This is a genomic window from Vibrio aestuarianus, from assembly GCF_028858425.1.
GTDB lineage: Bacteria > Pseudomonadota > Gammaproteobacteria > Enterobacterales > Vibrionaceae > Vibrio > Vibrio aestuarianus.
In genome coordinates this window covers 1,094,451-1,149,917 of the sequence record NZ_JAKNYQ010000001.1, presented here as the reverse complement: position 1 = coordinate 1,149,917, position 55,467 = coordinate 1,094,451, and the positions used below count along the sequence as shown (strand labels likewise).

Annotated in this window: 58 protein-coding genes and 17 tRNA genes (1 of these 75 cut by a window edge); 39 read left to right on the top strand and 36 right to left on the bottom strand. The window is 42.9% G+C overall.

All coding sequences use genetic code 11. The features are described from left to right. The 4 genes from MCT08_RS05530 to MCT08_RS05515 form a co-directional block, all read right to left on the bottom strand. Positions 1 to 596: the 5' portion of a flagellin gene (locus tag MCT08_RS05530; RefSeq protein ID WP_274678027.1), read on the bottom strand. 553 nt of this gene lie to the left of the window's left edge; 596 of the gene's 1,149 nt are visible here — the first part of the coding sequence; the start codon lies at positions 594 to 596; the stop codon falls past the left edge of the window. 243 nt (positions 597 to 839) lie between these two features. Beyond that, entirely contained in the window at positions 840 to 1,973 is a 1,134-nt protein-coding gene (locus MCT08_RS05525) for a flagellin (protein ID WP_274678026.1), read from the bottom strand. Positions 1,974 to 2,115: 142 nt separating this feature from the next. After that, positions 2,116 to 3,018, bottom strand: coding sequence for a Dyp-type peroxidase (locus MCT08_RS05520; RefSeq protein ID WP_274678025.1), 903 nt, complete (start codon positions 3,016 to 3,018; stop codon positions 2,116 to 2,118). Positions 3,019 to 3,081: 63 nt separating this feature from the next. Then, the gene (locus tag MCT08_RS05515; protein WP_053311872.1) at positions 3,082 to 3,546 is read right to left on the bottom strand and encodes a DUF2919 domain-containing protein; all 465 of its coding nucleotides are present in this window, start codon (positions 3,544 to 3,546) and stop codon (positions 3,082 to 3,084) included. A gap of 346 nt (positions 3,547 to 3,892) precedes the next feature. On the opposite strand from MCT08_RS05515, the gene MCT08_RS05510 reads away from it, so the two are divergent. Both MCT08_RS05510 and MCT08_RS05505 read left to right on the top strand, forming a co-directional pair. Further along, positions 3,893 to 4,237 carry a DUF2956 domain-containing protein gene (locus MCT08_RS05510; RefSeq protein ID WP_053311873.1) on the top strand — a complete coding sequence of 115 codons (345 nt, stop codon included), beginning with the start codon at positions 3,893 to 3,895 and terminating at the stop codon, positions 4,235 to 4,237. A 5-nt stretch (positions 4,238 to 4,242) separates the two neighbouring features. After that, on the top strand, positions 4,243 to 4,575 hold the full coding sequence (locus MCT08_RS05505) for a DUF4156 domain-containing protein (RefSeq protein WP_309221707.1): 333 nt from the start codon (positions 4,243 to 4,245) through the stop codon (positions 4,573 to 4,575). Between the two features lie 40 nt (positions 4,576 to 4,615). Here MCT08_RS05505 and MCT08_RS05500 read toward each other — a convergent pair whose 3' ends face one another. After that, complete coding sequence (locus MCT08_RS05500) at positions 4,616 to 4,903, bottom strand: winged helix-turn-helix domain-containing protein (RefSeq protein ID WP_053311875.1); 288 nt, start codon at positions 4,901 to 4,903, stop codon at positions 4,616 to 4,618. 203 nt (positions 4,904 to 5,106) lie between these two features. Between MCT08_RS05500 and MCT08_RS05495 the strand changes: the two genes are divergently transcribed. The 4 genes from MCT08_RS05495 to MCT08_RS05480 are packed head-to-tail and all read left to right on the top strand — an operon-like array spanning position 5,107 to position 7,430. Next, complete coding sequence (locus tag MCT08_RS05495) at positions 5,107 to 5,454, top strand: ArsC family reductase (protein WP_274678024.1); 348 nt, start codon at positions 5,107 to 5,109, stop codon at positions 5,452 to 5,454. 16 nt (positions 5,455 to 5,470) lie between these two features. Beyond that, positions 5,471 to 6,604 (top strand): succinyl-diaminopimelate desuccinylase, encoded by a 1,134-nt coding sequence (gene dapE / locus MCT08_RS05490; RefSeq protein ID WP_053311877.1) that lies wholly within the window; start codon positions 5,471 to 5,473, stop codon positions 6,602 to 6,604. Between the two features lie 3 nt (positions 6,605 to 6,607). Continuing rightward, positions 6,608 to 7,291: a M15 family metallopeptidase gene (locus MCT08_RS05485; RefSeq protein ID WP_274678023.1), complete on the top strand. Its 684-nt coding sequence runs from the start codon at positions 6,608 to 6,610 to the stop codon at positions 7,289 to 7,291. Between the two features lies 1 nt (position 7,292). Further along, positions 7,293 to 7,430: a DUF2897 family protein gene (locus tag MCT08_RS05480; protein ID WP_274678022.1), complete on the top strand. Its 138-nt coding sequence runs from the start codon at positions 7,293 to 7,295 to the stop codon at positions 7,428 to 7,430. Between the two features lie 38 nt (positions 7,431 to 7,468). Here MCT08_RS05480 and bamC read toward each other — a convergent pair whose 3' ends face one another. Continuing rightward, positions 7,469 to 8,488, bottom strand: coding sequence for an outer membrane protein assembly factor BamC (bamC, locus tag MCT08_RS05475; protein WP_274678021.1), 1,020 nt, complete (start codon positions 8,486 to 8,488; stop codon positions 7,469 to 7,471). Positions 8,489 to 8,540: 52 nt separating this feature from the next. Then, positions 8,541 to 9,419, bottom strand: coding sequence for a 4-hydroxy-tetrahydrodipicolinate synthase (gene dapA / locus MCT08_RS05470; protein WP_053311880.1), 879 nt, complete (start codon positions 9,417 to 9,419; stop codon positions 8,541 to 8,543). Positions 9,420 to 9,702: 283 nt separating this feature from the next. On the opposite strand from dapA, the gene MCT08_RS05465 reads away from it, so the two are divergent. Next, positions 9,703 to 10,245 (top strand): glycine cleavage system transcriptional repressor, encoded by a 543-nt coding sequence (locus MCT08_RS05465; protein ID WP_168521415.1) that lies wholly within the window; start codon positions 9,703 to 9,705, stop codon positions 10,243 to 10,245. Between the two features lie 17 nt (positions 10,246 to 10,262). Beyond that, complete coding sequence (gene bcp, locus MCT08_RS05460; RefSeq protein ID WP_168521414.1) at positions 10,263 to 10,730, top strand: thioredoxin-dependent thiol peroxidase; 468 nt, start codon at positions 10,263 to 10,265, stop codon at positions 10,728 to 10,730. A gap of 76 nt (positions 10,731 to 10,806) precedes the next feature. On the opposite strand, the gene MCT08_RS05455 is transcribed toward bcp, so the two are convergent. The 3 genes from MCT08_RS05455 to MCT08_RS05445 form a co-directional block, all read right to left on the bottom strand. Continuing rightward, a complete protein-coding gene (locus MCT08_RS05455) occupies positions 10,807 to 12,678 on the bottom strand; it encodes a methyl-accepting chemotaxis protein (RefSeq protein ID WP_274678020.1) in 1,872 nt (623 codons plus the stop codon). Positions 12,679 to 12,888: 210 nt separating this feature from the next. Further along, on the bottom strand, positions 12,889 to 13,971 hold the full coding sequence (locus MCT08_RS05450; protein ID WP_053311903.1) for an AI-2E family transporter: 1,083 nt from the start codon (positions 13,969 to 13,971) through the stop codon (positions 12,889 to 12,891). Continuing rightward, positions 13,972 to 14,199 carry a sulfurtransferase TusA family protein gene (locus tag MCT08_RS05445; protein ID WP_168521410.1) on the bottom strand — a complete coding sequence of 76 codons (228 nt, stop codon included), beginning with the start codon at positions 14,197 to 14,199 and terminating at the stop codon, positions 13,972 to 13,974. A 197-nt stretch (positions 14,200 to 14,396) separates the two neighbouring features. Here MCT08_RS05445 and bepA point away from each other — a divergent pair, with 197 nt between their 5' ends. From bepA to MCT08_RS05425, 4 genes are read left to right on the top strand one after another with little or no spacing between them, the layout of a single operon-like run. After that, positions 14,397 to 15,851, top strand: coding sequence for a beta-barrel assembly-enhancing protease (gene bepA / locus MCT08_RS05440; RefSeq protein WP_425609356.1), 1,455 nt, complete (start codon positions 14,397 to 14,399; stop codon positions 15,849 to 15,851). A gap of 23 nt (positions 15,852 to 15,874) precedes the next feature. Continuing rightward, positions 15,875 to 16,225, top strand: a complete 351-nt coding sequence (arsC, locus tag MCT08_RS05435; RefSeq protein ID WP_053311906.1) for an arsenate reductase (glutaredoxin) — start codon at positions 15,875 to 15,877, stop codon at positions 16,223 to 16,225. Next, entirely contained in the window at positions 16,222 to 16,797 is a 576-nt protein-coding gene (gene wrbA, locus MCT08_RS05430; protein ID WP_053311907.1) for an NAD(P)H:quinone oxidoreductase, read from the top strand. The genes arsC and wrbA overlap by 4 nt, the downstream gene beginning before the upstream one ends. Next, positions 16,794 to 17,231 carry a DUF2069 domain-containing protein gene (locus tag MCT08_RS05425; protein ID WP_274678018.1) on the top strand — a complete coding sequence of 146 codons (438 nt, stop codon included), beginning with the start codon at positions 16,794 to 16,796 and terminating at the stop codon, positions 17,229 to 17,231. Before wrbA ends, MCT08_RS05425 begins: the two co-directional genes overlap by 4 nt. 89 nt (positions 17,232 to 17,320) lie before the next feature. Here the strand turns inward: MCT08_RS05425 and MCT08_RS05420 are convergent, their stop codons facing one another. Beyond that, positions 17,321 to 18,541 carry a DUF2066 domain-containing protein gene (locus tag MCT08_RS05420; RefSeq protein WP_274678017.1) on the bottom strand — a complete coding sequence of 407 codons (1,221 nt, stop codon included), beginning with the start codon at positions 18,539 to 18,541 and terminating at the stop codon, positions 17,321 to 17,323. 189 nt (positions 18,542 to 18,730) lie between these two features. On the opposite strand from MCT08_RS05420, the gene MCT08_RS05415 reads away from it, so the two are divergent. Further along, positions 18,731 to 19,990, top strand: coding sequence for a uracil-xanthine permease family protein (locus MCT08_RS05415; protein ID WP_053311910.1), 1,260 nt, complete (start codon positions 18,731 to 18,733; stop codon positions 19,988 to 19,990). Between the two features lie 46 nt (positions 19,991 to 20,036). On the opposite strand, the gene ybaK is transcribed toward MCT08_RS05415, so the two are convergent. The 8 genes from ybaK to hemA all read right to left on the bottom strand — a co-directional run bounded on the left by ybaK (position 20,037) and on the right by hemA (position 28,012). After that, the gene (gene ybaK, locus MCT08_RS05410) at positions 20,037 to 20,513 is read right to left on the bottom strand and encodes a Cys-tRNA(Pro) deacylase (RefSeq protein ID WP_053311911.1); all 477 of its coding nucleotides are present in this window, start codon (positions 20,511 to 20,513) and stop codon (positions 20,037 to 20,039) included. Between the two features lie 104 nt (positions 20,514 to 20,617). Then, positions 20,618 to 22,279 carry a bifunctional UDP-sugar hydrolase/5'-nucleotidase UshA gene (ushA, locus tag MCT08_RS05405; RefSeq protein ID WP_274678016.1) on the bottom strand — a complete coding sequence of 554 codons (1,662 nt, stop codon included), beginning with the start codon at positions 22,277 to 22,279 and terminating at the stop codon, positions 20,618 to 20,620. 399 nt (positions 22,280 to 22,678) lie between these two features. Further along, the gene (gene kdsA / locus MCT08_RS05400) at positions 22,679 to 23,530 is read right to left on the bottom strand and encodes a 3-deoxy-8-phosphooctulonate synthase (protein ID WP_053311913.1); all 852 of its coding nucleotides are present in this window, start codon (positions 23,528 to 23,530) and stop codon (positions 22,679 to 22,681) included. A gap of 23 nt (positions 23,531 to 23,553) precedes the next feature. Next, complete coding sequence (locus MCT08_RS05395; protein ID WP_053311914.1) at positions 23,554 to 24,363, bottom strand: SirB1 family protein; 810 nt, start codon at positions 24,361 to 24,363, stop codon at positions 23,554 to 23,556. An 18-nt stretch (positions 24,364 to 24,381) separates the two neighbouring features. Next, positions 24,382 to 24,765 carry a SirB2 family protein gene (locus MCT08_RS05390; RefSeq protein ID WP_053311915.1) on the bottom strand — a complete coding sequence of 128 codons (384 nt, stop codon included), beginning with the start codon at positions 24,763 to 24,765 and terminating at the stop codon, positions 24,382 to 24,384. A gap of 11 nt (positions 24,766 to 24,776) precedes the next feature. Then, positions 24,777 to 25,631, bottom strand: a complete 855-nt coding sequence (gene prmC / locus MCT08_RS05385; protein ID WP_274678015.1) for a peptide chain release factor N(5)-glutamine methyltransferase — start codon at positions 25,629 to 25,631, stop codon at positions 24,777 to 24,779. Positions 25,632 to 25,635: 4 nt separating this feature from the next. Continuing rightward, on the bottom strand, positions 25,636 to 26,724 hold the full coding sequence (gene prfA / locus MCT08_RS05380) for a peptide chain release factor 1 (protein WP_053311917.1): 1,089 nt from the start codon (positions 26,722 to 26,724) through the stop codon (positions 25,636 to 25,638). A 28-nt stretch (positions 26,725 to 26,752) separates the two neighbouring features. Next, entirely contained in the window at positions 26,753 to 28,012 is a 1,260-nt protein-coding gene (gene hemA / locus MCT08_RS05375) for a glutamyl-tRNA reductase (protein ID WP_053311918.1), read from the bottom strand. Positions 28,013 to 28,174: 162 nt separating this feature from the next. Between hemA and lolB the strand changes: the two genes are divergently transcribed. From lolB to MCT08_RS05270, 21 genes are all read left to right on the top strand, one after another. After that, positions 28,175 to 28,789 carry a lipoprotein insertase outer membrane protein LolB gene (lolB, locus tag MCT08_RS05370; protein ID WP_274678014.1) on the top strand — a complete coding sequence of 205 codons (615 nt, stop codon included), beginning with the start codon at positions 28,175 to 28,177 and terminating at the stop codon, positions 28,787 to 28,789. Continuing rightward, positions 28,786 to 29,652, top strand: coding sequence for a 4-(cytidine 5'-diphospho)-2-C-methyl-D-erythritol kinase (gene ispE / locus MCT08_RS05365; RefSeq protein WP_274678013.1), 867 nt, complete (start codon positions 28,786 to 28,788; stop codon positions 29,650 to 29,652). Before lolB ends, ispE begins: the two co-directional genes overlap by 4 nt. Before the next feature lie 59 nt (positions 29,653 to 29,711). Further along, complete coding sequence (locus tag MCT08_RS05360) at positions 29,712 to 30,656, top strand: ribose-phosphate pyrophosphokinase (protein WP_053311928.1); 945 nt, start codon at positions 29,712 to 29,714, stop codon at positions 30,654 to 30,656. A gap of 146 nt (positions 30,657 to 30,802) precedes the next feature. Then, on the top strand, positions 30,803 to 31,393 hold the full coding sequence (pth, locus tag MCT08_RS05355) for an aminoacyl-tRNA hydrolase (protein WP_168521393.1): 591 nt from the start codon (positions 30,803 to 30,805) through the stop codon (positions 31,391 to 31,393). Between the two features lie 10 nt (positions 31,394 to 31,403). Continuing rightward, a complete protein-coding gene (gene ychF, locus MCT08_RS05350; RefSeq protein WP_053311922.1) occupies positions 31,404 to 32,495 on the top strand; it encodes a redox-regulated ATPase YchF in 1,092 nt (363 codons plus the stop codon). A 292-nt stretch (positions 32,496 to 32,787) separates the two neighbouring features. After that, a tRNA-Met gene (locus MCT08_RS05345) sits at positions 32,788 to 32,864 on the top strand. Positions 32,865 to 32,915: 51 nt separating this feature from the next. Then, positions 32,916 to 33,000, top strand: a tRNA-Leu gene (locus MCT08_RS05340). A gap of 25 nt (positions 33,001 to 33,025) precedes the next feature. Next, positions 33,026 to 33,100, top strand: a tRNA-Gln gene (locus MCT08_RS05335). A 77-nt stretch (positions 33,101 to 33,177) separates the two neighbouring features. Then, positions 33,178 to 33,254, top strand: a tRNA-Met gene (locus tag MCT08_RS05330). Positions 33,255 to 33,299: 45 nt separating this feature from the next. Then, positions 33,300 to 33,384 (top strand) — tRNA-Leu (locus tag MCT08_RS05325). A gap of 23 nt (positions 33,385 to 33,407) precedes the next feature. Beyond that, a tRNA-Leu gene (locus tag MCT08_RS05320) sits at positions 33,408 to 33,492 on the top strand. A gap of 25 nt (positions 33,493 to 33,517) precedes the next feature. Continuing rightward, a tRNA-Gln gene (locus MCT08_RS05315) sits at positions 33,518 to 33,592 on the top strand. Positions 33,593 to 33,676: 84 nt separating this feature from the next. Next, positions 33,677 to 33,761: transfer RNA gene (locus tag MCT08_RS05310), tRNA-Leu, on the top strand. Positions 33,762 to 33,786: 25 nt separating this feature from the next. Then, positions 33,787 to 33,861 (top strand) — tRNA-Gln (locus tag MCT08_RS05305). 84 nt (positions 33,862 to 33,945) lie between these two features. Beyond that, positions 33,946 to 34,030: transfer RNA gene (locus MCT08_RS05300), tRNA-Leu, on the top strand. Positions 34,031 to 34,040: 10 nt separating this feature from the next. Continuing rightward, a tRNA-Met gene (locus MCT08_RS05295) sits at positions 34,041 to 34,117 on the top strand. 52 nt (positions 34,118 to 34,169) lie between these two features. Beyond that, a tRNA-Leu gene (locus tag MCT08_RS05290) sits at positions 34,170 to 34,254 on the top strand. Positions 34,255 to 34,279: 25 nt separating this feature from the next. Further along, positions 34,280 to 34,354 (top strand) — tRNA-Gln (locus tag MCT08_RS05285). A gap of 84 nt (positions 34,355 to 34,438) precedes the next feature. Further along, a tRNA-Leu gene (locus MCT08_RS05280) sits at positions 34,439 to 34,523 on the top strand. Between the two features lie 25 nt (positions 34,524 to 34,548). Then, positions 34,549 to 34,623: transfer RNA gene (locus MCT08_RS05275), tRNA-Gln, on the top strand. Between the two features lie 84 nt (positions 34,624 to 34,707). Beyond that, positions 34,708 to 34,792, top strand: a tRNA-Leu gene (locus MCT08_RS05270). 134 nt (positions 34,793 to 34,926) lie between these two features. Here MCT08_RS05270 and MCT08_RS05265 read toward each other — a convergent pair. The 15 genes from MCT08_RS05265 to MCT08_RS05195 all read right to left on the bottom strand — a co-directional run bounded on the left by MCT08_RS05265 (position 34,927) and on the right by MCT08_RS05195 (position 50,979). Next, complete coding sequence (locus MCT08_RS05265; protein WP_172533557.1) at positions 34,927 to 36,069, bottom strand: flagellin; 1,143 nt, start codon at positions 36,067 to 36,069, stop codon at positions 34,927 to 34,929. Positions 36,070 to 36,702: 633 nt separating this feature from the next. Then, a complete protein-coding gene (locus MCT08_RS05260; protein ID WP_261927310.1) occupies positions 36,703 to 37,842 on the bottom strand; it encodes a flagellin in 1,140 nt (379 codons plus the stop codon). A 396-nt stretch (positions 37,843 to 38,238) separates the two neighbouring features. Beyond that, positions 38,239 to 39,432: a flagellar hook-associated protein FlgL gene (flgL, locus tag MCT08_RS05255; protein WP_274678012.1), complete on the bottom strand. Its 1,194-nt coding sequence runs from the start codon at positions 39,430 to 39,432 to the stop codon at positions 38,239 to 38,241. Between the two features lie 10 nt (positions 39,433 to 39,442). Then, complete coding sequence (gene flgK / locus MCT08_RS05250) at positions 39,443 to 41,317, bottom strand: flagellar hook-associated protein FlgK (protein WP_274678011.1); 1,875 nt, start codon at positions 41,315 to 41,317, stop codon at positions 39,443 to 39,445. 138 nt (positions 41,318 to 41,455) lie between these two features. Further along, positions 41,456 to 42,361 (bottom strand): flagellar assembly peptidoglycan hydrolase FlgJ, encoded by a 906-nt coding sequence (gene flgJ / locus MCT08_RS05245; protein WP_274678010.1) that lies wholly within the window; start codon positions 42,359 to 42,361, stop codon positions 41,456 to 41,458. A 10-nt stretch (positions 42,362 to 42,371) separates the two neighbouring features. After that, positions 42,372 to 43,463 carry a flagellar basal body P-ring protein FlgI gene (locus tag MCT08_RS05240; RefSeq protein ID WP_053310985.1) on the bottom strand — a complete coding sequence of 364 codons (1,092 nt, stop codon included), beginning with the start codon at positions 43,461 to 43,463 and terminating at the stop codon, positions 42,372 to 42,374. 47 nt (positions 43,464 to 43,510) lie between these two features. Continuing rightward, on the bottom strand, positions 43,511 to 44,290 hold the full coding sequence (flgH, locus tag MCT08_RS05235; protein ID WP_274678009.1) for a flagellar basal body L-ring protein FlgH: 780 nt from the start codon (positions 44,288 to 44,290) through the stop codon (positions 43,511 to 43,513). Between the two features lie 23 nt (positions 44,291 to 44,313). Next, entirely contained in the window at positions 44,314 to 45,102 is a 789-nt protein-coding gene (flgG, locus tag MCT08_RS05230) for a flagellar basal-body rod protein FlgG (protein ID WP_274678008.1), read from the bottom strand. A 21-nt stretch (positions 45,103 to 45,123) separates the two neighbouring features. Further along, complete coding sequence (flgF, locus tag MCT08_RS05225; RefSeq protein ID WP_171981319.1) at positions 45,124 to 45,873, bottom strand: flagellar basal-body rod protein FlgF; 750 nt, start codon at positions 45,871 to 45,873, stop codon at positions 45,124 to 45,126. Between the two features lie 195 nt (positions 45,874 to 46,068). Further along, positions 46,069 to 47,373, bottom strand: coding sequence for a flagellar hook protein FlgE (gene flgE / locus MCT08_RS05220; RefSeq protein WP_274678006.1), 1,305 nt, complete (start codon positions 47,371 to 47,373; stop codon positions 46,069 to 46,071). A 29-nt stretch (positions 47,374 to 47,402) separates the two neighbouring features. Beyond that, complete coding sequence (gene flgD, locus MCT08_RS05215) at positions 47,403 to 48,110, bottom strand: flagellar hook assembly protein FlgD (protein ID WP_053310980.1); 708 nt, start codon at positions 48,108 to 48,110, stop codon at positions 47,403 to 47,405. A 17-nt stretch (positions 48,111 to 48,127) separates the two neighbouring features. Next, the gene (gene flgC / locus MCT08_RS05210; RefSeq protein ID WP_053310979.1) at positions 48,128 to 48,544 is read right to left on the bottom strand and encodes a flagellar basal body rod protein FlgC; all 417 of its coding nucleotides are present in this window, start codon (positions 48,542 to 48,544) and stop codon (positions 48,128 to 48,130) included. 4 nt (positions 48,545 to 48,548) lie between these two features. Next, positions 48,549 to 48,944, bottom strand: coding sequence for a flagellar basal body rod protein FlgB (flgB, locus tag MCT08_RS05205; RefSeq protein WP_053310978.1), 396 nt, complete (start codon positions 48,942 to 48,944; stop codon positions 48,549 to 48,551). A 270-nt stretch (positions 48,945 to 49,214) separates the two neighbouring features. Continuing rightward, positions 49,215 to 50,042 carry a protein-glutamate O-methyltransferase gene (locus MCT08_RS05200; RefSeq protein WP_053310977.1) on the bottom strand — a complete coding sequence of 276 codons (828 nt, stop codon included), beginning with the start codon at positions 50,040 to 50,042 and terminating at the stop codon, positions 49,215 to 49,217. 10 nt (positions 50,043 to 50,052) lie between these two features. After that, entirely contained in the window at positions 50,053 to 50,979 is a 927-nt protein-coding gene (locus MCT08_RS05195; RefSeq protein WP_168521380.1) for a chemotaxis protein CheV, read from the bottom strand. A gap of 80 nt (positions 50,980 to 51,059) precedes the next feature. Between MCT08_RS05195 and flgA the strand changes: the two genes are divergently transcribed. The 3 genes from flgA to MCT08_RS05180 all read left to right on the top strand — a co-directional run bounded on the left by flgA (position 51,060) and on the right by MCT08_RS05180 (position 52,709). Then, positions 51,060 to 51,803: a flagellar basal body P-ring formation chaperone FlgA gene (gene flgA / locus MCT08_RS05190; protein ID WP_274678005.1), complete on the top strand. Its 744-nt coding sequence runs from the start codon at positions 51,060 to 51,062 to the stop codon at positions 51,801 to 51,803. A gap of 127 nt (positions 51,804 to 51,930) precedes the next feature. Next, positions 51,931 to 52,251: a flagellar biosynthesis anti-sigma factor FlgM gene (gene flgM / locus MCT08_RS05185; protein ID WP_053310974.1), complete on the top strand. Its 321-nt coding sequence runs from the start codon at positions 51,931 to 51,933 to the stop codon at positions 52,249 to 52,251. A 32-nt stretch (positions 52,252 to 52,283) separates the two neighbouring features. Then, positions 52,284 to 52,709, top strand: a complete 426-nt coding sequence (locus tag MCT08_RS05180) for a flagella synthesis protein FlgN (RefSeq protein WP_168521378.1) — start codon at positions 52,284 to 52,286, stop codon at positions 52,707 to 52,709. Between the two features lie 68 nt (positions 52,710 to 52,777). Here the strand turns inward: MCT08_RS05180 and flgP are convergent, their stop codons facing one another. Both flgP and MCT08_RS05170 read right to left on the bottom strand, forming a co-directional pair. Next, positions 52,778 to 53,209: a flagellar assembly lipoprotein FlgP gene (gene flgP / locus MCT08_RS05175; RefSeq protein WP_168521377.1), complete on the bottom strand. Its 432-nt coding sequence runs from the start codon at positions 53,207 to 53,209 to the stop codon at positions 52,778 to 52,780. Positions 53,210 to 53,218: 9 nt separating this feature from the next. Further along, the gene (locus MCT08_RS05170; protein ID WP_053310971.1) at positions 53,219 to 53,854 is read right to left on the bottom strand and encodes a FlgO family outer membrane protein; all 636 of its coding nucleotides are present in this window, start codon (positions 53,852 to 53,854) and stop codon (positions 53,219 to 53,221) included. Between the two features lie 161 nt (positions 53,855 to 54,015). Here MCT08_RS05170 and MCT08_RS05165 point away from each other — a divergent pair, with 161 nt between their 5' ends. Both MCT08_RS05165 and MCT08_RS05160 read left to right on the top strand, forming a co-directional pair. After that, the gene (locus MCT08_RS05165) at positions 54,016 to 55,149 is read left to right on the top strand and encodes a flagellar assembly protein FlgT (RefSeq protein WP_274678004.1); all 1,134 of its coding nucleotides are present in this window, start codon (positions 54,016 to 54,018) and stop codon (positions 55,147 to 55,149) included. Between the two features lie 54 nt (positions 55,150 to 55,203). Beyond that, a tRNA-Arg gene (locus MCT08_RS05160) sits at positions 55,204 to 55,280 on the top strand. Positions 55,281 to 55,467: the final 187 nt, after the last annotated feature.

Sequence of the window (55,467 nt, the reverse complement as noted above, 5' to 3'; positions counted from 1 at the left end):
ATACTAATATCGTTACCTGTTGTCGCCAACTCTACAGACCAGTCTTTATCTTTACCATTCGCAGCAATAAAGCTTGCACCACCCATGGCTTGGTCATCACTGCGCATATTGTTTAGCGTCAGCATCACAGCTTCACCGTTATCGGCACCAATTTGGAACGATTTGGTTGCAAATGTACCGTTTAGTAGCTTGTTACCACCAAAAGAAGTAGTTTCTGCGATACGGTTTAATTCATCGTTTAGCGCTGACACTTCTTCCTGAATCGCAACACGTTCAGATTTCGAGTTTGAACCGTTTGCTGATTGTAGTGACAAGTCACGCATACGTTGCAGAATGTTGGTGGTTTCATTCATTGCACCTTCAGCCGTTTGTGCAATAGAAATACCGTCATTCGCATTACGTACTGCTACATCAAGGCCGCGACTTTGTACATTCAAGCGGTTCGAAATTTGTAGGCCCGCAGCATCATCTTTCGCGCTGTTGATTTTAAAGCCAGAAGATAGACGTTCCATTGATGTTTGTTGTGCATTATTAGCGCTGTTTAGGTAACGCTGTGCTGTCATTGCTGATACGTTGGTATTTACATTTACTGCCATGGTAATTACTCCAATTGATTTTCCGATAGTTCCGGTTTCCGATAATTCGGAAAACCAAGTAGTTCTCTCAAAGTTACTATTAATAACGGCGCTATTTTCCAAACCTTGAGTAATTTTTTTGTTTTTTTGAAAAAAAACATCGTTGAAGAGCTAAATGTGACGAAAAGACAAAAAAATGCGGAAAAGTACATTTTTTTGCTAAAGCTTTAAGATGGAATGTCGATAAAGCTTTCTTTTTTATCTTTAGCTAAGCAAGGTGAGCGCTAGGTTCGGCTGTTTTTTAGCCTGAGCGAGAATAGATGTACTGACTTGCTGAAGAATTTGCTGCTTTATCATTTGCGTTGTTTCTTTCGCATAGTCGGCATCTTTAATGCGACTATTAGATGAAGCCAGATTTTCATGAACGTTATCAAGGTTATTAATGGCGTGGCCAAAACGATTTTGTAACGCTCCTAATTCCGCACGATGGCTATCGACATACTGCAGTGCAGTGTCTATCACGGAGACTGCTCTCTGAGCACCGCCCACATCAGTAATATTAAGATTATTAACCGTTTCATACCCGGCTAAGTTCAGTTGCAACTGGTTGGCTAGGCTTCCCTTGAATTCAATGGTTCCTGCTGTTTCTTTTCCAGCCATGAAAACTTGCAACTGCCCTTCTTCATTAACCGATGCCGATACGCTATCAGTTTGACCGTTGATATATGTGGCAAGCTCTTCAATGTCGTCACCCACATTGGCCTTAATTTGAATACTTTCTTGCTTACCTTGTGCATCGGTATAACTCACCACCAGTTGGTTATTGCCTTGGGTCACTTTCCAATCACTATCAGCCTTAACAGTGGCAATATAACTAAAGCCCCCCATCTCAATTCCATCGGAACGCAGATTTTTCAAAGAGACTTGAACCGCTTCACCTGAGCTCGCACCAATTTGAAATGCCGATTGACCAAATGAACCATTGAGCAACTTTCGCCCACCAAAAGAGGTGGTTTCAGCTATTCGGTTCAATTCATCATTCAAAGCGCCCATTTCCTCCTGTAAAGCTTGTCTGTCTGCTTTACTATTTGCGCCATTGGCCGATTGCAAAGAGAGATCACGCATGCGTTGCAACAAATTAGTAGTTTCTTGCATTGCGCCTTCAGCGGTCTGCATGATCGAAATACCATCATTAGCATTACGTACAGCAACGTCTAATCCACGCATCTGAGATTCAAGGCGGTTCGATATCTGTAGGCCTGCAGCGTCATCTTTTGCACTATTAATACGCTTCCCTGAAGCGAGACGCTCCAGAGATTGATTCAACAGGTTGCTTGCTGAGCTCAAGTGACGCTGTGCAACAAGTGCTGAAACATTGGTATTAACCGTAATGGCCATAGTCAGTCCGCAATAGAAATAGAATTACTTCTTTATCGGACAAGTGATGGTTTTCTTTAATCGAAATGAGAGGAAAGGAAAAACAGAGCCTGTGGCTCTGTTTTCTAAATAAATAGACAGGCTAAATAAAGAACATATGAGTTTATTTCAGCTCAAGACTCTGCAACATATCGGCAGAAGGTGCGAAGAAGTAAGCGCCTGTCACTGCCTGGGTAAAACGCAGCAGTTGATCGGTTTTACCATCCGCTACTCCATACATACTGTCTAACATCGCCTTGAAATTATGCAATGTATTGCAATAAGCAATGAACAATAAACCGTGCTCACCACTGACACTACCGTATGGCAAGCTATGACGAACAATTTTTAATCCTTTGCCTTCTTCTTTAAGATCGACTCGACCAACATGCGAAGCCGCAGGGACATTATCAAGTTCAACTGAGTCGGCTTTAGTTCGCCCAATCACTTTCTCTTGTGCTGCAACATTCAAACGATTCCATGCAGGCAAACGATGAACAAAACGTTGCAGCATGACATAACTACCACCCGCCAATTCGCCTTGCTCAATAATGGCCACTTCTTTGCGTCTCTCATCTTTCGGATTTTCTGTGCCATCAATGAAATCAGTCATATCACGGGAATCTAAATAACGAAAGCCGTAAGTTTCATCGACAACCGTAACGCTATCAGCGATTGGTGTCATGAATTTACGTAACAGATAAAACAACAGATCGTGACGCTGAGAATGGCAATGAATCAGTACATCAACATCTGTACTAGGCGCCACGGTGTCGCCTTCACCAAGTACGGCGAAATCGTCCAACTCTTCTGGCATGGTTTGATTTACGTTTTGCCAAAAGGCTTTAGTAAATGCAATTGAAATGGTTAATGCCGCTTCAGGTTGGTTCTGATTAATTTCATCAACCAAACTCGGTAGCACCTTAAGTTGAGAAAGAACTTGAGCATGATTTTGGTTAATTTTTAAAAGACTATACAGCGCAAACGGACCTGCTTCAGGCAAGATCGCTGTTTGAGGTTGTGACATAAGAAATCCTCACTTATTTTTTGCTCAGTGTAATGCAGTTGTTGAGTTTAATATTGATGTTGATCACTGCTTGTCTAATGGTGGAATCGAAAAACAGTCTCGCACACTTTTACTATTAATAAGGTACAAACCAAACCACAGTAATATTAACAACGTGCTAGCATTTGCCCAGTTGAAGAGCCCCTGCTCTAAATAGATATGATAAAACGTTTGAGTAAACTGCAGTACGATCATAACCAATGTTATGAGTTTGCCACGACGAACAATCTGATTAACCCATGCTCGCTCTGGGCTACGCAACCCCACCAACCACATCATGATGATACTTGGTAAACCCATTGCTAAACCTAGATAAAGCATCGAATGATCCGGGTAGACAATATCTAAAATTTTTGAGCCACTTTCTCTACTGGCCCCAGCAACCACAAACACAACCCATGCTTTGGCTAAAAATAACCAACCAAGCCAAATAAATTTAGGCGCTCTCAAAAAGCCATGTTGGTCATACTGGTCTAACGCGTAACGCATCACTACTATACTCTACAAAAATAGGATTTAAAAAATTGCTTTCTATCAAAATCACCAAACTTTAACGTATGGATTTGAAATAGCGAGTTTATTGATTTTCTTTTTATTCCGGCTCTACTCTATACCCAAGCAACTTGAAGTTGCAGGTAGACGGCAAGTGAGTTCATCCCCATGAGCATAGATAAGCGAACGTAGTAACACCACTGCAACTTCAAGTCGGAAGGGTATACAACTCTTCCATGGCTGACCCCCACCCGTCACAAATGCATATTTATCACGTCGTCAACGTGAAGTATGCTCGTGAGAATGTTACGCTAATTGTCTGTCCATTTTGTCTATTTCTATTATGCATAATAAAAAAATTGTACCGTCAGAACAAACTCAACAAGAAGCGATGAAAGTTGCTTTGGCCACTCAAAAACCAGGACAAACCAAAGAACAAACAAAGTTAATCGCTCAAGGCATTGAGAAAGGTATCGCTTTATATAAAAAACAACACAAGGAAAAGCATCGCCAAATCGACAAAGCCAAAAAGAAAGCACAACAGCGAAAACCATCATTATCGATTGGGCCAGCGCCTACCGTAGCAAATCGCGACATGCCAGAAACCGTCAATGGCCCATTAAAATGGTTGCCTTGGGGGTTGCTGATCATTAGCTGGCTCGGTTTTATTATCTATATAATTCGCTAGGATGCATGATGAGAATATTACTGATTACCTTGCTTGCGGCATTTATTGTTGGTTGCACAACGCCTAACCATCAATTACTAGATAACGCACAACAGGTGCATATTAGAATGGATTCTGGATTTGATGCCACTCAATGTGAATGGCTGGGAGAGGCAACTGGCACTGAAGGATCGTGGTACAGCTCATGGCTATATCCTAACGATATCCTTATTGCAGGTGCTATCTCTGACTTAAAAAATCGTGCCTATCAATTAGGAGGAGATACTATCTTTGTCGCGGTTCCTCATCATTTTCAAACCTCTGTAACTCTGTTCGGTAGCGTCTACCGCTGCTACTAAACCTGAGAGTAAACCAAAGAAAAAGCCAGCAAACGCTGGCTTATGCACTAAATCCAAGGCTAATCGCAATATCACTATGACGATCTAACACCCATTGACTATCAAACGGCCCCCAATCGGACAGTTGATAGTAACCGTCGTTGTGACGTCTCCCATCTTGAACGAACATCAGTTCAATCCCTATCCCCGGCAGCGCTTTCAGTACATCTTGAATAGTACGTCGAGGCCAGCCCGTTTTCTCGATGAGTTTGGGTACATTTGGTCTTTCAAGGCTTTCTACTAACAAAGCTAAATACAGTCGCCTTGCAAAAACAGGACTCAATTCCATTGACACCTCCTATAACTGTGCAGCCTCATTATTTCTTTTTTCACATAGAGAATGTTGCGTTCGATCAATAACTGTCCAATAGTCACCGATGGAAGCACTATTTTTTTTAGCTATGAAATAAAACCATCTCTATTTTGTAAGGTAACGCGCTTCCTGATAGGATTTGGCAAACACAAAAATAAACGCGCTCAACAAGGATTTTTATGACCATTATCATGTATGGCATCCCAAACTGCGACACCATAAAAAAAGCAAAAAAATGGTTAGATAACGCCACCGTTGATTATCAGTTCCACGATTATCGCAAGCAAGGGATCCCCCCTGAATTAGTCAACCAATTTTGCCAAGCACTGGGCTGGGAAGTGGTTGTGAACAAACGTGGTACGACGTTCCGTCAACTATCGGTCTTGCAAAAGGAAGCTCTTAATGCAGAAACAGCTGTTGATTTATTAGTTGAAAACCCTGCCATGATTAAACGACCCATTTTAATGGTAGATAATCAATATTATATTGGCTTTAAAGCTGAACAATACGCTTCTATTTTTTCTTAATACAAGGATTTCAAGGATGACAGATAGCCCTGTACTGGCTCTCGCAAAAGACCTCATTAGCCGTAAGTCAGTGACTCCCGAAGATGCCGGCTGCCAAGAGGTAATGATTGAACGCCTCCAAGCTCTCGGTTTTACCGTAGAGATGATGGTGTTTGAAGACACGACAAATTTCTGGGCACGCCGTGGGACTCAATCACCACTGTTTGCCTTCGCGGGTCACACTGATGTGGTTCCTGCTGGTCCTCTGACTCAATGGCGAACGCCACCATTTGAACCAACTGTCATTGATGGTCACCTACATGGTCGTGGCGCTGCAGATATGAAAGGTTCTTTGGCCTGCATGGTTGTGGCTGTCGAGCGCTTTATTGCTCAATATCCAGACCATCAAGGCTCAATTGCCTTTTTGATCACATCCGATGAAGAAGGTCCATTTATCAATGGCACCACACGAGTGGTCGATACATTAATGGCACGTAATGAAAAAATTGACATGTGTATTGTGGGTGAACCTTCAAGTACATTAAGCGTGGGTGATGTGGTCAAAAACGGTCGCCGTGGATCGATTACAGGAGACTTGCGCATTAAAGGCACGCAAGGTCATGTGGCTTATCCCCATTTAGCAAATAACCCTATCCACCAATCGTTACCAGCATTAGCGGAACTCGCGGCAACGAAATGGGATGAAGGTAACGCCTATTTCCCACCCACCAGCTTTCAAATACCGAATTTACATTCCGGAACTGGGGCATCAAATGTGATCCCAGGAGAGTTTGATGTGCAATTTAACTTCCGCTTTAGCACTGAATTAACCGATCAAGAAATTAAACGACGCGTACATTCAACCTTAGACGCGCACGGTTTAGATTACGAGTTAGAGTGGACTCTTAGTGGCCAACCGTTTTTAACCGATGCAGGGACTCTACTTGATGCCGTGGTTAAAGCGGTTGATGAAGTTAACCACAAAACACCAGAGCTACTAACGACTGGCGGTACATCTGATGGGCGCTTTATCGCTCAAATGGGTGCGCAAGTGGTCGAGCTTGGTCCTGTAAATGCGACTATTCATAAAGTAAACGAGTGCGTCAGTGTTGCCGACCTTGAAAAACTCACCGACATGTACCAAAAGACACTTGAAAATATATTGGCCTAACCGATGACCCCCAAACAGCTAACGGGACAAACCGATACTCATCTTGAAAGTGTTACGGTTGGACAAAAAGCGTTCTTGGTTCACCCTCTGGTGAGCCAGGATTTGCTTGCTCTCAAGCAAGCCGCCGATGGCGCGGGTTTTAATTTTAACATTACCAGTGGCTTTCGCGATTTTGAACGTCAGCTCAACATATGGAATCGTAAAATGTCAGGTCAAGCTGAAGTATTAGGTGACGACAGCACCCCGCTAAATCTGGATTCGCTAACTGAAGAGCAAAAGGTATTTGCAATTTTACGCTGGTCAGCATTACCAGGCGGCAGTCGCCATCATTGGGGGACTGACTTTGATGTCTTTGATCGCAGTGCTTTACCTACAGGAATGACACTAAAATTAGAGCCTTGGGAATATTTGACGGGTCATCAAGCTCATTTTTATCAATGGTTGACAGTACACCTCGCTGAATTTGGTTTCTTTTTTCCTTACCAACAAGATAAAGGTGGCGTAGCGTGTGAGCCTTGGCATATTAGCCATAAAACTACCGCTCAACTCTGCCTTGAACAACTGACTTGCGAACAATTAGCCAAACAACTCGATCAAGCCCCTCTTTTGGGTAAACAGGCAGTGCAAGCACACTTAACTCAGGTCTACAATCAATACATCACTAATATCAGCCAACCAGAGTTCTAATATGGAATTTATCACCAACCCTTGGGTTATAAGCATTGTTATCTTAGCGGTTTTTGTCGGCAATATTGCAGCACTAAAATACACCGCCAAAATGAAGTTTGGCCAGATGGATAAAGACAAAAAAACCGATTCAAAATAAAAATAAAGGGACTTTCATCCCTTTATTTTTTCCTGATATTACTGCTGCTCAACAATAGCAGACAGCATCGGTACCATATCTTTAAGTAACGCTTCCTCTACCGGCTTACCGGCGGAGTTAGTTATATTGATCGAAGTTCGGTTGCCTAAATCGCCAAATAAGAAAGTGTAAGTGCCATCTTTGAGTTCGATCGGCTTAACCCCTACCTCTTCCCAGAAGGCATCATCAGACGCTGCATATTTTGCTTTAATCGTACCTTGAGACTGATTACGCTCTTCTAATATAAAACCCATCTTTGGCAATATGTCAGGCAAACGTTGCCACAGTACATCGTAGGATGTACGCGCAATAATCACAGGGAAACCACTGCGATCTGTCCCCATAGTGATTGGGATTTGTTTCACTAACTCTTGAGCCTTACGCGCCGCTTCTTCACGTAGGTCAGTGTCATAGCGAGAAGTCACCAAATTGGTCATAAAGACATTATAGCGCTCTTTATTTGTCATGCTGACAGGGAGCTCTTTGCCATCTTCGCGCCAATCAATCAGTGATATTTTAAAACCAAAACGGTTATTCGCCTCGATACGTGAAATCAGATAACGGCTACCCAGTTCAACCACTTCATCTTCAGAAGTCCAACTAACCCAATCAGTCTCTAAAACGGTATCAGTTTGAGAAACGATACCAATATTTCGTTCATCCAACATGGTAAGTACTGTTTGCCACACCTTGTTCGCTTCATCTTGCCTAATCAACCATAAGGTGACTTCACCATTTTGGCGTTCAACGCGAGCTCCGGGAATCAACTCTAGTACCTGTTGAGGCGGACGAATATCAACAAGAGGTCCAACCCCTCCTGAAAAATCACCACGAGGGATCTCATAATTAGGATAAAACTGTGGTGTTGCACCTTGAGGTAATTGCCATTCTTTCAGCGCTGGGGTTTCTAAATACTCGAAATCATCTTTAGCTTGGCGGCGCTGAGACGCTCCACCAGAACATGCGCTCAAAACAAAAACAGCTAGTGAACTGATAACTAGCTGATGGGTAAATTTCATTCAAACTCCTAGACTGCCGAGGAGAAATACCTCGGCACAATATTGAATAGTTTTAATAGATACAAGCTTCTGTCATGGCTTGGGCAACAGTTGGTCGCGCTTGTTCAGACAGTTCTGTCAAAGGTAGACGTAGATCACCATTTGTGATCAATCCTAATTTATGAGCTGCCCATTTTACTGGAATTGGGCTTGACTCAACAAATAAACCTTTGTGTAATGGCATCAATCGTTGGTTAATGATTTCCGCTTCGTCAAATTTACCAGCTAACGCCAAATGCATCATTTTAGCCATATCTTCGGCTGCAATGTTATTCGTAACAGAAATCACACCTTGACCACCAAGCTTCACGAATTCTAACCCAGTAGCATCATCACCACTTAATAAAACGAAGTCGTTACCACAGAGCTCTCGGTGTAATGCGACTCGGCTTAAATCACCTGTTGCATCTTTTAGTGCAACGATGTTACTGATTTCCGCAAGGCGAGCAACCGTTTCTGGATGCAAATCAACAGCCGTTCGACCCGGTACATTATAAAGAATTTGTGGAATATCGGTCTCTTGAGAAATCGCTTTATAGTGCTGAAACAGACCTTCTTGAGTTGGTTTATTGTAATAAGGAGTGACGCTTAAGCACCCAGCAATACCAATGTTATTCAGCAAACGACTAAAAGTGACCGATTCATGCGTTGCGTTAGCACCAGTGCCCGCAATCACAGGAATTCTACCTTCAGAAAACTCAACAGTTTTCGCGACAACCTTGACATGCTCTTCAACGGTTAGCGTGGCTGATTCACCTGTTGTTCCTACAGCAACAATCGCATCTGTTCCTGCCGCTACGTGGAAATCCACAAGCTTTTTCAGACTAACAAAATCTACCTCACCATCATGATTGAACGGTGTAATTAACGCTACAATACTTCCTGAAAACATGTCCATCTCCCTAAATTGTTACTTTCTGCATGGTACTGTAAGGCGATTGAAAAACACAAGGGATTAAATACGCTTAATCAGTCCATTTGGGTGAATATTTATCAGATGTTAGACGTCTAGCAAAGAACATCTTGAAAGAGCGAACCTTATAGCGCAGCGCGATAAGCGGATGTCAGCAGTAGGTCATTTTCAATAAAAGAACGTTTAAAAAGGCAATTAATCACCATTTTTCTATAATTTAACTGTGATACCATGCCCAAAATGATAAAAGTGAAGCGATATTATGAATCAACACCTAGTGATCACTGCCGTAGGTACAGACCGCCCCGGAATCTGTAATGAAATCGTACGATTAGTCACCCAGTCAGGTGGTAATATCATTGATAGCAGAATTGCACTCTTCGGAAAAGAATTTACGCTCATTATGTTGGTGTCTGGCAGCACCAGTAATATAACGCGTGTAGAAACAACACTGCCATTATTAGGCCAGCAACATGATCTGATCACCATGATGAAACGTACTTCTCCCCATGACTATCAAGATAATGCCTATACCCTCGAAGTGTTTGTTGAATCAGAAGATAAAGTCGGTCTCACGGAAAAATTCACCCAATTCTTTGCAGAACGTGGGATTGGTATGGCATCACTGAGCGCACAAACAATCAGTAAGTCGAAATTGCATCTCGATCATGACCAATTTCATATTGCGATTACTGCTAGCGTCGATTCAGAATGTAACTTGATGCACCTTCAAGAAGAGTTTGACAGTTTATGCACCACTCTTGATGTACAAGGTTCTCTTAACTTTATAAAAAATAGCCAATAAAATAAAAAGGAAGAACAATGAAAACGCTCACAGCAGGCACACCAGCACCAGCCTTCTCGCTTCTAGATCAAGATGAAAATACCGTATCCCTTGCGGATTTTTCAGGTAAAAAAGTGTTGTTTTATTTTTATCCCAAAGCAATGACACCTGGCTGCACTGTTCAAGCACAAGGGCTTCGTGATGTTAAACTTGAATTAGATGCTCACAATGTAGTGGTATTAGGCGTGAGTATTGATCCAGTTAAACGACTAGGCAAGTTTATTGAGCGTGACAACTTGAATTTCACACTACTATCAGATGAAGACCATGCCGTTGCTGAACAATTTGGAGTATGGGGAGAAAAGAAATTTATAGGAAAAGTCTACGATGGACTACATCGCATCAGTTTCTTAATTAATGAACAAGGCACTATTGAGCACGTTTTCGATAAATTCAAAACCAAAGATCACCATGAAGTAGTCTTAGCTTATTTGAATGGACAGTAGTCACTCACTATAGTAATGAACGTAAAAATGCCAGTCGTTATAAGCGGCTGGCATTTTTATTTTTTATGACGACGAGCTAAACGATGAATTTATTCATCAGCGCATCTTGTTCTCGTACATTCTCGGTTTGCACCTGCATCGCAACATTCGCCTCTTCAGCAGATTGTGCAACTTGAGTGGATAGATCTTTAATCTTCACCGTATTGGTGTTGATCTCTTCCGCAACTAAGCTCTGCTCTTCTGCTGCCGATGCGATTTGAATATTCATATCGGAGATAGCTTGGATTGCATCGCGGATACGATTTAGTGCCGAATTAGCACTTTTCGCTTTATCTACCGCATCAACCGCCGTTGTCTTACTTTCATTCATCGCTGACGATACTGAGCTTGCACCAACTTGCAGTTGCTCGATCATGTTTCGAATCTCAGTCGTCGATTGCTGTGTTCGTTGTGCCAGCGTTCGCACCTCATCAGCCACCACAGCAAACCCGCGACCAGACTCCCCAGCACGCGCCGCTTCAATAGCCGCATTCAATGCAAGTAAGTTGGTTTGGTCGGCAATATCATTGATTACTTTCAGAATGGTTTCAATATTCGCCGTTGCAGATTCTAATCCTTTCACTTCTTCAACAGCTTGGTCGATGCGAGCAGATAACATATCAATCGACATTGTAGTTTCATTCACAACTTTCGAACCATCTAGAGTAGCTTCATCGGCTTCTCTCGCTGCAGCGGCTGCACCTTGAGCATTATTCGCAACTTCTGTCGATGTCACGGCCATCTCATGCATTGCGGTGGCTAACTGCTCTAACTCTTCCAACTGTGTACGCATCGCATCGGCTGATTCATGAGCGCCTTGTACCGTCAATTCAGTACCACGCATGATCTCTTGACCAATCGCTTTGGATTGTGTGATTTGTTTTTGCAATGTTTCGGTAAAAGTATTAAACCCTAGCGCTAGCTCAGCAAATTCCTTATCCGTATTAGTATTCAAACGCTTGGTAAGATCGCCCTGCCCAGACGCAACATCCTTTATCGCCTCATTCAAGGTGCCTAAAGGTCGCATCAACACTTTAATGAGGAAGCTCAAGACAATAACACTCAATATCACACCGATGAGAGTGTAAATAATGGAGCTATTTCTGAGCGTAGTGATGGTGCTAAATGCAATGGATTCATCAATGATTGCTCCGATATACCAGTTTTCGCTCGGTATCTGAGTAAAATCAACCAAGAAATCCTGTCCATTCATTTCAATTCGTTGAGTGCCATCTTTAACAGAGACTTGAGGTAGGTAAGTAGAAATATTCTGCCCGTTGTTTTTGCTATCAGGGTGAGCAATCGTCGTACCATCAGCCGTTACAATGAAAAGGTAGCCAGCATCAAATAAGTTAACTGAATTAACCAAATCAGCAAGGCCAGTCAACTCTAGGTCATAAAACATCGCACCGGTAAATTGGCCACTATTAAAAACAGGTGTACCAATTGAAATAATGACATTTTTTGTTGAAACATCAACATACGGTGCTGTAACGACTAATTTTCTCGATGACTTAGCATCAATAAACCAAGGACGCTTGCGAGGGTCATAATCACCACTCGGTTCCCAAGCATCATCATTTTCAACCACAATACCATCACTGTTGTAACCAAATCCGACCGCTAAGAAGCTCTTTTTAAGCTTAGGCTTTTCTAAGACATTTTTTACATAATCTCGGTTATCCGGATCAAGCTCCAACACTTCGGTCATGGACTGAGCCAATCCCTTTTTACTCTCCATTTCAGAAACAACGGTATTTTTCACCCCTTTAACCATTTCATTTAAGCTATCTGCTACTAGATATTCAACTTCCGTGCGAACAGTACTTAATTGCTGAATTGACAGCAAAGAAACGGTAACCAATAGTAATGCAGAAGAGGCTGCGACTATTTTTTGGCTAAACTTCATATGTATCCCTCATTGTTACCAATTATTATTGTGGCTGATTGCCATTCTTATTGTGGTTATAGTTATGTATCGCCAAGCCAAATGAAAACTGAAGTTTTTTTACCTTTTGTCTACATGAGTTTAATAAACATATCGCATTTGAACAAAAAAAAACCCTAACTAATGATAGTTAGGGTCACCTTTTATAAAACTATTTATTTAACTCATTGTTCATACTGAAGTTGATGTGATGTCAGGATCTGAATCATCGGTGCTTGGCAAAGCATGCCAAACCGCTTTAACTAATGTCGCTAGTGGAATCGCAAAGAAAACCCCCCAAAAACCCCACAGACCACCGAACACGAGTACTGCCACAATAATAGCTACAGGATGAAGATTGACCGCCTCTGAAAAGAGCACTGGAACTAACACGTTACCATCTAAAGCTTGAATAATGCCATAAGCAATGAGCAACGTATAAAACGGTGGGGTAACGCCCCATTGAAACAAGCCTACAATCGCCACCGGTACAGTTACCGCTGCAGCTCCAATGTAAGGAATTAATACCGATAACCCAACCGCGACAGCCAATAGAACAGAATAGCGTAAATCTAGTATGGCAAAGGTCACGTAACTAACTCCACCGACAATCAATATCTCTAAGACTTTGCCACGGATATAGTTGGTGATTTGCTGGTTCATCTCCTGCCAAACTCTGGTCGCTAATTTTCGGTTTCGAGGCAGTAAACCACTCGCTATTCGCAACATTTCATTTTTATCTTTGAGCAAGAAAAATAGCAGTAATGGCACTAAAATCAGATACACACCTAATGTGGCTAAGCTGACCAAAGATGCCAAAGAACCTTTAAGTACACTTTCACCCATTCCTAGAGCTTGATTTTTCGCGTTGCTGATCACTGATTCGACAATTTGTAAATTAGCCAATTCAGGATAACGTTCTGGGATAGAAACGATAAACTTCTGTAAACCTGCATACATGTTGGGAATGTCATTGATCAGGTTGCCAACTTGCTGCCAAATCGTCGGAACTAAGCCAAAAATAGCCAGAAGCATTAAGCCGACAAAGAGTAAAATAACTAAGATAACCGAGACAGTTCGAGGAATATTCAAGCGGCACAGTTGTATCACTGGCCATTCCAAAAGATACGCCAAGACTATAGCGACCAACAACGGCGCAATAAGATGGCCAAAGAAATAGATAGTAATGAAACCAAAAAATAGAATGGCAACCAGACTAACGGCATGAGGGTCAGAAAAACGTCTTCGATACCAACGACTTACCATTTCGAGCATTTAATCAAGTCCTTTCATTATTTTTAACGAAAAATTACAGGATGCCGTTTCAATCCGGCAAGAAAAACCATTGCTAGTTAAATACTTTTCTATATCTTGCTTAGAACCAGAGTCTGCGATCAAAATAGTCAACTCATCGCCATACTTCATTTGAGCAGTGTGACGTTTCGCAAGTAATAAAGCCATAGGGCAACGCTGTTGACGTAAATCCAGAATATTTGGTTCCATTCTGACGCTCAATGCTTAATATAGGCCTGCTATTGTATCGGTTTTTTACTGGTACGTCAGTGTTTATCCAAACACGAAAACTGGTAGGATCAATCTTGTTTTGTAACCATTTACATTCATGATTTGAAATTGGAAACCAATCACTACTTTCAATGTCTTACAAACAAGATGATTATGGAGTATCACTGAACAATATGATGTTTAAACGCGCTCGTTCTCTACTTTGTCTTTGTGTCACTGCGGCACTCAATGTGCCGGCAATAAGTTACGCAGACACCATTGAGTTACCGGATATCGGCACCGTTGCAGGTTCAACCCTAACGATTGATCAAGAACTGATTTATGGTGATGCTTACATGCGCATGCTTCGCAATAGTCAGCCTATCGTTAACGATCCCGTTATCAACGAGTACATTGATAACCTCGGACACAAGTTGGTTGCTAACGCGAATGACGTCAAAACACCATTTACTTTCTTTATGATCCGAGATCGCAATATTAATGCGTTTGCCTTTTTTGGTGGGTACGTTGCCTTACATTCGGGTTTATTTTTGCATGCTCAATCTGAAAGCGAGTTAGCTTCGGTGCTTTCTCACGAAATAGCCCACGTGACGCAGCGACACCTAGCTCGTAGCATGGAAGAACAAGCTCGGCGCTCCCCGGTAAACATTGCGGCGCTGGCCGGTTCATTATTGTTAGCCATTGCCGCTCCTGAAGCGGGTATTGCCGCAATGACCGCAGCAACGGCAGGCGGTATGCAAAGCCAAATCAATTATACACGGAGTAATGAAAAAGAAGCAGACCGTTTTGGAATTGCCACCTTAGCTAAAGCAGGCTTTGAAGCGCAAGCCATGCCAAGATTCTTTGGCCGCTTAGCTGATGAATATCGTTACGCAAGCAAACCACCACCAATGCTTCTAACTCACCCTCTGCCAGAAGACCGCATTACTGATAGCCGTGAGCGAGCACAACATTATCCACCACTACGCTTGCAGCCATCACTGGATTATCATTTAACACGTTCTCGGATTGTAGCCCGTTATGCTGGGATTGATGCCGAAGCAGCACTAGATTGGTTTACTCGCACCGAGAAAAAAGCAGCGCCAGACCTTTCATCGGCCTTTCAATATGGTAAGGCTTTAGTGTACTTAGACAGTAAACAGCTGGATAAATCAGCCGCCATTTTGAGCAAACTGATCGCCCAAGACCCGAATAATAACTTTTATCTTGATGCTATGGCAGACCTTGAAATCGCTGAAAACCAAGCGGCAAAAGCGCAAATTCTGTTAGAAAAAGCGCTCCAACAAAAACCAAACAATCCAACGCTGATGATTAACTACGCCAATAGTTTGTTAAGACAAAATAAACTCGCAGAAGCGGTGCGAGTATTACAGCGTTATACCCACGACAACCCTAACGATGTCAACGGGTGGAGTTTGTTGTCCGAAGCAAATATCAGTATAGGCAATAGCCAAGAAGATCTTGCTGCGCGAGCCGAGTTACTTGCACTAAGAGCAAACTGGAATAAAGCTATTCAGTATTACACCCAAGCCAGCCAACTCGCCAAATTAGGCAGCCTAGAACAAGCTCGCTATGATGCACGTATCGACCAATTAATGGTTCAACGTGACCGATTCTTATCACTCCAATAATTACAAAATCACTAGGAGAAAACATGTCAGTCGTGATTTATCACAACCCAAAATGCTCAAAAAGCCGTGAGACACTCACTCTACTCGAAGCTCGAAATATTGAGCCAGAGATCGTCAAATATCTCGATGAAACACTCACTGTTGAACAACTAAAAATACTGTATGCTCAACTCGGTATAGAGCAAGTTCGAGCAATGATGCGTACCAAAGAGGCTCTTTATAAAGAACTCGACCTTGGGAATCCATCACTTAGCGACGAGCAACTTTTTGAAGCGATGGTTGCCAATCCAAAGCTAATTGAACGTCCTATTGTCGTGGCTAATGGAAAAGCACGCCATGGCCGCCCACCAGAGCAAGTTCTTGAAATTTTATGAGTAATAAGATTGTCGTGCTCTACTACAGTAGACACGGCTCAACTCAGGCACTGGCAAGGCAAATCGCTCGCGGTATTGAATCGCAATCAGGCTGTGAAGCCATACTGCGAACCGTGCCCGAAATTGAAAATCATAGCCACCAGCCCAAAGACCCGTACCTTACACTTGATGAACTCAAAGAGTGTGATGGTTTGGCTTTTGGTAGTCCGGTTTGGTTTGGCAATATGGCCGCTCCGCTCAAACATTTTTGGGATCAAACCACACCGCTCTGGGTCAGTGGCGCATTAATTGACAAACCAGCTTGTGTCTTTACTTCTTCGTCATCACTGCATGGTGGTCAAGAAACGACGCAACACAGTATGTTATTACCATTAATGCACCACGGCATGTTGATTGTTGGCATTCCTTATTCGGAACCAACACTACATACTACAACATCTGGTGGAACACCTTATGGCGCAAGCCATGTGGCAGCAGAAAGTGCTCAACTCTCAACTCAAGAAAGTGAATTAGCACGCCATTTAGGACAAAGGCTGGCCACGATTGCAAGCCGATTAAAGGATAGATTATGACGGCAGATATGACGCCACGCACCAAACAATTTCGTTGGTTAGCATTACTCGGAAACTTATCGTTATTGGTATGGGTTGTGTTATGGCAGTACTCACTCTCCCCTCACCCACATCTCAACAATGCTACTTTAGCCATTGCTTGGAGCATTCCCTTGCTATTACCTTTACCTGGGATATTAGCTGGAAAACCATACACTCATGCATGGGCTAACTTTGTTTTAATGCTCTACTTTCTGCACGCACTCACATTGATTTACGTCGATGGTGGAGAACGCTGGTTGGCCGTTATCGAGCTTATTCTTACTTTTGCGGCATTCTTAGGTAATATCCTTTACGCTCGTCACCGAGGCAAAGAACTGGGCTTGAAGCTCAAACGTCTGTCTGAAGTTGAAAAGCAAGAAAAAGCGAACTTTGGCCAACAAACAGAAAAGTAACACTTAAAACTTTAGTGATTTATATACAAAAAAGAGCCTTAAATTAGGGCTCTTTTCGTTTGTACATCTCATCAGATTACTGTGTTGAATTACTCACGCCATGAAAAATAAAGTGTATTCTCAACTGGAGGCGTAGGTTGCAAAGTAGATGCCCCTTCAGTCTCTTGCAACATTTGCGAATCAAGTACTTGATTATCATTTGCTACGCTTGTATCAGGTTGAGAAACTTCTGATTCAGCAAGAGAAGAGTCACTGGTGACAGGCGCTATAGCATCGACAACATCAGCCTGTTCTGTATGACTGACTACATCGAATTGGTTGGTCATTTCGATTTTATTGACCGTCCCCATCCGTAGCACTTCCTGCTCAAAATCTTGCTCCGTTGCCAGTAGGTGTACTTTAAAGACGATCGATTCCCCTTGAATTCTTAAAATATCAAGCGAAGCAACGGAACTTAGGCTTTTTAATTTGTTTTCTAAGGTGAAGAAATCAACCGCATCATTAATATTACTAAAGCTGGCTAATACTGATGATGAAGACTCACTAGAGACCATCACTGAACTTTTATCTGCATAATAATTACTTAACTGATCAACCATCTCGGCAACGGCGTTAGAGCCGGAAGCTTGTCCAGAAACTGGAGCCTGAGGGATTTGCACCATTTGCCCGGCTTGTTGATCGTAAAGATTCCAGCGAACATTGTTGCCTTGCACACGAACAACCACAATAGAGTCAGTCGGGTAACGCTCACTTGCTGCACTGATAGGTTGCACAAAGCCTCCCCAAAGATCAGACACTTCAACGCCCGTGATATCGTCAAAATCGCCAACAGGGATCGTAATCGGTAACCCTCGGTTATCTGCCGCGATTTTTAGTTGCTGCATCCTCGGTGTATCAGAGTACTCCCAAGCAATAGTGCGATCGTACCCTGACTCTTCAATAAGCCATACCAACACATTAGCGCGGTTTTCTGGCCAAAATGGTAGCTGAGCTTGTGTTAATAAAGAACGGATATGTGGGGCACTAAACCCCATTTTGATGGTGGATTGTGAATCGTTTTGAGCATAACTAATTTGCGCTAAATATTGAGAGTGCTGCTTTAAGGCTTTTTGGATAACCTCATTATTTACTGAGCTTTTATCACCGGAAGCTCGAATAATGACTTGCTCCATACCCTTTACTCGAGCTTTATCGTCTGCATTGGTTTGCTCTTGGTCAATAGTGATCTCTGAATGGTATAAATCGACCTTCGTCAAGGCATAAGCGGGGAGAGTCATTAAGCTCATCACCAACATAGCTAAATAGCGCATACTGTTCCTACGATCTGTTTTGTGAATGTCGATGATAAGCAACTATCTCTATCTCGGCAAGGAATCCACTTCAGGATACGGTGATAATTCAAACAAAGCTGATGACTTTCTTTGATCTAGTTTCCATGGCAATCGTTTGCAAAAGTGATAGAATCCTGCAAATTTTTATTTTGCTGCAGGGAAATCATCATGAAAAATGCCATTCAAGGCGCTCAGATGCTCTTCGTCGCATTTGGTGCATTAGTTCTTGTTCCGTTATTAACCGGGCTTGATCCTAACGTTGCACTATTTGGCGCAGGTGTCGGTACTCTTTTATTCCAACTTATTACACGCCGCTCAGTTCCAATCTTCTTAGCGTCTTCATTTGCGTTTATTGCACCAATTATGTTTGGCATCCAAACTTGGGGTGTGGCAGCCACTATGGGTGGTTTAGTTGCCGCTGGGGTTGTGTATGTCATTATGGGCGCGGTCATTAAAGTTCGTGGCGTTGAGATTATCCACAAACTACTTCCACCAGTTGTTGTTGGCCCTGTAATCATGGTTATCGGGCTTGGTCTTGCTCCGGTTGCAGTAAACATGGCTCTTGGAAAAACAGGCGATGGTGCGGTTCAACTGGTTAATGCCGATGTGGCAATGTGGATTTCCTGCGTTTCATTGATCACGACCATCACCATTAGTGTCTTTGCTAAAGGCTTCCTAAAGCTTCTTCCTATCTGTGGCGGTATTTTTGCTGGCTATCTTTTAGGATTGTATTTCGGTGTTGTTGACTTTACGCCTGTAGCACAAGCTGCCTGGCTCTCTATGCCAAACTTCACTTTTCCTGAATTCAACATCAACGCCATTCTATTTATGATCCCTGTCGCTATTGCTCCTGCGGTAGAGCACGTAGGTGACATGTTGGCAATTTCGAACGTTACAGGAAAAAACTATATTAAAAAGCCAGGGCTACATCGCACAATTACTGGCGACGGTATTGCTACCATCGCAGCTTCCATGCTAGGCGCGCCACCAAACACGACTTACAGTGAAGTGACAGGTGCTGTGATGCTGACCAAAGCTTTTAACCCAGTCATCATGACATGGGCAGCGATCACCGCTATCGTATTGGCTTTGGTGGGTAAACTAGGTGCTCTGCTACAGACTATCCCTATTCCGGTAATGGGCGGCATTATGATTCTGCTCTTTGGATCGATTGCGACCGTAGGCCTCAATACATTAATTAAAAACCACGTTGACCTGCATAAGTCTCGTAACTTGGTTATTGTTGCGGTAACACTGGTCTTTGGTATTGGTGGTATGGCATTTGGTATTGGTGAGTTCAGCCTACAAGGTGTTAGCCTTTGTGGTATCGTAGCGATTGTACTGAACCTTATTCTTCCTCATGACTTGGGCGAAAATCACGTGGTTGATAATGCTCAAATGGAAGAAGATATTGACGTAAAAGGTTAAGCTTCCTTTTGATACGGCCTCGATATCGAGGCCGTTATTTTTTCAATTATTCCTGACACAATTCGACAAATTCCCCCCGCGTAAGCATAGCGAGATCGCTTGGTGCCAATTCTATTTCTAAACCTCTTTTTCCTGCGCTGACACAAATAGTTGGCTGATCTTTTGCACTGATGTGAATAAAGGTGGGTAGTGCCTTTTTTTGTCCAAGCGGGCTAATTCCCCCTACCACATAGCCTGTCGTTTTCTGCGCAATATCTGGGTTGGCCATCTCAGCCTTCTTCGACTTTGCAGCTTTCGCCGCTCGTTTAAGATTCAGTTTATGATCGACTGGAATGATCGCTACGGCAAGGTTCTTCGCTTCACCGTTTAAACAAAACAGTAAGGTTTTAAATACTTTTTTTGGATCTTGTCCCAATACTTCAGCAGCTTCTAATCCATAACTGCTGTGGTTTGGATCATGCTGATATTGATGGATGGTGTGAGGGATTTTTTTCTTTTTAGCCAAATCAATAGCAGGTGTCATGGGGTTATCTCGTGGTTACAACAAACAGCAATAAAAAAGCGATGCCTAAACATCGCCTTTAGTTAAAATGATTGCTGAGTTTGAGTCAAACTCTTTATTGGCTATTACTTATAGACCATTTCACCCATTGGCGCATATTGGTTTACATCAATTGGGCTGTTAGCTTCTAGGTAGTCTTTCAACACTTCAGCATCGACAAAGCCTGTGTTTACATAACCAGGATGGCCAGAAATTTTAGGATAACCATCACCACCAGCAGCATTGTAGCTTGGCACAGTGAAACGGTAGGTTTTGTCTAGGCGCAATTGCTTATCACCAATAACAACGTTTGATACTTTGCCATCTGATACCGTCATTGAGATACCTGCAAATTGAGCGTAGGCACCAGAATCAACCGGCTTAGTTGCAACCACATTGAGGTAATCCAGAACTTCAGCACCAGTCATATCGGTATAAGTCAGAATATTAGCAAACGGCTGTACTTTCAGAACGTCTTTATAAGTTACGTTACCTGCATCAATCGAATCACGGACACCACCTGAGTTCATTACTGCAAAATCAGCTTTTGCACGCTCCATATGCGCCGTTGCAATCAAACGACCTAAGTTTGTTTGTTGGAAACGAACGACATTGCGGTCACCTTCCAATTTGCCGTTAGTTTCAGCAATTTTCACGCCTAACTGCGCCTGACCTTGCTCTTGGTATGGACGCAAGAAGTTCAGCATTTCTGCATCTTCAGCGATTTGCTCTTGAATAAAGACGCGCTGGCTTTCACCATTCACTTTGACTTTCTTCTTCAAGTTCACCGGAATCAGGTTATAACTCACCATGTTTAGCTCGCCATTACGGAATTCGTAATCAGCACGACCTACGTATTTACCCCATTCATGCGCTTGGACAATATAAGTCCCGTTTTGCATGTCTGGCTTACATTCGTCGCCAGGCTTAAAGGTTTTACTGACAACGTTAGGGCCTTCCATACATACAGGCTCTTGCGAGTGACCACCGACGATCATGTCAAGTGAACCTTCATCTAGGTAGCGAGCCAATGCAACATCACCAGGGGCATTAACACCACGTTGACCATTTTCATAGTGACCCATATGCGTCACAGCAAAAATAAGATCAGGCTTTTCACTTTTCTCAATCTCAGCAATGAGTTTCTTAGCTTCTTCTTTTGGATCACGGAACTCAATACCACCGATAAACTCAAGGTTGCCGATTTTTGCTGTATCTTCCGTTGTCAAACCGATAACAGCAATTTTCACGCCTTGCTTATCAAACATTTGGTACGGTTGGAATAAGCGCTTACCCGTCACTTTATCGTAAATATTGGCAGACAACATTGGGAAATTCGCCCACTCTTTTTGCTTGAATAGCACATCAAGTGGGTTATCAAATTCGTGGTTACCTAACGCCATTGCGTCGTAACCAATTTTGCTCATGCCTTTAAAATCAGGCTCTGCATCTTGCAGATCAGACTCAGGAACACCGGTGTTAATATCACCTCCAGAGAGAAGAAGAACACTGCCACCTTGAGCTTCAATTTCAGAACGAAGATCATCAATCAGCGTCTTACGTGCAGCCATACCATACTCACCATATTTATTTTGCCAGAATCGGCCATGGTGATCGTTGGTGTGAAGAACGGTCAGTTTGTAAGTCGTGTCCTGTTGCCATTCGTGAGTTGGTTGAGTTGCACAACCCGCTAGGGTTGCAAGAATTGCTGCGCTGAGCGCTGTTTTTAGAATAAGGCGTTGTTTCATTGTCATACCTTTGAACTTTAGTTAACCACTGCATGTGAAGGTGTCATTGGCCAACCACTTGAAAAGTCAAGGCTAGCCGCACCGATAAAACTTGAACCAGTTTAAATTAACACGTCACACGTGACAGCTCGATTTCATATTTATGTAGAATTGATCACTATAAAACGATAAAAAAAGTGTAACGGTTCACGCTAGTTACACATCATATTCCAATAGATCACAGGCAATCGTTTTACTGATATTGCGGGCAAAAACCGAGGTAATGAGAACGGTATTACAAAATAAACAGACTTAGAAAACATCAGATAAAAAATTGACCACCAGAATGGCGGTCAAAGAATAGGCTAATTGAATACTTGCCTCATGATATGTAGCGTTATCGATGTATAACCGATAGCGCTATTTAATCTCGATATGTGCAAAGCTCTTGATCAAATCATCGAGCGCTTTCATTTGCGCTAAAAATGGCTCAAGTTTATCCAACGGTAATGCTGACGGTCCATCACAACGCGCTTTATCAGGATTCGGGTGAGCCTCAATGAAAAGACCAGCAATACCGGTTGCTAGACCAGCTTTAGCTAATTCAACCGTTTGTTCACGTCGTCCTCCAGAAGCTGCACCAGATGGATCGCGCATTTGCAATGAATGGGTAACATCAAAAATGATTGGGCTGCCGTTTGTCACATTTTTCATCACGCCAAAACCTAGCATGTCGACAACGAGGTTATCGTAACCATGACAAGCACCACGTTCACAAAGAATGACTTTGTCATTGCCACATTCAGCAAATTTCTCAACAATGTTGCCTACTTGTCCAGGGCTCATAAACTGTGGTTTTTTAACGTTAATAACAGCACCAGTTTTAGCCATTGCTTCCACTAAGTCAGTCTGACGAGCAAGAAACGCAGGAAGTTGGATGACATCGACAACCTCAGCAACAGGTTTGGCTTGAGCTTCGTTATGAACATCAGTAATGATTTTCACACCAAACGTATCTTTTAGCTCTTGAAAGATTTTCATCCCTTCTTCTAAGCCCGGACCACGGTAGGAATGCACTGAACTGCGGTTCGCTTTATCAAAAGAGGCTTTAAAAACGTAAGGAATTCCTAATTTTTCAGTCACTTTTACGTAATGCTCACAGATTTGCATTGCTAAATCACGTGATTCAAGCACGTTCATTCCAGCAAACAGAGTAAACGGTTTATCGTTAGCTACTGGAATATCACCAACGTGGACGATTTTTTGTTCCATCTTATTTCTCTCTTATTTGGCCGTTAATGCAGCGTAATCGCTCTAGTGCTTAATGCATCAACTTGGTTTTTTAGTAATTCTGCTGCCGGATCATTTGGGCAGTTATCAATAAAGTATTGGTAATCCGATAGCGCAATTTGATGACAGTCTAGCTGTTGATAGATAAAACCTCTATCGCGGATCTCGTAAGGGTCATCAGGAACAAACGTCAATGCTAGGTCTGTACAACGCAAAGCCAAAGTATAGTGTTCTTCCCTTAGTAGTGCGCTTTTAAGTAATGCTAGCCAACGGCCAATTATAGTTGGGTTGTCTGCGACTTCTAAGTGCTTGGGAGTTAGCTTAAAACGAGTGCCTTTATGACCAATGAGCCATGCTTTTAGCGTATGTAAGGACACCGTTTCACCGCTAAAAGGATTAATGTAGATCGGCGCTTCACCAGGCCAGCGCAGTTCTAATAAAAACTGAGTTGGAAAAGTAATTCCCTGTAGCGGAAAGCCTAATTTACTCGCAAAATAAAGCAATATCGCCCCAAGGCTCACGGGAATACCTTTACGTCGTTCAAGCACTTTATCAATGAAAGCATTTCGCGATTCATAGTAGGTATCACGATCACCAGTAAATCCCCACTCGTGATAGAAAAGACGCAATAATACCTCAAAACGCTGTTTTTCATCGCAGACTTGCGCCAAGGCCTGTTTCGCATCCGTCAATAGACGCGCTAGCTCTTGCTCTGCCCATATCTCTTTTGTCTCAGGGTTGACTGCTTTATTTAATGCAAGTGCACCTTCAACCAATTCCATGGCATCAAAATCTTCGTCGAACAATTCAAACATACTGTTGCTCTAATGCTATCAACCGAAAAACATAGGGGTTTTGGTTACGGCAATTTTGCCAGCCATTACAAGCCAACCCAAAGCCCCGAAAAATGCGAAACTACGTAGTAACTTATTGCGACCTAATTTCAAGGCAAAGAAACCTAACGCAATGTAGGCTAAAACACAGGTCAATTTCGTTGTCATCCAAGGTGCTGCTGGAGTGAATGGAATGAAACCAGACATCACCACCAAAGCTATCCCTGACAGCAGTAATAATGAATCAACAATATGTGGGAAACGTTTTAGAAATGGGTGTTGCAACCAAGCTGAATTGGCCATCATCAAGCCATAACGCACCGAAAGCAGTAACGCACTGATACCAATAGTGAGTAGATGAAAATGTTTTAATCCTTCGTACATATTATTCTCTCTTATAAACACCGATATTGACCGAGTGTCACTCGATCGTTACCAGCGTAATCCTTTTCTGTCACTACGTTATGATAACCCAGTGATACCAATATCTCTCTTACGGCTTGACCTTGATCGTAGCCATGTTCAAACACCAACCAAGCCTGAGGTTGCAAATAACCACGAGCATATTCGGTAATGTATTTGATGTCAGCTAAACCATTATCTTTGGCCACTAAAGCACTTAAAGGCTCGAAACGTACATCACCTTGAGTCAAATGCGGATCATTTTCTTCGATATAGGGTGGGTTTGAGACAATCAAAGCAAACTTTGTACCGGGCTCAATAGGTTCAAACCAGCTACCTTGTAAAAAAGTGACGTTAGTAATAGCCAAACACTGTGCATTCTCTGTCGCCAAAGCCTGTGCTTCTGGACGTAAATCAACGCCAACCACTCTGCGCCCTGGCAGTTCAGAGGCAAGCGCAAGCGCAATCGCCCCTGTGCCGGTACCAAGGTCAAGGATATCACCATCAATCTGATTGCTTTTAGCTAACGCCACCTCAACCAAACGTTCGGTATCCGGGCGAGGAATTAAGGTTGATGGCGCAACCTTGAGCGGCAATGACCAAAACTCACGCTCTCCGACAATATAGGCAATAGGCTCGCCAGCAAAACGACGACTCAACAGCTGCTCGAAATGCTGTTGCTGCTCTGCTGTCAATAGCTTTTCTGGCCACGTTAATAAGTATGAACGTGGTTTGTCGAGCACATGACACATCAGAACAGCGGCATCGACAGAAGGTGAATCACTACCGCTTTCTTGGAGTTGAGTCGTTGCCGCTTTCAGAGCAATTTCAATGCTAGGTGTAGACATCGAATTAGTTTTGGTCCGCTAACGCAGCAAGTTGATCAGCTTGGAATTCTTGAATGATTGGATCAATCAAACTTTGCAAATCACCTTCCATCACTTCGTTTAAGCGGTAAATAGTTAAGTTAATACGGTGGTCTGAAACACGGCCTTGTGGGTAATTATAAGTACGGATACGGTCACTACGGTCACCAGAACCCAATAAGTTACGACGGGTATCTGATACTTCCGCAGCACGCTTGGCTTCTTCGGCTTTGGCGATACGCGCAGCAAGCACAGCCATCGCTTTCGCTTTGTTCTTATGTTGTGAGCGCTCATCTTGGCACTCAACCACAGTTCCTGTTGGTAAGTGAGTAATACGAATAGCAGAATCTGTGGTGTTAACGTGCTGACCACCCGCGCCAGAAGAGCGGAAGGTATCAATTTTCAAATCACTGGCTTTGATTTCTGGCAGTTCCGCTTCTGGGATCTCAGGCATGATCGCAACCGTACATGCAGAGGTATGTACACGACCTTGAGATTCTGTCGCAGGAACGCGCTGTACGCGGTGACCACCAGACTCAAACTTCAATACGCCATAAGCACCGTCGCCGCTCACTTTAGCGATCATTTCTTTATAACCACCATGTTCAGCGTCACTGGCCGACATCACTTCAATACGCCACCCTTTTTTCTCTGCATAGCGGCTGTACATGCGGAATAGATCACCAGCGAAAATCCCAGCTTCGTCACCACCTGCGCCAGCACGAATTTCAAGGAAGCAGTTACGGTCATCATTTGGATCTTTTGGTAACAATAGAATTTGTAATTCATCCGTCAGTTTTTCAATCGCGGCTTTGGCTTCCTTGATCTCTTCTTGAGCCATTTCGCGCATTTCTGCATCATCTTCTTTAGTCATCTCTTCAGCGGCAAGCAGATCTTCTTGCGCTTGCTGATAGGCTTGAAAACACTTAGTGACTTCTTCAAGCTGAGAGTACTCTTTAGACAAAGTACGGAATTTATTTTGGTCACCAATGACGGTTGGATCACCAAGTAGATGTTGAACTTCTTCATAACGCTCAACAAGGGATTCAAGCTTAACTAAAATCGACGCTTTCATAGTTTCTTCTTTAACTCGGAATGACGGATTAGCGAGGGTCGTCTAGACCCAAACTTTGTCTAATAATGGCCAATTTAGCCGGTTCACCTAACTCTGCCGCACTTTGCAGTGCTCGAGTTGGTATATGGATTAATTTGTTGGTGAGCTTGTTGCTAAATTCAAGTAACACTTTTTCAGGATCTGCCCCTGCAGCCAATGCTTGTAAGCTTTTGGTCAGCAGTTCTTCACGAACTTCGTTCGCGGAGTGACGATATTCTCTTATGCTGTCAACAGCCTGTAAGGAGCGCATCCAACTCATAAAGGCTGCACTTTCTTCGCTGACTATCGCTTCAGCTTGAATCGCTTCAACCTTACGCTGCTGCATATTACTGTCGACTATCGACTGCAAGTCATCAACGGTATACAAATACGCATCACTCAAATCACCCACTTGCGATTCAATATCACGAGGAACCGCGATATCAATCAATAGCATAGGCTGATGACGACGAGCTTTGATCGCCGTTTCCACCATCCCTTTACCGATAATCGGTAGCGGGCTTGCAGTGGAACTGATCACAATATCGGCATGCGCGAGATAGTCAGGAATTTCATTAAGAGCAATCACTTCAGCCGCAAATTGATTCGCCAAATTCATCGCTCGCTCACGAGTTCGATTAGCCACGATCATACGTTTGCAATTATGCCCAGCCAAGTGTTTCGCAACTAATTCAATAGTTTCGCCAGCCCCCACTAACAGCACGGTTGAATCTGAAAGTGATTCAAAAATCTGTTTTGCTAACGTGCAAGCGGCATACGCAACCGAAACGGCGCTGCCACCAATTTCAGTTTCAGTGCGCACACGTTTCGCGACAGAAAATGCTTTTTGGAAAAGTTTTTCAATCGCAGAATCTGCCGCGTTATTGTCGCGCGCATCAGAATAGGCTTGTTTCACTTGTCCTAAAATCTGTGGTTCACCCAAAACGAGAGAATCTAAACCACAGGACACACGCATCAAATGGCGAATCGCCGCCTGCTCTTCATGAATGTACAAGCTCGGTTTTAGCTCTTCAGGACTCACCTGATGAAACTGAGATAACCAATCAATAACCTTACTTTTGCTTGATGATTTCACATCACAATAAATTTCAGTTCGGTTGCAGGTAGACAAAATAACGCTACCTTCGACGCTGGAACTGGATGCCAGCTGCTGTAAGGCATCTGACAATTTATCAGGGCCAAACGCCACTTTTTCTCGCAGTTCTACCGACGCTGTATTGTGATTAATTCCAATAGCAAGCAAGGACATCTATAGAAGGTTCTCAGATTCATGAAATAGAAATAGGTGCGGAATTTTACTTTATGCCCTGTTTTAATGAAAGGGCAACAGGGATTTGTTTTCCCGACTTCGTGAGATCAATGATATAGTAATGCTGTTTTTACCCTTTAACTGCGTAAATAACGAGCATACATGAATCACGTTAAACGACTTATTGTCGCCTTCTTTACTTTCGGCGTTCTCTTTGGCTGTTCAAGCCTACCTGAACAGATAACCTCTGTTGAATGGCAGTCACATCAGCAGCAGTTACAGAAAATCACTCAATATCAAGTTTCTGGCAAGTTAGGTTACATCTCACCACAACAGCGACAATCTCTGAATTTTTTCTGGCAAAAGCAGCAAGATAGCAGCCAGTTACGTCTATCTACCTTTCTTGGGCAAACCGTACTGAATTTATCTATCACTCCACAAGGTGCCACCGCAGAAACGTATGATGACCAAGTATTAAGCGCTGTAAATGCCGATGCACTAGTCTATCAACTCACGGGGTTAGAAATCCCAATTGAACAGTTACAATATTGGCTATTAGGGTTACCCAATCAAGCCGATAGCTACCAACTCAATGAATCAAATACTCTCGCGTTTGTAGATAAAACCATTGCGGCAACACCATGGCATTTAGATTATCAACAATACCAATTTCAACAATTTGCCGACCAAACCATTCCACTACCGAGCAAAATGAAATTAAAACAGGCAAATACATCATTAAACATTGTTATCTCTAAATGGATATTAACACCATGATAACCAAAGCGACACGTTGGCCTTCTCCAGCAAAACTTAACTTATTTCTTTATATCACAGGGCAAAGAGATAACGGCTATCACGAACTTCAAACTCTGTTTCAATTTCTCGACTTTGGCGATGAACTCACCATCACGGCAAATTTATCGGGGGAAATTACGCTAACACCAAACCTTCCAGGTGTCTCATTAACGGATAATTTGATCTGGAAAGCAGCAAATGCATTACAAAAACAGACTAACTGTTCATTTGGTGCTGATATCCAATTAACTAAAGTACTACCGATGGGCGGTGGTATTGGTGGCGGCTCTTCCAATGCCGCGACGGTTTTAGTTGCGCTCAATTATCTATGGCAAACTCATTTAAGTGATGCAGAACTTGCCGAAATTGGCCTGCATCTCGGTGCCGATGTGCCCGTTTTTGTGCATGGCTTCGCTGCGTTTGCCGAAGGTGTTGGTGAAAAACTGACCCAAACTGAACCTGATGAAAAAGTTTACCTAGTGATTCGACCGAATGTCAGCATTGCAACCAAAGATATATTTTCTCACCCACTATTGATAAGAAACACGCCAAAGCGAGAGCTAGCAACGCTTCTTGAACTGCCTTACGAAAACGATTGCGAAAAAATTGTCCGAATGCTGTACCCAGAGGTTGATAAGCAACTTTCATGGCTGCTACAATACGCGCCGTCAAGATTGACTGGGACAGGGTCTTGCGTTTTTGCAGAATTTTCCAGCAAAAAAGAAGCTGAGTCTGCCCTTGCTAAACTTCCTGACACCGTCTCTGCGTTTGTCGCCCTCGGGCGTAACATTTCGCCACTGAAAGAGACGCTGGCTGAATACCAATCGGCCCAATATCGATGAAAAATGTCGATATAAACCCAACCTATTTAAAAACTGGACGCAACCCTGAGGTTTCCACCGTGCCTGATATGAAGCTATTTGCTGGTAACGCCACACCTGAACTAGCCCAACGTATTGCTGAACGTCTATACATCTCTCTTGGTGATGCTACTGTTTCTCGCTTTTCTGACGGCGAAGTTGCAGTGCAAATCAACGAAAATGTTCGTGGTAGCGATGTATTTATTATTCAATCTACTTGTGCTCCTACTAATGACAACCTAATGGAATTAGTAGTGATGATTGATGCAATGCGCCGTGCTTCAGCAGGCCGTATTACTGCTGTCATCCCATATTTTGGTTATGCTCGTCAAGATCGCCGTGTGCGTTCTGCCCGTGTACCAATCACTGCAAAAGTTGTTGCAGATTTCCTTTCTAACGTTGGTGTTGACCGCGTTCTCACTATCGACCTACATGCAGAGCAAATCCAAGGCTTCTTCGATGTACCAGTTGACAATATCTTCGGTACCCCAGTACTGCTTGAAGATATGAGATCTCGCGGTTTAGAAGATCCAGTTGTCGTATCACCTGACCTTGGTGGCGTGGTTCGCGCTCGTGCAACAGCAAAAGCGCTTGGTGACATCGATATCGCTATTGTTGATAAACGTCGTCCACGTGCAAATGTTTCAGAAGTGATGAACCTTATCGGGGATGTTGAAGGCCGCGACTGCGTTATCGTTGATGATATGATCGACACCGGCGGTACACTATGTAAAGCAGCAGAAGCACTTAAAGAGCGTGGAGCAAAACGCGTATTTGCTTACGCAACTCACGCTGTATTCTCTGGCAATGCTGCGAAAAACATCAAGAACTCAGTGTTAGACCAAGTAATCGTTACTGACTCTATTACTCTATCTAAAGAGATGGCAGCAACAGGTAAAGTGACACAACTAACGCTATCAAGCATGCTTGCAGAAGCTATTCGTCGCATTAGTAACGAAGAATCTATCTCGGCAATGTTTAACTAAACCGCGTTTAGTTACTAACAGAACACATCTATTAAGCACTTCATGTCAAAATGAAGTGCTTTTTTTATCTGTTATTTTCGCGTCTCGCACCATCTCCATTTTGTGCTATCATACCGCGCTTTTGATATTCCTAAGAGATCCTAACCTTGAGTCAACAAATTAAACTCCTTGTTGGACTGGCGAATCCTGGTCCTGAATACGCCAAAACCAGACACAATGCTGGCGCTTGGGTAGTAGAAGAGTTAGCCCGAGTACACAATGTTACACTGAAAAATGAAGCCAAATTCTTCGGACTTACTGGCCGTATTCTAGTTAACGGTGAAGATCTACGTTTACTTATCCCGACAACTTTCATGAATTTATCGGGTAAAGCCGTTGCTGCTGTGGCTAAGTTTTATCAGATCAAACCTGAAGAAATAATGGTCGCACATGATGAACTCGACCTACCGCCCGGTGTCGCTAAATTTAAAATGGGTGGTGGTCATGGTGGGCACAATGGGCTTCGCGACACGATTAGCAAACTGGGGAATAGCAAAGATTTCTATCGTCTTCGGATCGGCATAGGTCATCCGGGGCACAAAGATAAAGTAGCAGGCTATGTTTTAGGTAAGGCACCAGCCAAAGAGCAAGAGTGCCTAGAAGCCGTAGTAGATGAATCCGTTCGCTGCTTCGATATTTTACTAAAAGATGGTTTAACTAAAGCACAAAATCGCTTACATACGTTCAAAGCAGAATAAGGTTACAGTCATGGGTTTTAAATGTGGCATCGTTGGTCTACCAAACGTGGGCAAATCAACATTGTTTAATGCACTTACTAAAGCGGGTATCGAAGCTGCAAACTTCCCGTTTTGTACTATCGAGCCAAACACCGGTGTGGTTCCAGTTCCAGACCTTCGTCTTGATGCTCTGGCAAAAATCGTAAATCCTGAGCGTATTCTACCGACCACGATGGAATTCGTAGATATCGCAGGCCTTGTTGCTGGTGCATCTAAAGGTGAAGGCTTAGGAAATAAATTCCTAGCTAACATCCGTGAAACTGACGCTATCGGCCACGTTGTTCGTTGTTTTGAGAATGAAAACATCGTGCACGTTGCAGGTAAAGTTTCACCGATTGAAGATATTGAAGTTATCAACCTAGAACTAGCACTAGCTGACCTAGATAGCTGCGAACGAGCAATGCAACGCCAAGCAAAAAAAGCTAAAGGCGGTGATAAAGATGCTAAATTTGAACTAGCTGTTCTAGAAAAACTTCTGCCAGTTCTTACTGAAGGTGGCATGGCTCGTACGGTTAATCTTTCAAAAGAAGAATTAGCAGCGGTCGGTTACCTGAATTTCCTAACGTTAAAACCAACCATGTACATCGCAAACGTTAGTGAAGACGGTTTCGATAACAACCCGTATCTTGATGCTGTGCGTGAATTTGCTGAAAAAGAGAATAACGTTGTTGTTGCTGTATGCGCGGCCATTGAATCAGAGCTTTCTGAACTTGACGATGAAGATCGTGAAGAATTTTTAGAAGATCTCGGCATTGAAGAACCTGGCCTAAACCGCGTGATCCGTTCTGGTTATGAACTACTGACTCTACAAACCTACTTTACAGCAGGTGTTAAAGAAGTTCGAGCATGGACAATTCCTGTCGGTGCAACCGCGCCACAAGCCGCGGGTAAAATTCACACCGACTTTGAGCGCGGCTTCATTCGAGCTGAAGTGGTTGGTTACAATGATTTCATCCAATATAACGGTGAAAGCGGCGCAAAAGAAGCAGGTAAATGGCGTCTTGAAGGTAAAGATTACATCGTAAAAGATGGCGATGTTATCCACTTCCGTTTCAACGTGTAAATAACTCGTTAATCAGTGTTTAACACCCCTTTAAAAGCCAACAGTTTGTGTTGGCTTTTTTGTTTTTTCTACAAAGCAGACCTTCCCGTGAGGCCTAGTAAAAACAAATAAGATTGCCGTATTAGTGCCTGTTTTTGATCACAAACACGTCTCTTTGTTCAAAAAAAGTTCGAACGGCTATTTTCAGAGAATTTATTCAAAAAAACTATTGACGCTCCTAAGCCATATCCGCATAATGCGCTCCGTTCTCAACGTTAAGCAAAACTTAAAAAAGAGAGCAAAAAAGGAAAATGGCTACGTAGCTCAGTTGGTTAGAGCACATCACTCATAATGATGGGGTCACAGGTTCGAATCCCGTCGTAGCCACCATTTCCTAAGTGTTTTTTCTGAACTTTCAGAATGAAAACCTTTAGGAAAGTTGCGGAAGTGGCGAAATTGGTAGACGCACCAGATTTAGGTTCTGGCGCCGCAAGGTGTGAGAGTTCAAGTCTCTCCTTCCGCACCATTATTTAGATGAGTAATCATCTTGCAGGGCTATCGCCAAGCGGTAAGGCAGCGGCTTTTGATGCCGCCATCCCCTGGTTCGAATCCAGGTAGCCCTGCCATTTTCAAAAGTGTTGTATTTGAAAAAATATTGGCACTCGGATTGAGATTGTATTATATTGTCTCGCTCCAAAAACATGGCTACGTAGCTCAGTTGGTTAGAGCACATCACTCATAATGATGGGGTCACAGGTTCGAATCCCGTCGTAGCCACCATAATTCAGTTATTCGCGTTAGTGGGTAGCTTATAGATATCGAGCTGCGGAAGTGGCGAAATTGGTAGACGCACCAGATTTAGGTTCTGGCGCCGCAAGGTGTGAGAGTTCAAGTCTCTCCTTCCGCACCATCTCGATGATCTAACAATAATTTGCGGAAATGGCGAAATTGGTAGACGCACCAGATTTAGGTTCTGGCGCCGCAAGGTGTGAGAGTTCAAGTCTCTCTTTCCGCACCATTATTCAGATGAGCAATCATCTTGCAGGGCTATCGCCAAGCGGTAAGGCAGCGGCTTTTGATGCCGCCATTCCCTGGTTCGAATCCAGGTAGCCCTGCCATTATTTAAATGGTTAGCTTCAATACGCTGAACATGACAACGATTGATTGGATCTCCAATTTCCAGTTAATCTACAGAATAAGTTGCGGAAGTGGCGAAATTGGTAGACGCACCAGATTTAGGTTCTGGCGCCGCAAGGTGTGAGAGTTCAAGTCTCTCCTTCCGCACCATTATTTAGATGAGCAATCATCTTGCAGGGCTATCGCCAAGCGGTAAGGCAGCGGCTTTTGATGCCGCCATTCCCTGGTTCGAATCCAGGTAGCCCTGCCATTATTTAAATGGTTAGCTTCAATACGCTGAACATGACAACGATTGATTGGATCTCCAATTTCCAGTTAATCTACAGAATAAGTTGCGGAAGTGGCGAAATTGGTAGACGCACCAGATTTAGGTTCTGGCGCCGCAAGGTGTGAGAGTTCAAGTCTCTCCTTCCGCACCATTGTTTTAATGGCTACGTAGCTCAGTTGGTTAGAGCACATCACTCATAATGATGGGGTCACAGGTTCGAATCCCGTCGTAGCCACCATATACAACGATTAATTGGATATCCAATTTCCAGTTAATCTACAGAATAAGTTGCGGAAGTGGCGAAATTGGTAGACGCACCAGATTTAGGTTCTGGCGCCGCAAGGTGTGAGAGTTCAAGTCTCTCCTTCCGCACCATTATTTAGATGAGTAATCATCTTGCAGGGCTATCGCCAAGCGGTAAGGCAGCGGCTTTTGATGCCGCCATTCCCTGGTTCGAATCCAGGTAGCCCTGCCATTATTTAAATGGTTAGCTTCAATACGCTGAACATGACAACGATTGGTTGGATCTCCAATTTCCAGTTAATCTACAGAATAAGTTGCGGAAGTGGCGAAATTGGTAGACGCACCAGATTTAGGTTCTGGCGCCGCAAGGTGTGAGAGTTCAAGTCTCTCCTTCCGCACCATTATTTAGATGAGTAATCATCTTGCAGGGCTATCGCCAAGCGGTAAGGCAGCGGCTTTTGATGCCGCCATTCCCTGGTTCGAATCCAGGTAGCCCTGCCATTATTTAAATGGTTAGCTTCAATACGCTGAACATGACAACGATTGATTGGATCTCCAATTTCCAGTTAATCTACAGAATAAGTTGCGGAAGTGGCGAAATTGGTAGACGCACCAGATTTAGGTTCTGGCGCCGCAAGGTGTGAGAGTTCAAGTCTCTCCTTCCGCACCATTTATTAGAAACCCAGCTTTGCTGGGTTTTTTCTTTTTCACTAGATGGATATTCCTGTCGCCAACATTTTTCATTTCAGCATTATCCAAGCAAAAAAAATCCAGCCGTAGCTGGATTCTTCATTAATACTAACCTTAGCCAAGTAGACCAAGAGCAGCATTTGGTGCTTGTTTCGCTTGAGCCAATACTGAACTTGATGCTTGAGAAAGGATCTGAGCTTTAGTCAGTGCAGTCGTTTCTTTGGCAAAATCTGTATCTTTAATACGGCTCTTAGAAGCATTCACATTTTCGTTAATGTTATCTAAGTTATTAATCGCATGGCCAAAACGGTTTTGGAATGCACCCAACTCTGCACGGTGGCTATCCACATTTTTTAGCGCGGCATCAAGAATGGCAACCGACTCTTGTGATCCACCAACAGTTCTTACGTCAATATTGTTAACGGTAACATCCTTAGTAGTTGGTGTATCAAGCCCTAGTTCAGTCGCAAGAGAACCCGTAAACGCTACAGAGCTAGTGTCGATATCATTACCATCGGCAAAAACTTGCAGTTTACCGTCTTCATCTACTGATGCTTTAACCATATCAGTCTGACCATTGATATAGGTTGCTAGCTGCTCAATATCATCGCCTTCTTTTGCCGTGATAGCGATAGTTTGAGCATTTCCGTCAGAATCAGTCAGAGCGATACTCAAGTCATTACCAGTCGCGCCAATGGCCCAATCTTTATCTTGACCATTAGTCGCAACAAAACTTGTTCCGCCCATTGCACTGTCATCGCTGCGCATATTGTTCAGCGTTAACATTACCGCTTCACCATTATCAGCACCGATTTGGAACGACTTGGTTGCAAAGGTACCGTTAAGCAGTTTATTACCGCCGAATGATGTAGTTTCCGCAATACGGTTTAACTCATCATTAAGTGCGGTGACTTCTTCTTGAATCGCAACACGCTCAGACTTAGAGTTTGAACCGTTAGCAGATTGTAGAGAAAGATCACGCATACGTTGTAGAATGTTCGTAGTTTCATTCATTGCACCTTCCGCTGTTTGTGCAATTGAAACACCATCATTCGCGTTGCGTACCGCAACATCTAGACCGCGACTTTGTACGTTTAAACGGTTAGAGATCTGTAGACCCGCTGCATCGTCTTTCGCACTGTTGATTTTGAAGCCTGATGATAGACGTTCCATTGATGACTGTTGCGCATTGCTTGCACTATTTAAGTAGCGCTGTGCTGTCATTGCTGAAACGTTTGTATTTACATTAACCGCCATAGTGGTTCTCCTAATGATTATCCGACGTAGCGTAACTTGGAACGGTTTCCGACGTCTCGGATAACCAGGTAGTTCTCTCAAAGTTACTAGTATTAGCGACTGCTATGACGATTCCTTTAGCCGCGAAATGCATATTTATTAAAAAATAAGCAAGTTGAATAAAAAACGGGACTTCAATGGCAAAAACTTAAGAAATCATAAAAATAGAGCTAAAGCTTTGTCGATATCCGTCGGTAGGAATAATGGCAACATACTCAAACAACTTGAAATTGCAGGTAAGCGGCAAGTGAGTTCATTCCTATGAGCATAGATAAACTATGTGATTGGGGAACCAACACCGCTGCAGCTTCATGTAGGAAGGGGATAGAATAGGAAAATGAAGAGTTCGGAAGGTATTTTAGACAAAGAAAAGCCCCTTTTCCTTTGAGAGAACTGGGGCTAGTTGGTAGTCAGAGCCAATGTGGAGATCAGAGAAATGAACACATTACCGACTGACCGGGGCGCATGGTTATCACATGAAATATAAAGCAGGGTAAATCTTGAGAGAGCTTTATATCCAACAATAATCATGCTTTGCCAAGGATTCCTTCATAACATACCCACGTCTGAGTCGATTAATGAAGGGTCCTAACATTACTGCAATAGTGACATTGCAGAATTTGGCAACTGTTTTGCTTGGGCAAGAATTGATGTCCCTGCCTGTTGCAGAATTTGTGCTTTTGTCATTTGCGTTGTTTCTTTCGCAAAATCAGTATCTTTAATACGGCTATTTGATGCTTCAACGTTTTCTTGGATATTGGCCAAGTTGTTGATACTGTGGCTTAATCGGTTTTGTTTCGCACCTAAGTCAGCTCGTTGTGAATCAACATATTTCAACGCCGCATCCAAAATACCAACCGCATTTTGTGAACCACCGACTGACCTAACATCGATATCTTGAACCGTTGAATTCAGGCCTGGCCCGCCATTTAAACCAAGCTCGGTAGCTAGACCACCAGATATGGTTAAATCACCTTGTAAATTAGGCTCTGCGGCAAAAATTTGCAGCTTACCTTCTTCATCAACCGATGCGGTTAACTTGTCGGTTTGACCATTGATGTAGGTAGCAAGTTCTTCGATGTCATCGCCATCTTTAGCAATAACGTCCAGTGTAATTGCCTCGCCACTTTTAGTCGTGAATTCAAATTTTAAGTCGCGAGCTGTGGGCGGTACACCCCAATCTTTGTTTTTCCCTTGGTCAGCCACGAATGATTGGCCTCCCATCCGGAAATCATCGGCTCGTACACTGGTTAGCCCCATGATAATGGCTTCACCTGAACTCGCACCGATTTGGAAGGAAGCTTCGCCAAATGAACCGTTAAGTAGCTTACGACCACCAAATGATGTGGTTTCTGCTATACGGTTTAGCTCATCTTGCAATGCACTCACTTCTTCATTCAACGCCTGACGCTCTGATGCTGAGTTCGTACCATTGGCCGATTGCAAAGAAAGGTCACGCATGCGTTGTAAGATGCTTGTTGACTCATTCATTGCCCCTTCCGCTGTCTGGGCAATCGAAATACCATCGTTGGCGTTACGCATTGCCACATCCAAACCACGTGATTGTGCAGTTAGGCGGTTAGAAATTTGTAGACCTGCTGCATCATCTTTTGCACTGTTAATTTTATTACCTGATGATAAACGTTCCATCGAAGTATTCAGTTCATTAGATGCTTTATTTAGGTAACGCTGAGCGGTCATCGCCGAAACGTTAGTATTTACTGTAATGGTCATAATTTGCTCTCCTAGTGAGTTCGCAAGCTTTTTGCGAAGCGGCCAGCTTTACTCTCATTTGGAAGCACTGACCGTGAATAACTTGCTAAATCCGCTATTTGCCGATTTAAAAACTTGTTGTATCAACTCTGATATAAACAATTCAATTAGTATGCCAACTTTGAAAACATCTGATATTAAAATCAATACTCTTTGTTTTTAATCACTTATAAGAATATTTCCATCCTATTTTTGTGACTATGCATCTAACCTTTTCTACTTAACAACTGAGTTGCCACTTTCGTTTGCCGCTCTGTTGCCACTTTGCCTTTCGATTGTATATGAGCAATTTTCAGGCCAATTTTTCAACACATTCTATTCTTCGCACATATGGCTAAGCACATAAGGCAGTGAAGTTTAGATATAGTTGAACAGGGTTAAATCTTTCGTTTTACCAAAAGCTTGTTGCGAAGCCTGCAATGCGCGGGAGTTTTCATTAAATTCGATCACAGCTTCGGCATAATCGAGATCTTCAAAATTACTCTTCGATTTCGCCAAACTTATTTTAAAATCTTCATGCTGTTCTTCTTGAATATCTAAAGTACTTAAACGTGCACCAATATCAGTACGCACTTTATTTAAGTGAATAAATGCAGCATGAAACTCCTCGGTTATCTGATGTAATTTCGCCGTTGATGACGCATCAGAAACCGAGCTTTGGGACAGCGCGATAGCCTCTTTGTAACTATCAAAAAGACTATATGTAGAACGAGGTTCCAAAGAGATAACATCACCTTTCGAGATTTGTCCTTTCACATGAATCGTTAAATCTTGATATTGAATGCCTTTTTGCGGATCAAACTCATCAGCAGAGACGACACTGCCATCTTGTTCTAATTGATAGCCATACTTACCGTTAGGCATATCGACAAAAGTAACTTTGTAGCTAGATTGGTCATCAGGGTTTAAGTTTGTCGCTCGCTCAAGCAGTAATTCAGACCCCTCTTTTAATTGATAGTCTGGCTCATAGTCGCCAAAAGGATTATCAATCTCCATAAAGACTTTGCTTCCTGGATTATTAAAAGGGACTTCTAAACTATTGGAGATTTTCATCTTTCGCTGATAATCATCACCGGCATATGTCACGTTACCAGCGTTATCTCTAAAGAACGGTTGGTTCTTGGGCTTAGTACCACCAAAGATATAGTTACCAGACTCATCCTGAACATTCGCTAAGTTGAGCACATTATTTGAGACTTCTTGTAACTCACGCGCCATCGCTTCTCTATCTTCCGGCGATAACGAGCCATTAATCATTTCCATTACCGTTCGTTTAGCTTGGTCTGTAAAACTTTCCGTATTGGCAATAATCACTTCTTGATGCTCTAGACGGTTTCTGACTAAAACAATCGAATCCAAATACTGGCGTAGTTGCTCTTCTTGCTGACCCACATTTTGAATGTAGTGAGTCGCCAGTGGATTATCACTGGCCGATAATAGTTTCTTTCCCGACGCCAATTGAGCTTGGTTATGGTGAACTTTAGACTCTTGGCGACGAATATCGTTTTGCACTGACTGGTAATTATGGAAGCTGGATATTCTAGTTAACATTTATCGCCCCCTATCTAAGTTGCAAAATCGTGTTAAACGTGTCATTGGCCGCTTGCATAATCCGCGATGAAGCCATATACGCTTGTTGGAATTTCATCATGTTGGCGGCTTCTTCATCGAGGTTTACCCCAGAGATAGAAGCGATTCGTTCTTGCGCTGCTTCTTTCTCAAGCCTAGACACATCGGTCAAACGGGAAGCCGTGGCTAATTGCAAACCAACATCAGTGTTGAGGTTATGATAAATATCTAGCACTGTTGATTCGTTATCATTGAGTTTCTTGTCGGTTTGAATGTTCTGCATTTTGCGCAAGTTGCCGTTATCACCTTCAGAGGGGACAAGGTTTGCCGTAAATTTATCATTGGGCAACGCGCCAGGTGTTAACTCAAAAGTAGTACCTAACACTGTGACTGGACTTGATGGTGGATACGCTTGTGGCGCGAGCAATATATTGCCCTTAGTATCCGTTACTGCAAACTGATCGCCTTGGGGTGACACGACGACTTCAAACTCACGCAGATCCCCCGCCGCAAGTATGTTAAATTTGGCCGTACCTTGAGCAAACGTAGTGGAAGCTTCGAAACTTTGAGCGGCAATTGCCGTCGGGTCATTGGTTGCCATCTTCATGATTGCCGCACCGTTGCGAGTTGGACGCAGTAAAACTCGCTCCCCTGTTTCTGGCGCATTACGAATATCTATTCGCATTCCATCTAAGAAAATACTGTCACGCACCACCGGAACATTAACCTGCTCACCGCTGGGTTTAGTGGCAACATAGTTACTGCCGTTGAATTGCAGAGAGTATTCTCCGCCTTTCAATAGTGATATATCTTCGATGAAGACCGCTAAATCAGCTTGCGAATTACTGGATGTCACCACACGTGAACGTGCCACTAAATCAGAGTTTACATCAGTAAAAATGGCTCGCCCTACATTGCCACGTAAATCCAAACCTTGGGATTGCAACTTATTCACTTCATAAGAAAATGAGTTAGCCATACGCCCTAGTTCATCCATTACATACGGAATATGTTTGTCACGCATATCAAGCAAAGCACCAATTTTCCCATCAATATCTTGGGATGTAATCGGTTTAATGCCTCGACCTTCAACCATCGCCAAACGTCGTTGGTGGACATCAGGATACCCATCAATCATTTTTAATTGGCTGGCTTCCGTACCAGATACTAAAGTGTGGCCATTACCGATATGGATATTAAAACCTTCCGCATTTTTTCTTGGCGTCACAGTAACTTTGGTGTACTCAGAAAGTTCAGCTACGAGCTTTTCATGTTGATCCATCAAGTCGTTATGTGGACCGGGGGTGCGCATCATTAAACGTTGCAAATCCCGTAATTCAAGGGCTAATTGGTTAATACGCTCGATACCCAGATCCAACCCCTTATTAGCCACATCTGATTGGCGGCGAATGGTTTCATGGAAATCATTCATGTTTTGAGTGAGCAAGTCAGCTTTCTCTAGCACAACTTTACGCGCACCAACATCGTTTGGGCTATCAGCAAGGGTTTTAATGGCATCAAACCATTCATTTAAGTTTTCAGGTATTTTTTTCGATGCGACCGAGGAAAGCATTTTCGACAACATGTCTAAATTTTCTTCCACATCCTTTTTGAAAGAGAAACTGGTGGTAGAAAGGTTCAGTTCATTAACGGCAAATTGATCCCATGAGCGGCGAACTTTTTCCACATGTACGCCCATGCCGTAGGTTTCACCACCGTATTGACGAGGCGCATTGGTCCCTTGGATCACAGACTGACGACTGTAACCATCTGTATTAACATTAGAAATGTTATGACCTGTCGTGCTAAGTTGTCTCTGAGCGGTAAGTACACTTTGGGTACCTAAATTCAGAAGATCCGACGCCATACTGCCCCCGAAAACCTAATCAAATCAGTAGTTACTGAATATCTAAATTAGTATTTGCAATATGTATGCCAGATAAGTGGAATTAAAAGAATTGGAGATTGGATATAAAAACAGCCAGTAATACTGGCTGTTAAATGGTTATTCCATTGAGTTTATTTGAGATTTAACCCTTAATACTTTCTCTGCATATTGAGGGTCTGTGGCATATCCAGCATCGTGAATACCACGAATAAATGATTCATCATTTCCGCCATGATTTAGCGCGATTTTGTAACGAGGATTATCATTTAAGAAGCGAACATAATCATTAAAACTGTCTTGATAACTATCGTATGAGCGGAATGCAGCCTTCTCCATCACGGGCGTATTGTCGTGATACTCTAGCGTTTGAGTGGCAACTTTATCGCCTGACCAACTGCGATCCGCTTTAATGTTAAAGAGGTTATTACTGCTACCACGTGCATTCTGTACCACTTTTTGCCCCCACCCTGTTTCTAATGCCGCTTGTGCTAACAGTAGTGAAGAGTCGACACCTAGCGATCTTGCTGCTTTTTCCGCATAAGGTTTCATTGAGGTTACAAACGCTTGTGGAGAATCGAATTGACTTGGCTCAGCGATTACTCTATCAGCTTCCATCATCTCTTTTGAAGCTTTACTACGCTCAATACGACGCATCGCTTCTTGGAAGCCATCGTTGGTTGGCTTATCCATTGGTTGCTCAGTCTTACCTTGACTCAGCTGAGCGACAATCATATCAGCAAGGCCTAACGACCCTGAAGCACTAAGCTCACTCGACATTTGCTCATCGAGCATTTGGCGATAAAAGTCTTCATTTTGGCTATTAAACATTTCCGATTTAAAATCAGCATTTGCATCGCGCATTGACTTGAACAGCATAGAGGTAAAAATAGCTTCAAACTGTTTAGCTGCAGCCGTTAATGCGGCATTCTCGCTGTCTTTATCACCATTCGTGGCTTGCTGACGTAGCTTATCTAAGCTGGCGATATCGTGAATAAAACCAATATCATTCGGATTATTAATCATGTTCATCTCCTTAGATAATGATCAACTGGCCTTCAATTGCACCAGCCTGCTTTAAAGCCTGTAAAATCGCCATTAAGTCAGATGGTGCAGCACCCACTTCATTCACTGCTCTGACTAAATCATCTAAGGTTAAACCCGGTTCAAACTTGAACATTTTACCCTGTGCTTCCGTGACCGTAATTTCACTATCAGGAACGATCGCTGTTTGACCACCTGAGAAAGCATTAGGTTGGCTCACATTCAGGTTCTCTTTAATTGCAACCGTCATACCACCGTGAGTCACTGCCGCGGTTTTTAAGCGCACGTGTTTACCAACAACAATGGTACCGGTACGTGAGTTAACAATAATTTTTGCCGAACCATCCGCAGGATCAAACTCGATATTTTCTATGGCAGAAAGAAAGGCCACACGTTGACCGACATCTCGTGGTGCTCGAATACGCACTGAAGTCGCATCAACGGCTGTTGCCATTTGTGGACCAAGGAAATTATTCACCGCATCAGCCATGCGCTGAGCCGTTGTAAAATCAGATTCAATGAGGTTAAAGGTGATGAAATCGCCACGGCTAAAGGGGCTAGGAACTTCACGTTCAACAATTGCCCCACTTGAAATTAGCCCCACAGTTGGGTTGTTGCCAACAATTTTTGACCCATCAGCACCGCTGGCACTAAACCCGCTCACGACTAAGTTACCTTGTGCTACGGCGTAGACTTGTCCATCCAAACCTTTGAGAAAAGTTTGCATTAACGTGCCACCGCGTAAACTCTTTGCCGAACCAATGGAAGATACCGTTACATCAACCGCCTGACCTTGCTTAGAGAATGCCGGCAACTCAGCGGTAACAATAACCGCGGCAACGTTTTTGGTTTTAGGCTTCGTACCAGGTGGCAACTGAATGCCGAAGTTTTGTAGCATGGCATTAAAGCTTTGATCAGTAAAAGGCGTTGATTCGCCAGTACCAGGTAGACCGGTTACCAAACCATAACCCACCAATTGGTTGCTACGTACGCCTGCGACTTGAGAAACATCTTTGATACGAGCAGCATGTGCTTGAGTAGCAATCAACAGCAAACTCAAAACAAACAGTGTGAATTTTTTCATGGTTTGGTCACCTTAATTTCTATTTTCTTTACGTCAAAACGTCGACGTTAAAGAGAAACATTAAAGAATCGTGCCAAGAATCCAGGTTCTTGCATATCTTGATTAGTGCCAGTGCCCGCATATTGAATTCTAGCGTTGGAAATACGAGTTGAAGCAATGGTGTTATCAAAATCGATATCATCTGGACGAATGGTACCACTTAAGCGGATATACTCATCTCCCGTATTGAGAGTTAGCCATTTTTCACCGCGAATCACTAAATTACCATTGGCAAGAACTTCAATCACTTCAACTGTAATAGAACCGGAAATACTGTTACTTTGGTTTGCCTCAGCACTACCATTAAAATTATTATCATTCTTTAGCGCATAGGAAAAATTATAATCCCCGATAGTGAGATCTTTACCGCCAACCGCTAATGGATCCATGGAGGAATCGTTAGATTTTGATAAATCAGCATCGGCACTTTTTGCCGCTTTAGTGCTCTCATCAAGATTTACAGTAATGATATCGCCAATACCACGCGGTTTAGAATCATCGTATAGACTGTTGATGTGCTGAAGATTAAACAACGATCCCGTTTCAGCCGCATAATGTTCGGGTTTCTGCTTTGGATGGATGGGCGCCCAAGCTGGATCTCCAGCAAGCGGATCAGTTCGATTACGTAATATATCAACCAAACCTGAACTTTCTTCTGATGCTTTATCACCTTCAACGGCATCAACAACCGTTGTTCCCTGTACAGTTTCAGGAGTATCTATTGGTGACTGCGACGTGCTACAACCAGACATCACAGTGATAAAAGCTAGGATCAATAAACGTTTCATCGTGGCATTCTCTTAGTTAAATATTAAAGCTGTTGGTTAACGAAACTCATCATTTTATCAACCGCAGAGATAACTTTTGAATTCATCTCATAAACACGTTGAGCTTCAATCATGTTGACCAATTCTTCAGTCACGTTCACGTTTGAAGTTTCAAGCATCGATTGGCGAACATCGCCCAGACCATCAAGGCCTGGAACCCCTTCTTGAGGGTCACCACTGGCACCAGTTGGTAAATACAAGTTTTGACCAATCGGTTCTAGACCACCGGGGTTGATAAAATCAACGGTGGTAATTTGCCCAACAACTTGATTATCTTGTTGGCCACGCACTCGAACCGAAACTTCCCCGTCATTACCTACAGTAATTGAGATAGCATCTGGCGGAATGACAATTTCAGGCTCTAAATTGTAGCCCGCTCCTGAAGTAACAATTGCGCCTTCATCGTTCAAGGTAAATTGGCCATTTCGGCTATAGGCAACATTACCGTCTGGCATCAAAATTTGAAAAAAACCATCACCTTCGATCATCATATCAAGGCTATTGGTGGTGGTTTGTACATTACCATTGGTGTGCACTTTTTGCGTGGCAACCACTTTCGAACCGGCACCTAGCATTAAACCGCTTGGTAACTCGGTATTTTGCGATGACTGGCCGCCTGGTTGGTTGATGTTTTGATAGAATAGATCTTCAAATACAGCGCGGCCTTTTTTATAACCGATGGTCGAGGCGTTCGCTAGGTTGTTCGAAATCGTAGCGATATTGGTTTGTTGAGCATCAAGCCCGGTTTTACTTACCCATAATGCAGGTTGCATAATAATCTCCTTTTGCGCTTATTAGCTCATGCGAAGCAGTGAATCGGACGCTTTGTCCATGTCTTCTGCTGTACTCATCATTTTGACTTGCATTTCAAACTGACGTTGAAGATCTATCAGGCTCGTCATTTCGCTTACCGCGTTGACATTACTGCCTTCTAAAGCTCCCTTTAGCAGTTTTACATTGGCATCTGCTTCGAATGCCACATTTGGGTCCTTCGCTCGGAATAGACCATTGGTATCTTTGTATAACGTTTGATTATTAGGGCGAACCAGTTTGATACGATCAACAATTTCCATTGCATCAGCAGGCGCACCTTGTGGAAGAACAGAAATGGTGCCGTCATTGGCAATTTCGACTTTGCTTAATGGAATCGGCAATGTGATCGGAGCCCCCGTTTCACCTAACACTAGATGACCACTACCGTTCATCAACAAGCCATTTTGATCAATATTGAGATTGCCGCTACGAGTTAGGCCTTCACTGCCAGTTTTATCCATCACTGAAATCCACCCATCACCTTGGACGGTGACATCGAGATCTCGACCTGTGGTAATAACACTGCCTTGATCGAAACGATGACCCGGGCGCTCTGTCATGCTAAACACTCGGCTCGGTAACCCATCACCGTAAGCTTGCATTGAGCGGGCTTGCGCCAAATCAGCACGGAACCCCGTGGTACTGACGTTTGCTAGGTTGTTCGCTCTTAATTGCATAGCCTGCATGTTTTGTTTTGCGCCACTCATGGCGAGAAACAGTGCGCGGTCCATAATGTGCTCCAATAATCATCGTTCGATCATTAAAAGCAATTGACGTGCCAACTTTTATTTCAATTAAAAGTCAATAAGTTAAATAAATAAGAGAGGAGGGAATGGGAGAAAACTGCCGCTTACCACGGCTAATGGCAACAATACCAAGTTAACGTTGCCGCTAACTTGGTATTCCAGATAATGACCGTTACGGTATTAACGAATCTGTAGGATATTTTGCTGTAGCTGATTATGTACTTCTAGAGAACGAGAGTTCGCTTGGAAGTTACGCTGAGCTGAAATTAAGTCTACCAGCTCTTGCGTCATATCGATGTTTGATTGCTCAAGCGTACCGTTATTGATAGTACCAAACGATCCTTTGTTAGATTCACCCCAGATTTTATCACCTGAGTACTGCGTAGAATCCCACTGTGTACCGCCTTTCTTATCTAGCCCTTGCTCATTCGGTACACGTACTAAGCCAACACGGCCCAGAATAATGTTTTCACCGTTTGAATAAGTGCCTAATACACTACCGTTTTCATCAAAATCAATTTTGGTTAAAAAGCCTGTGGTTGCACCATCTTCATCAAATTTTGTTAATTGAAATGGAGCGGCAAACTGCGTTGCAGAGTCTAGATTAAATGATAAAGTTTGGTTTGGATCGGCACCGTTTAGGTCGATAGGGTTAGCCCCTGAGCCTAACGGTTCAGAAACGATATTTTGGCCGTTATTTAGACTTGCCAGCGTACCATCATTATTAAACTTCATCGTATGACCAACATGACCCGTTGGTGTAGATGCATCACCACCCACGATATTCACTGGCTTCTCGCCTGCTTTATCCGTCACCGTATAGTACGTTTGCCATGTATTCTCTTGAGTTTGATCTTTCAAATAATACGTGGTGAGTTTATACGACTGACCCATAGAGTCATAAATAGTCGAAGATGTTGAACGGTTGTAAGTTTCCGGGTCATTAAAATCAAATAACGTCGGATCTTTCAGTTCACCATTCGCAGGCAAGTTAACACCAACTTCAATATTCGCGGTCTGTTTTGGTTTACCAAATTCAGCAGGAATGTTCAGTGGTTGAGGCTCATAAGAAAGCACATCGCCCGTATCTGGGTTTACCTGATAGCCAAGTAGATACTCATCGTTCGACGTTACCATGTAGTTGTCTTTGTTCAGGTGGAAAGCACCATTACGCGTCAACTCATTTTGTTGTGGGATGAGACGCTCTTTAGCGACCGCAAAAAAGCCTGTACCAGAAATACGCAAGTCCATCGGGTTGTTGGTATAAATACTGGAACCTTCATGAAATTGCTGTGCCACTTTGTTTGCTTGAACACCGCCACCAGGAGTGGTCTTGGCATTGGTAAACAAAGAGTTTGAATATACATCACCAAACTCTGCACGAGACTCTTTAAAGCCAAATGTGTTTGCGTTTGCAATGTTATTACTGGTTGTGTTCAGATCTAACTGAGCTGCGGATAAACCGCTTAAAGATATATATGACATTCCAAAATCTCCTATCTAGCTAGCGTTTACTACGCTTTGCCAACTTCTAGTACTTCAGCAAGTTTAACTGGCGATGTAAATCCAGCCAGATTGAGCAGTACGTTACCATCACCTTTACCAAGGAGAACACTATTGACGTTTGCATAGGTCGATACCGCAAACTCTTTACTTTCTCCATCCAGCAAACCCGAAGCTTTCACTTGGTATTTGCCGCCCGGCAATGGATTACCGTTTTGGTCTTTACCGTCCCATTCAACACGATTGTCACCGGCAGATTTTGCACCGACATCAAAGGTACGAACCAATTGCCCAGCTTCGTTCTCAATTCGGACAAACAAGTTATCCAAACTTTGAGGAAGCTTAACCATTGCTGCCATACCTTGACCATCTTGTTTAATCCCTGCCGCACCTGGTACTAATACATCACGACCGACCAATGATGATGCTTGCAGAGCTTGGTTTGATGTCATTGACGAGTTGAGACTCTCAAATTGAGTATTCATCTTGCCAATACCATCGACGGTTGCAAATGAAGCCATTTGCGCAATCATCTGGTCATTGCTAACCGGCTTAAAAGGGTCTTGTTGAGCAAGTTGCTTGGTGAGCAACGATAAGAAATCCTCTTGTTTGAGGTCTTGCTTACCCGTTGTATCTTCAGGCTTCTTTTGGTCTTGAAGACTTTTAAGCTGGTCAACATAGGACAAGCCGCTTTGACCAACGTTATTAATTCCGGCCATACGCTACCTCCTTATCCTTATTGACCCATCTGCAGCGTACGCAGCAGCATTTGTTTACTTGCATCTGCCACTTGTATGTTCGTTTGGTACGAACGAGAGGCAGAAATCATGTTAGCCATTTCTTCCATTACGTTAACGTTTGGCTTATAGATATAACCCTCATCGTTCGCTAATGGGTGATCTGGGTTGTACTCCGCATTCAGCGGCTTATCGCTTTCTACAATACCTAATACTTTCACTGGCACATTATGGTCTCGGTTATAACGTGCTTTACTTAACTCAGCACCAAACACAGCATGACGTGCTTTGTAAGTGTCTTTAGCAGAACTACTCACACTGTCCGCATTTGCAAGGTTACTTGAGGTTGTATTTAGACGAACAGATTCAGCACTCATTGCAGAACCAGTCACATTGAACACATTAAATAGGCTCATCTAATTATTCCCCTTTGATTGCTTTCGTTAAGTTCTTGAATTTACTTCCTAAGAAGTCGAGTGATGCTTGGTGTCTGATTTGATTTTGCATAAACAAGTTACGCTCTAAATCCACATCCACCGTATTACCATCCCCCGTATCCGGCTGGGTAGGAGTTCGATATAGACTTTCCCCAGTCACATTGGTAGAGGCAGAAATATGCCGACCATCCGTACGGTTAAGCCCAATGCTTGCCCCCGAACTTGCCGCCTGCAACGCTCTACTGAAGTCCATTCCTTTTGCTTTAAAGCCAGGCGTGTTTGCTTGTGCGATATTGGTGGAAATCACCTCAGCATTGCGCTCACGGACACCAACAGTGTATTGGTGAATACCTAATGCATTGTCAAAAGAAATAGCCATGTTTACCTCTACAATAAGAACTGACCGTTATCACTTAGATTAAAGCAATTACTGTACCAACTTTTAAAATGGTGAATTGAATTTAATCTGAGCTACCTTTGCAAAATATAAGCCGCTTTCTCTAAAATAAGCGTAATGATACTTGAACAGCGGAAAACACCTCGCCTTAGAGTTCATCAACAGTCAGGCGCTCAAAACAGAACTCAACATAAACGAAAATCCAAACAAAAAAGCCCAGCAAAAGCTGGGCAAGTCTGAGATGAATAACAACTATTTTAATTTATATATGATACCTGGATTACAGCGAACCATATCAAACTTATCAGTTAACCCCGTAAGAGACTCCGACGCCCCAAGCAACAAATAACCACCTGGGTTTAAGTTGTTCGCCATTTGATTAAGCACTTTTGATTTCATGTCTGGTGAGAAGTAAATCAATACGTTACGACAAAAAATAATATCGAATTTACCCAGCAAAGCATAACTTTCCATCAGGTTTTGAGGTCTAAAGTTAACGAGGCGTTTGACGTTATCTTTGATTTTCATGCGCCCATCGCCAGCATCTTCAAAGAAGGTTTTACGACGCTCTGGTGAAAGACCTCTACCCAAAGCAAGGTTGTCATAAATCCCTGCCTTACACATATCCAACATGCTGGCGGAGATATCGGTAGCGGTAATCGAAACACTAGGCAACATCCCCGGTTTACGCTGTTGGGTTTCTAATACCGTCATTGCCATAGAATACGGCTCTTGGCCTGATGAACTTGCCGCTGACCAAATTTTTATAGGACGTTTTTTTGCCGCCACTTCCGGCAAAAGACGTTCTGCTAAAACGGTAAAGGGGTAAGAGTCACGGAACCATAATGTTTCATTGGTTGTCATCGCATCAACAGCAGCAACACGTAGTTCACGATTTCTCCCTGTCACTACATCACGCAACAAATCAGAAAGAGAGGTTAACTTGAATTTCGCAACCAAAGGACTTAAGCGACTTCTCACTAAGTACTGCTTGCTGTCTCCAAGTACAATTCCGCACTGAGATTCCAAAAAACGGCTGAAGTCGCGATATTCTTGATCGCTTATAGTTATAGCTGTCATTAATTTCTCTTTAGTTAACTAGTGCAGCTTTCACCGCATTCCCAAGCTCATCCGGGTTGAATTTAGCGATAAATGAATTCGCGCCAACTCGCTCAACCATGGCTTGGTTAAAGACCCCACTCAACGAAGAGTGAAGAATCACATACAAATCTTTTAAATCTGAGTTACGTCGAATTTCTGCAGTTAAGGTATAGCCATCCATCTCTGGCATCTCAATATCTGAGATAATCAATGAAATCTGATCGTAAATAGGCCCTTCAGCAGCCATTTCAATCAGTTTCTCATAGGCTTCTTTGCCATCTTTCACTGAAATAACTTCAAAACCAATTGATTCGATAGCTCTTTGTACCTGTTTACGCGCAACCGTTGAGTCATCGGCAATCAAAATACGGCGCACAATTTCTTTTTCTGCTTCAGCTTGAGCAATAGACTCACCAATAGATGAATCCATAGTTTCGTCGACAGGAGAAATTTCTGCCAGAATTTTCTCTACATCAAGAATTTCAACCAGCTCATTGTCTATATTAGTGACAGCCGTTAAGTAGTTTGCTCGACCAGAACCATCAGGCGGTGGAAGGATCGCTTCCCAGTGCATATTCACAATTCGATCAACTGAACTGACCAAGAATGCTTGGATTGTTCGGTTAAACTCAGCAATAACAACAAAGCATTTATCAAGATCAGTCGTTGGACGTCCGCCAACTGCCAAACTTAAATCAATAACAGAAACAGTTTGGCCTCGAATGTGAGCAATGCCTTTTACTAAGCGATGTAAATTCGGCATTAAAGTCAATTTAGGGCACTGGAGTACCTCTTTTACTTTAAATACGTTGATACCATAACGTTGGCGTCCCATCAGGCGAAACGTTAGGAGTTCCAATCGGTTTTGACCGACGAGTTGCGTACGCTGATTCACAGAATCAAGAATACCCGTCATAAGCTCATCTCCATCTCAAACTTTTGTGCTAAAAAGTGGTAGTCTACTACAGGCTATGAAGAAACCAGAGAAAAGGCACGATGCATCCACAAATATGCTTACATCTACTTTCCATAACTAAGTGTAGAGCTTTCTATAGAAAATTTTACACATCTATCGGCTTTTTATTGTTTTTCTTTAATCTTTCTGTGCATTCTGCCACTTTCGAGCAAATTGAATCAATTCAACAAGCAGCACAACAGCATGTTTTAGATACGGTTGAATGGCCTATCGGTGGAGAGTTAAACGCACAAGCTGCCAATATTGATGAGCGCATTTACGCCACCAACTGCCCCTCGCCTTTGATTACATCATCCTCATCAAATAATGGTACCGCGAGTAACATTACCGTTCTTGTTGAGTGTACAGAGGATAATTGGAAAGTCTATGTACCTGTCAGGCTGATGATTTCTTTACCGTTAGTTACTGCAGCCGTCCCTATGTCTCGCGGCCAGATCATCACTCAACAAGATGTCACCATGACCATGGTAGACTTACACCGCTTTCGTCGACAAGGTTTTTCTGATACCGACAGAATAGTCGGAGCAAAGGTAAAAAGAAATGTGCGCCTTGGTGATGTGATTGAACAAAATGATATCTGTGTGGTATGTCGAAATGAAAGCGTTGTCATTCAGGCGGTAAAACAAGGTATGAGCATCACAACTAAAGGAACAGCTCTCAGTGATGGTATCTTGGGGGAGCAGATAAAAGTGAAAAATGACAAATCAAACCGTATAATAGATGCACAAGTGACAGGAATTGCGGAAGTAACGGTACAATTTTAATACCTTCAGTTTTACAGTGAGTGTGTGGAAATTGTTAACGAAGTGAAGCAGAAAAAAGTGCTAAAGTAATTAAATACGCTGTCGATATTGACTGTACAGGTTTCCATTTCATTAATAAGGCTCACATATGGCAGGTATTGATAACATACGTTCGGGGCAGACATTAACGACGACAAGTCGTAACCCCGCTCGTTCCGAATCAAATTCGTCTTCATCATCATCCGATGCAGTTTCCCGTTCTTCGCAAAATCAAGACGCGGTGTCACTGAGTTCTCAGGGAAAAGCAATCGGTGAGATGCATAACAAAATGGTGTCGCAACCTAGTTTTGATAATGCAAAAGTAGCAGCGATCAAAGAAGCGATTGCAAATGGTTCATATAAGGTTGACCCTGAAAAACTTGCAGACAATATGATTAAATTTGAGAAAGAATTGGGTGGCTTCGAGTAATCCAAGTTTTTGACTAATTAAGGCAAAATATAATGGCTGTATTGAAAGACTTAGTCGATTTTCAATTGAAAAACGCACTTGAACTCTCTCAGTTACTTGAAAAAGAAAAAGTAGCCATTACTGGCCGTGCCGCCACAGAAATCGAAGCCATTGCTAAACAAAAGATGACCTTAATTGGACAACTGCAACTGACCGATCAGCGAATTGCTAAACATCCTCATATCGAGAGCCTGACTGAAGATGAAAACCTGTCACAACTCGTTGATCAAATTCGTTCGATTGTCCACGACTGCCAACAAGCAAACCTGGTTAACGGTGAAGCATTACAACGTGCTCAATTGAGCTTTAATAAGTTGAATAATTTGATGCAGCAAAGTCATGGCAAAATAGGCATGACATACAATGCTGGCGGTCAGACGCATACCGTATCAACATTAGGTACGAACATAAAAGCATAAATTTAATGCGTTAAAAAATAGAAAAGCGACAATATTTGCCGCTTTTTTGATCTGGAAAGAGTGTGAAATTAAAAGAGCGTCTGCTGACGTTTTTCAGGAACTTGTTGAACCTCTCCATAATCACGCAATTTATCCATTTTACGAATATCAAGACGTAATTCAGTAACGTAACTGTCGCCAACTTTATAGCTTCGTACCACTTCAGCACCACGAATCACACCATCAACCGCTCCAGATGTCAGCTCAGTGCCCAAACGTTGATTTTGTAAATCAGCTCGACCGCTAACTCGCATGCCGTAGACCTGCTCGGCCAACTCACGATACGCATCAATTTTAGAAGCACGCATCGCACGTACTTGCTTTTCCTCTTCACTGCGCCCTGTTTGCTCACTAATGCTGGCATAACCAACGGCAGTAAGCCAATCATCAGCTCTCATTGTTTGCAGTGGCTGACACCCGACCATAACCACTGCAACCAGAAGCAATAGCAACTTTTTCATTGTTATCTCCTATGGACGCAGAATGACCGTGTAAGGTTGCGTTATAGTTGGATCTGAACGAATTAACACACCATCTTGCGTTCGGATACTGTTCAGAGTATCCAAATCTCGTCCTATCCTATCTGCAGGCAAAAAGCCTTGCGCTGTAGCAACTACTACTCGCGATTGCATTCCAACCACACGAGCATTCACCAAAACCCCACCGTCTTGTCGCAGCATTGTCCCAGTCAAGATGTATTGTATCTCTTGCTCTTGTGCTAGGTCTTTCCAATCACGGCTAAAGGCGAAATCACCTTGTTGAGTCACTTGGATTGAACCTGTCGTTTTAAAATCTACGACTTTAAAACCACGACGCTGGAACTGATGGATAAAACCTTCAGACACCGAATTACCTAGCCAGTTAGTTGAATCCATACTTTGTAAATCCACAAATGATGTCACAGCAATGGGCGTACGCGCAGACACACTGGTGTTTGAAACCATAAGATCTTCGGTCATACTCTCAACAAAGAAATCCAACGTGTGACGTGGACTCTCCATTAACATAAACTGTGAACCACTGTATGGCTCTTTTCCGTTATAAATCGGGGCGTAAGCGCAGGCAGTTAGAAAAACTACGGGCACAATGGAAAGCCATTTTTTCATTCTCTTATCTCCAGATATACTGAGGCAACTTTCGCTCCAAACTTTATAAAATAAAAACTGGAACACTCTTTGCTTTTTAAAATTAGTCACTATTTCAAAATGCATTGCCTACATCAGCTAAGATTCTAAAAGCAAAATTTATACCTAACTGGTAAATAACAATGAAAAAAATTATTTCTGTTTTATTTTCAATACTATACATAACAAGCTTTACTCAAACGGCAAATGCCGCATGGTATGAAGTGACTGGCACATCAGCAATTGTCTCTTCTGAGGAAGTCGCTCGCCTGAATGCACTAGAAGACGCCATTTATAAGGCGGTAAACTTTGCCGGGGCCGACATTGGTAGTATTAGTAACCTAAGACCACTACTAGAATCCTCACGTAATGAATATCAATTTACTAACCACGAAGTGCGCTACGTATTGGTTGAAGAACATAAAACACGCAAAGGTGTCATGTATGTCAAAGCACGAATTGATATTTATCCCTCGGCAACGGGTTGCCACGTAAGTCAGTATAAAAAGACGTTCTTAGTGGGCAATATTGACCTTGCTTCCCCACAACAAGCCGTTATGGGGCAAATATATAATGTGGGCGATGACTTTGCTCAAGTCATTAAGCGTCAGTTGGATCAAGAGTCTCGTAGCTTTGTCTCCGTTGGCACCACTGACTATTCCATTGACAAACAACACTCAGAACGATTAACCATGATCGCAGAGGATACAGGGGCACAATATATTCTTGGCGGTGTCATTACCGATTTAACGGCAACGATTGATCAAAAACTGCTACTTGATGATGTGATTAACCGTCAGTTTGCCATACAGATACAGGTCTTTGATGGAAAAACGGGTCAAGAGGTTCTCACTCGTAATTATCGTGAAGTGGCCAAGTGGCCTTTTGCTAAAACGAGCCAAGTCGATACGAAAAGCGCACGCTTCTGGGCATCAACCTATGGCAACATGATGCTTCGTGTTAGTCGAAATATTATGTTGGATTTAGAATCTGAGCTTTCATGCAAAATTACCTTACCAGAAGTGGTCGCAAAGTTTGGTAATACCATTACCATTGATTTAGGAAGAGTACACGGCGTAAACACAGGGGATAAATTACAGTTGTGGCACACCGGCTCTTTCATCGACCAAAAAGGGTTACCTCGCAATAAAGTGACGCAAAGTGATATCACACTGACAGTCACAAGAGTGTATGAAAATGAAGCAGAGCTCAGCGTTGACCAACAAAACCTTGCCGCCAGTATCCAAATTGGCGATGTTATGCACAAACAGCTTTAATTTTTAAGTTAGGTGGTTAACTTTATGGAAATGTTGAGTAAACTACCCACCTCAGCTCCCGTAGCTCAGTAGGATAGAGCGGCCCCCTCCTAAGGGGCAGGCCACAGGTTCGACTCCTGTCGGGAGCGCCATATAAAATAAAGGCTAGCCAGTTAACCCAGCTAGCCTTTATTTCATCTCTTGCATCCCAAATACAGCTAACGGCTCTGCTATTCTTACTCAAAACTCACCCAACCTTGATTCAAGCGACTATTATTCATATATAGTGCGCACTACACGTTCCACTTCAAATAATCTAAAATAAATAATAATAGAACT

What these genes read in the sequence shown, in the direction of transcription:
- MCT08_RS05525 (WP_274678026.1), bottom strand. Translation starts at nt 1,973, where the DNA reads ATGGCCATTACGGTTAATACCAATGTTTCAGCACTTGTTGCACAGCGT.
- MCT08_RS05520 (WP_274678025.1), bottom strand. Translation starts at nt 3,018, where the DNA reads ATGTCACAACCTCAAACAGCGATCTTGCCTGAAGCAGGTCCGTTTGCG.
- MCT08_RS05515 (WP_053311872.1), bottom strand. Translation starts at nt 3,546, where the DNA reads ATGCGTTACGCGTTAGACCAGTATGACCAACATGGCTTTTTGAGAGCG.
- MCT08_RS05510 (WP_053311873.1), top strand. Translation starts at nt 3,893, where the DNA reads ATGCATAATAAAAAAATTGTACCGTCAGAACAAACTCAACAAGAAGCG.
- MCT08_RS05505 (WP_309221707.1), top strand. Translation starts at nt 4,243, where the DNA reads ATGATGAGAATATTACTGATTACCTTGCTTGCGGCATTTATTGTTGGT.
- MCT08_RS05500 (WP_053311875.1), bottom strand. Translation starts at nt 4,903, where the DNA reads ATGGAATTGAGTCCTGTTTTTGCAAGGCGACTGTATTTAGCTTTGTTA.
- MCT08_RS05495 (WP_274678024.1), top strand. Translation starts at nt 5,107, where the DNA reads ATGACCATTATCATGTATGGCATCCCAAACTGCGACACCATAAAAAAA.
- dapE (WP_053311877.1), top strand. Translation starts at nt 5,471, where the DNA reads ATGACAGATAGCCCTGTACTGGCTCTCGCAAAAGACCTCATTAGCCGT.
- MCT08_RS05485 (WP_274678023.1), top strand. Translation starts at nt 6,608, where the DNA reads ATGACCCCCAAACAGCTAACGGGACAAACCGATACTCATCTTGAAAGT.
- MCT08_RS05480 (WP_274678022.1), top strand. Translation starts at nt 7,293, where the DNA reads ATGGAATTTATCACCAACCCTTGGGTTATAAGCATTGTTATCTTAGCG.
- bamC (WP_274678021.1), bottom strand. Translation starts at nt 8,488, where the DNA reads ATGAAATTTACCCATCAGCTAGTTATCAGTTCACTAGCTGTTTTTGTT.
- dapA (WP_053311880.1), bottom strand. Translation starts at nt 9,419, where the DNA reads ATGTTTTCAGGAAGTATTGTAGCGTTAATTACACCGTTCAATCATGAT.
- MCT08_RS05465 (WP_168521415.1), top strand. Translation starts at nt 9,703, where the DNA reads ATGAATCAACACCTAGTGATCACTGCCGTAGGTACAGACCGCCCCGGA.
- bcp (WP_168521414.1), top strand. Translation starts at nt 10,263, where the DNA reads ATGAAAACGCTCACAGCAGGCACACCAGCACCAGCCTTCTCGCTTCTA.
- MCT08_RS05455 (WP_274678020.1), bottom strand. Translation starts at nt 12,678, where the DNA reads ATGAAGTTTAGCCAAAAAATAGTCGCAGCCTCTTCTGCATTACTATTG.
- MCT08_RS05450 (WP_053311903.1), bottom strand. Translation starts at nt 13,971, where the DNA reads ATGCTCGAAATGGTAAGTCGTTGGTATCGAAGACGTTTTTCTGACCCT.
- MCT08_RS05445 (WP_168521410.1), bottom strand. Translation starts at nt 14,199, where the DNA reads ATGGAACCAAATATTCTGGATTTACGTCAACAGCGTTGCCCTATGGCT.
- bepA (WP_425609356.1), top strand. Translation starts at nt 14,397, where the DNA reads ATGTTTAAACGCGCTCGTTCTCTACTTTGTCTTTGTGTCACTGCGGCA.
- arsC (WP_053311906.1), top strand. Translation starts at nt 15,875, where the DNA reads ATGTCAGTCGTGATTTATCACAACCCAAAATGCTCAAAAAGCCGTGAG.
- wrbA (WP_053311907.1), top strand. Translation starts at nt 16,222, where the DNA reads ATGAGTAATAAGATTGTCGTGCTCTACTACAGTAGACACGGCTCAACT.
- MCT08_RS05425 (WP_274678018.1), top strand. Translation starts at nt 16,794, where the DNA reads ATGACGGCAGATATGACGCCACGCACCAAACAATTTCGTTGGTTAGCA.
- MCT08_RS05420 (WP_274678017.1), bottom strand. Translation starts at nt 18,541, where the DNA reads ATGCGCTATTTAGCTATGTTGGTGATGAGCTTAATGACTCTCCCCGCT.
- MCT08_RS05415 (WP_053311910.1), top strand. Translation starts at nt 18,731, where the DNA reads ATGAAAAATGCCATTCAAGGCGCTCAGATGCTCTTCGTCGCATTTGGT.
- ybaK (WP_053311911.1), bottom strand. Translation starts at nt 20,513, where the DNA reads ATGACACCTGCTATTGATTTGGCTAAAAAGAAAAAAATCCCTCACACC.
- ushA (WP_274678016.1), bottom strand. Translation starts at nt 22,279, where the DNA reads ATGAAACAACGCCTTATTCTAAAAACAGCGCTCAGCGCAGCAATTCTT.
- kdsA (WP_053311913.1), bottom strand. Translation starts at nt 23,530, where the DNA reads ATGGAACAAAAAATCGTCCACGTTGGTGATATTCCAGTAGCTAACGAT.
- MCT08_RS05395 (WP_053311914.1), bottom strand. Translation starts at nt 24,363, where the DNA reads ATGTTTGAATTGTTCGACGAAGATTTTGATGCCATGGAATTGGTTGAA.
- MCT08_RS05390 (WP_053311915.1), bottom strand. Translation starts at nt 24,765, where the DNA reads ATGTACGAAGGATTAAAACATTTTCATCTACTCACTATTGGTATCAGT.
- prmC (WP_274678015.1), bottom strand. Translation starts at nt 25,631, where the DNA reads ATGTCTACACCTAGCATTGAAATTGCTCTGAAAGCGGCAACGACTCAA.
- prfA (WP_053311917.1), bottom strand. Translation starts at nt 26,724, where the DNA reads ATGAAAGCGTCGATTTTAGTTAAGCTTGAATCCCTTGTTGAGCGTTAT.
- hemA (WP_053311918.1), bottom strand. Translation starts at nt 28,012, where the DNA reads ATGTCCTTGCTTGCTATTGGAATTAATCACAATACAGCGTCGGTAGAA.
- lolB (WP_274678014.1), top strand. Translation starts at nt 28,175, where the DNA reads ATGAATCACGTTAAACGACTTATTGTCGCCTTCTTTACTTTCGGCGTT.
- ispE (WP_274678013.1), top strand. Translation starts at nt 28,786, where the DNA reads ATGATAACCAAAGCGACACGTTGGCCTTCTCCAGCAAAACTTAACTTA.
- ychF (WP_053311922.1), top strand. Translation starts at nt 31,404, where the DNA reads ATGGGTTTTAAATGTGGCATCGTTGGTCTACCAAACGTGGGCAAATCA.
- MCT08_RS05265 (WP_172533557.1), bottom strand. Translation starts at nt 36,069, where the DNA reads ATGGCGGTTAATGTAAATACAAACGTTTCAGCAATGACAGCACAGCGC.
- MCT08_RS05260 (WP_261927310.1), bottom strand. Translation starts at nt 37,842, where the DNA reads ATGACCATTACAGTAAATACTAACGTTTCGGCGATGACCGCTCAGCGT.
- flgL (WP_274678012.1), bottom strand. Translation starts at nt 39,432, where the DNA reads ATGTTAACTAGAATATCCAGCTTCCATAATTACCAGTCAGTGCAAAAC.
- flgK (WP_274678011.1), bottom strand. Translation starts at nt 41,317, where the DNA reads ATGGCGTCGGATCTTCTGAATTTAGGTACCCAAAGTGTACTTACCGCT.
- flgJ (WP_274678010.1), bottom strand. Translation starts at nt 42,361, where the DNA reads ATGATTAATAATCCGAATGATATTGGTTTTATTCACGATATCGCCAGC.
- MCT08_RS05240 (WP_053310985.1), bottom strand. Translation starts at nt 43,463, where the DNA reads ATGAAAAAATTCACACTGTTTGTTTTGAGTTTGCTGTTGATTGCTACT.
- flgH (WP_274678009.1), bottom strand. Translation starts at nt 44,290, where the DNA reads ATGAAACGTTTATTGATCCTAGCTTTTATCACTGTGATGTCTGGTTGT.
- flgG (WP_274678008.1), bottom strand. Translation starts at nt 45,102, where the DNA reads ATGCAACCTGCATTATGGGTAAGTAAAACCGGGCTTGATGCTCAACAA.
- flgF (WP_171981319.1), bottom strand. Translation starts at nt 45,873, where the DNA reads ATGGACCGCGCACTGTTTCTCGCCATGAGTGGCGCAAAACAAAACATG.
- flgE (WP_274678006.1), bottom strand. Translation starts at nt 47,373, where the DNA reads ATGTCATATATATCTTTAAGCGGTTTATCCGCAGCTCAGTTAGATCTG.
- flgD (WP_053310980.1), bottom strand. Translation starts at nt 48,110, where the DNA reads ATGGCCGGAATTAATAACGTTGGTCAAAGCGGCTTGTCCTATGTTGAC.
- flgC (WP_053310979.1), bottom strand. Translation starts at nt 48,544, where the DNA reads ATGAGCCTATTTAATGTGTTCAATGTGACTGGTTCTGCAATGAGTGCT.
- flgB (WP_053310978.1), bottom strand. Translation starts at nt 48,944, where the DNA reads ATGGCTATTTCTTTTGACAATGCATTAGGTATTCACCAATACACTGTT.
- MCT08_RS05200 (WP_053310977.1), bottom strand. Translation starts at nt 50,042, where the DNA reads ATGACAGCTATAACTATAAGCGATCAAGAATATCGCGACTTCAGCCGT.
- MCT08_RS05195 (WP_168521380.1), bottom strand. Translation starts at nt 50,979, where the DNA reads ATGACGGGTATTCTTGATTCTGTGAATCAGCGTACGCAACTCGTCGGT.
- flgA (WP_274678005.1), top strand. Translation starts at nt 51,060, where the DNA reads ATGCATCCACAAATATGCTTACATCTACTTTCCATAACTAAGTGTAGA.
- flgM (WP_053310974.1), top strand. Translation starts at nt 51,931, where the DNA reads ATGGCAGGTATTGATAACATACGTTCGGGGCAGACATTAACGACGACA.
- MCT08_RS05180 (WP_168521378.1), top strand. Translation starts at nt 52,284, where the DNA reads ATGGCTGTATTGAAAGACTTAGTCGATTTTCAATTGAAAAACGCACTT.
- flgP (WP_168521377.1), bottom strand. Translation starts at nt 53,209, where the DNA reads ATGAAAAAGTTGCTATTGCTTCTGGTTGCAGTGGTTATGGTCGGGTGT.
- MCT08_RS05170 (WP_053310971.1), bottom strand. Translation starts at nt 53,854, where the DNA reads ATGAAAAAATGGCTTTCCATTGTGCCCGTAGTTTTTCTAACTGCCTGC.
- MCT08_RS05165 (WP_274678004.1), top strand. Translation starts at nt 54,016, where the DNA reads ATGAAAAAAATTATTTCTGTTTTATTTTCAATACTATACATAACAAGC.